The sequence below is a fragment of the Mycobacterium sp. pV006 genome (genome assembly GCF_041287115.1).
Taxonomy (GTDB): domain Bacteria; phylum Actinomycetota; class Actinomycetes; order Mycobacteriales; family Mycobacteriaceae; genus Mycobacterium.
In genome coordinates this window covers 57,672-114,751 of the sequence record NZ_JBGGKT010000013.1, presented here as the reverse complement: position 1 = coordinate 114,751, position 57,080 = coordinate 57,672, and the positions used below count along the sequence as shown (strand labels likewise).

Genomic DNA, 57,080 nt, shown 5'->3' with positions numbered 1-57,080 from the left:
CGACGTCTTCTTCGGCCTGTTCCAGGACCCCTCCCGCACCTACAGTTGCGCGTACTACGAGCGCGACGACATGTCGCTCGCCGAAGCCCAGATGGCCAAGATCGACCTGGCCCTGCAGAAGCTGCAACTCGAGCCGGGGATGACGCTCCTCGACATCGGTTGCGGATGGGGTTCGGTACTGCAGCGGGCCGTCGAGAAGTACGACGTCAACGTCGTCGGGCTGACCTTGAGCAAGAACCAGTGCAAGTTCGCTCAGGAACTGCTCGAGGTCTGCCCACCGAGCGGTCCCGACGGATCATGCTGCGCGGCTGGGAGCAGTTCGACGAACCGGTCGACCGCATCATCAGCCTGGAGGCCATCGAGGCGTTCCCCCAGGAGCGGTACGGGCCGTTCTTCAAGATGTGCAGCAGCGTGCTGCCCAGCGGAGGCCGCTTCGTCATCCAGGCGATCCTGGGTCATCCGCTCAAGAAGTGGCCCGAGATGGGCATCCCGATCACGATGACCGACCTGAAATTCATGCGCTTCATCGCCAAGGAGATCTTCCCGGGCGGTTCGGTGCCCGGCGAGGACGACATCGTCAACCTCTCCGCCGAGGCGGGCTTCTCCGTAGAGCAGAAGCAGATGCTCAACGAGCACTATGTACGCACCCTCGACGAGTGGGCCGAGGCGTTGGAAGCTAATCACGACGCCGCGGTTGCCGCCACCTCCGAAGAGGTCTACCAGCGGTACATGAAGTACCTGACCGGCTGCAGCGATTTCTTCAAGCGCGGCATCAGCGAACTCGGTCAGTTCACGCTCGTCAAGGGCTGAGCCCTTACCGGCGTGTGACGCGGGGCGGTGACGCTGCGTAGCGCCGGTGCCCTCGGGTATCCGTCGCCCATGACAGAACAGAAGTTCTCCAAGGGCGACAAGGTCACCTGGAAGAGTCATGGGAGTATCGCGGAGGGCACGGTCGAGGAGAAGATCACCTCCGACACCGAGGCCGCCGGGCGGACCGTGCGGGCCTCTGAAGACGACCCGCAGTACCGGGTGCGCAGCGACAAGAGCGGTAACGACGCTGTGCACAAGCCCGAGGCGCTGAAGAAGAAGTCATGACTGACTCCGAGTCGAAGCAGTCCTACGACGACTTCCGGGAGGCGGTCAACATGACACCCGGCGAGATCGAGAAGTGGCTACAGACCGACGAGTCGCGATCGGTCGGCCAGAAAACCACCGACGGTGCCGAGTCCACCGGCCACCGCAGCGGCCGGCGGATCGTCGACATCCTGCGCACCAAGAAGTCCGACCTGTCCGACGAGGACTACAGCCACATGCGCAAAGTGGTCGGCTACGTCCGACGTCACCTCGCGCAGGGACCGTCCGGCGACGTCGAGCACAGCGACTGGCGGTACTCGCTCATGAATTGGGGCCACGACCCGCTCAAGAAATCCTGACGGTCACACCTGGATCGACGTCAGATTGAACTGGGCGCCCGTCGGATCGGCGAGCGCGGCCAGCCGGCCGTACGGAGTGTCCTCGGCGGCCCGCACGACACTGCCGCCGTTGTCGACGACCAGTTGAACGGTCTTGTCGACGTCGTCGGCGGCGAGGAAGACGGTCCACACCGAGGGGGCGTCCCCGGGGAGGACGGAACCATCCATCACACCCAGCAGGGCTTCACCGTCGAATGATGCTGTGCTGTAGCGGAAGTCGTCGGTGTCGGATTCGACAGTGGTCTCCCACCCGAACACCGTCCGGTAGAAGTCCAGCGCCCCTGCGTAGTCCCTTGTCGTCAGCTGGAAGTAGGCCGGCGCGCCGTGCTCATTGAACAATTCGTAGCCACGGTGGCCGGTGGGTTGCCAGAGACCGAAGACGCCGTCGGCCGGGTCGGTGACGATCGCCATCCAGCCCTTGTCGGGGACCTCCATCGGGGGCATGCAGTTGATGCCGCCGGCGGTGGTCGCCGCCTCGACGGTGGCGGCGATGTCGGCGGTGTGCAGGTAGACGGTCCAGCCGTCCGGTGCGTTCCACTGCGGGTCGTTGGCCATCAGCCCGGCGACCGGGCGGTCGTCTCGGAATGCGTTGACATAGCCGCCGTACTCGGGTCCGGCGGACTCGAAGGTCCAGCCGAAGACCGCGCCGTAGAACTGCTGCGCCTTGTCCAGGTCGGAGGTGCCCAGGTCGATCCAGATCGGGGCGCCGAGGGGTGTGGTGGTGCGGACGGGCATCGAGGTCTCCTCGTGGGTTCGAAGGTTGTCGATGGGCAGACCGTCCGCATCTCCGAAACTCATCGGTCCCTTCCGCGAGCAGACGCCAACTCACCCATTTCGGGTGCATATTGGGGGTTTTGGAGGACTGCTCGCGGTCAGGCGGCGAGGCGCAGCACGCGCAGGGCGTTCTGCTTGTAGATCAACGGCAGCACCTCCGGGTCGACGTCGAGGGTGTCGAAGTCGCGGCGCCAGCGGTCGAGCTGGATGTAGGGGTAATCCGTGCCGAACAGCACTTTGGTGCGCAACTGCCGCGTCATCGCGTGCACCAGTTGCGGCGGGAAGTACTTGGGACTCCAGCCCGAGAGATCGATGTAGACGTTGCTCTTGTGCGTGGCGATCGCGATCTGCTCGTCCACCCACGGCACCGCGGGGTGCGCCATCACGATCGTCAGCTCCGGGAAGTCGGCGGCCACGTCGTCGAGCAGCATCGGGTCGCTGTAGCGCAGCTTGATGCCGTGCCCGCCAGGCAGGCCGGAACCCATGCCGGTCTGCCCGGTGTGGAACAGCGCGGGCACACCCGCTTCGGCGATCGCGTGGTAGATCGGGTAGTACGCACGGTCGTTGGGCTCGAAAGCCTGCATGCTCGGATGGAACTTGAAGCCCTTGACGCCGTGGTCGCCATCCAGTTCGTGCACGCGATGCACCGCCCGGCGACCGTCGAGCGGATCGACCGAGCCGAACGGGATCAGCACGTCGTTGTTGCGCGCGGCGCCCGCAACAAGGTCTTCGATCGAATTGGGTGTGTGCCGCATGCCGTGCCGAGCGTCGACGGTGAACACCACCGCCGCGGTGTGACGCTGCCGGTAGTACTCGGCGACAGCGTCGACGCTGACGATGATGTCCGGGGCCATCTTGAAGTACTTCGCGGTGGCCTCGACCAACACGTCGTCATAGGCATGGTGGCCGTGACCGTCGACCTCGACGTGGGTGTGGATGTCGATGGCCTCGACGGCATCGAAATCGATGCCGTACTCGTACTTCTCGCTCACCGCCGCGAGCGTGCTCAGGCCGGTGCGTAGCCCAGGGCCGCCTTGACTTCGAGGAACTCGTCGAACGCGAACGGGCCCCACTCGCGGCCGTTGCCGGAGCGCTTGTAGCCGCCGAACGGCGCAGCCATGTCGAAGCCGTGGTTGATCGCGACCGACCCGGCCCGGATCCGACGCGCGACGGTGCGGGCCTTCTCCAGATCCGCACCGGAGACATACCCGGCCAGCCCGTACTCGGTGTCGTTGCCGATCTCCACGGCCTGGTCGATGTCGTCGTAGCCGAGGATGCACAGCACCGGCCCGAAGATCTCCTCGCGCGCGATCGTCATGTCGTTGGTGACGTTGGCGAACACCGTCGGCTTGACGTAGTAGCCGGTGTCCAGGCCGTCCGGCCGCCCCGGGCCACCGATGACGAGCGTGGCGCCTTCGTCGATGCCTTTCTGGATCAGGCCCTGGATCTTCTCGAACTGCGCTCGGGACGCGACGGGCCCGATGGCGGTCTTGTCCGACGGGTCGCCGACCTTTACCGCTGCGGCGGTTTCCTTGGCCACTGCGATGGCTTCGTCCATCCGCGAGTTCGGTACCAGCATCCGCGACGGCGCGTTGCAGCTCTGGCCGCTGTTCATCATCATCACCGAGGTGCCGGCGGCGACGCTCTTGGCGAAGTCGTCGTCGTCGAGCACGATGTTCGGGCTCTTGCCGCCGAGTTCCTGCGTGACGCGCTTGACCGTCGGTGCGGCGTTGCGGGCGACCTCCACGCCGGCGCGGGTGGAACCGGTGAACGACACCATGTCCACGTCGGGATGGCTGGACAGCGGCACCCCGACGCCGGGGCCGTCACCGTAGACGAGGTTGTAGACACCGGCGGGCACTCCGGCGGCCTCGAGGATCTCGGTGAAGATCTGCGCCGAGTACGGCGCGACCTCCGACGGCTTTAGCACCATGGTGCAGCCGGTGGCCAGCGCCGGGAACACCTTGCAGGCGATCTGGTTCAGCGGCCAGTTCCATGGCGTGATCAGACCGCACACACCAATCGGTTCACGCACCACCAGCGTGCTGCCGTGCTGCTCTTCGAACTGGAAGTTCTTCAGCACGTCGATGGCAGTCGCCAGGTGCCCCATGCCGAGGTTGACCTGCGGACCCGACGCCAGCGACGGCGGCGCACCCATCTCCTCCGAGACCGCGTCGGCCAGATCGCCGGAACGCTTCTGATATTCGCCCATGATCGCGCCGAGCAGATCGAGACGTTCCTCGCGGGAACTCTGCGACCACGTCGCGAACGCGCGCCGCGCCGCGGCGACGGCGAGGTCGACGTCGGCCGACGAGCCCAGCGCGATCTTGCCGGAGATCTGCTCGGTGGTCGGGTTGTCGACCTCCAAGCTGTTCGGGCGGACGGGAGCGACCCACTGGCCGTCGATGAAATGATTCAGATACTCACGCATGGTGCGTCGCCTTCCCTAAATCCCTGTTTCGAAGAATTTACTGCGTACCTTCTGCATACCAGGTGCGGAATCGGTCGTACTTGGGCATCTCCTCCGAGTTGGCCTTCGGGTCGATGCAGACGTGCACCACGGCGGTCTTGCCGCTGGCGAATGCGCGCCGGATCGCCGGACCGATCTCCTCGTCCTTCTCGACATACTCACCGTGGCAGCCGAAGCCCTCGGCGATCTTGTCCATCCGCACGTCCTTGCTCCAGTGCACACCGGGCTGCGGCGACGGCTGCTCGAAAGTCCGCTTGTACACCCCGACTTCGAGACCCCACTGGTGGTCGACGCCGACCACGCACACCAGGGGCAGGTTCTCCCGCGCCGCGGTCTCGAGCTCGGCGACGTGGAACAGGAACGCCGAGTCGCTGGTGAGCAGCATGACCGGCCGTTTGCGGCCTTCGGCGACCGAGGCGCCGACTGCGTAGGGCAGGCCGGTGCCGAGGTGGCCGAAGTTCTGGTTCCAGATCACGTCGCGCGGCTTGGTCTGGGAGTAGGTCCACTGGAAGATCACCGTGGCACCGCCGTCACGGACCAGGATGCCGTCCTCGGTGCACTCGTCGAACGCCTTGGTGGACTCGACGACGTAGCGGGCCGGGTGGATCGGGCTGCGGCCGCTGGGTGCCTCGTCGGCCACCCGGGCCAGTTCCGCCGCGTCGTCGGAGATCAGCCGCTCCAGGTTGGGTGACGGGGTGCGCGGGGTCTCGCGCAGCGCCTCGACCAGCTGCGGCACCACACCGCGCAGGTCACCGACCAGCGGCACGTCGAACGACCGGTTGACGCCGATGGCGGTGGGATCCTGCTCGACGTAGATCCACTTGCGGTCGGCGTCGCCCGCCGCCCAGTGCTGGGTCCGGCCGTAATGCATGGGCTCGCCGAGCTCGGTGCCCAGCGCCACACACAGGTCGGATTCTTCGACGGCCTCGTTGGCGGCCGGGGAGAACAGGTACGGGAACGTGCGGTCCTGCAGACCCGGGATGAACGACGTGCCACCGGAGGTCTGGATCACCGGGCAGGCCATCAGCTCGGCGAGCTCGCGGACCTGCTCTTGGGTGCGCGAGGTGTGAACTCCGTGGCCCACCAACAGGATCGGGCTCTTGGCCGCACGGATCAGCTCGACGGCGCGGGCCACCTCCGGTGCTCCGGCGCCCTGGTTGACCAGCCGGTAGGCCGACGGCGGCGGGGCTGCACCGACGTTGAGTTCCTCGAGGATGACGTGGGACGGGAACTCGACGTAGGCGGGGCCCGGGGTGCCCGACATGGCGCGCCGGATGGCTTCGTGGATGATTTCGTCGGTCTGGTCGGCGTATTCGATCGAGCTGCTGAACTTGACGGAGGCCTCGAAAAGAGGTTCCTGCTGGACGAATTGGATGCGGCCGCGGCGCACCCGGCGTTCGGTGACGCGGGCCCGCTGCCCGCCGAGGAAGATCACCGGCGAGTTCTCGACGAGCGCGCACTGGATCGCGCCGGCCATGTTGGCCATACCGGGTCCGAGCGTCCCGATGCACAGGCCGGGCTTGCCGGTCATCCGTGACGCCGCCTCGGCCATGAAGCCGGCGGACAGTTCGTGGTGCGGTGCGACGACCGACCAGCCGCGGGCCTCGGCCTCGGCGAACATGTGGACGAAGTTGGGGTCGGGGATGCCGAACAGTGTGTTGACGCCCTCGGCCTCGAAGAGGTCGAGAATGCGCTTGTAGACGGGTACACCCATGGTCATGTGCCTTTCGGTCGGAGCGAGCTCGGGAGGTAGCGAGAAGCGATGGTTTTTCGGTGTGCCGCAGTCGAACCGAACAGAGCCCGGTTCAGAGTGGCGCGTTTCAGGTAGGCGTGGATGCCGCTTTCCCAGGTGTAGCCGATCCCGCCGTGCAGTTGCATGGCCTTGCCGGCGACATCAACGGCTACCGCGCAGGCGTGAGACTTGGCCATGGCCGCGGGGACCGCGGCGTCCTGCTGGTCGGCGACCGCGGCCACAGCGTCGGCGACGAGTTGACGCGACACCTCGATGCCGACGAGCATGTCCGCGCAGGCGTGTTTGACCGCCTGGAAGGAGCCGATGGGCCGATCGAACTGTCGGCGGACCTTGACGTAATCGACGGTGGCAGTGAGCATCTGCTCAGCCACACCAAGGCTGTCACACGCGATCGCGACGGCGGCGCGCTGCTGCACGGCCCTGGTGAGGGAGGGATCGTCGGCGAGCTTCTCCGCGGGCGCGGCGTCGGCTTCGACGGTCGCCAACCGGCGGGTCTCGTCGACGACGGGTTGGGCACGCACGGTGAGGTCGGCAGCCCGGGCCAGCACCACGGCGGTGTCGGTGCACACGAGCAGTTGATCCGCGTCGGCCGCGTCCGGCACGAAACCGGCACGACCGGTGAGTTGCCCGGAGTCGAAGGAGAAGTCGCCGAACGCTACGGCCAACGGCGTAGCCCCGTCGGCCAGCCCGGCCAACAGCTCGTCGCTGGTGTCGCCCGCAGGTAGTGCGTTGAGTACCCCGGCCGGAAGGACGGCGCCGCCGAGAAGGCGGGTGTTCGCCGCTGCGCGGCCGATCTGGTCGAGCAGCACGGCGGTCTCCCGGAAACCGGCTCCGGCACCCCCGAGGCGGTCGGGCACCTCCAGACCGGCCCACCCGGCGTCGACCAGCACCGGCCAGTCGAGATCACGGTCTTTGGCCAGCAGATCGGCGGCCACCGAGCGTAGTTCGTCGTGAAACTCCGCGAAATCGTCTGCCATCACGCCACACTCGGCTCTCGAGGCAGATCCAGTCCGCGTTCGGCGATGATGGTGCGCTGGATCTCGCTGGCACCACCCGGGATGGTCCACTCCCAGGAGCCGACGAAGTCGAGCACCCAGGACCCGGACTCCCAGCCACTGGACAGCGGCTTGGTCAGCACCGTGTGGGCGTCGGGTCCACCGATCTCGGCGCCGAAGTCGGTGAGGCGCTGCAGCAGTTCGCTGTAGTACAGCTTCACGATCGACGCGTCGGCCGGGCCGCGCGCCCCGTGTTCGACCAGGCGGCGGCACATTCCGCGCAGTCCGGTGATCTCGGCCTCGAAGCCCGCCAGGCGGTCGGCGACCAACGGGTCGTCGACCGGTGCGGACTCGACCAGCCACCGGAAGCCGGCGTTGCCCAGCCGTTCGGCCAACTCCAGCATCGTCATGCCACGCTCGGCGCCGAGGGTCTCCTGCGCGACCTGCCAGCCCGCGTTCTCGGCACCGATCAGATTCGCCGCCGGGATTCGCACGTCGTCGAGGAAGATCTCGCAGAAGTGCGAGTCGCCGACGGCGTTGCGGATGGGCCGCACCTCGATACCCGGGGTGGTCATGTCGAGCAGAAAGTAGGAAATGCCCTTGCGTTTCGGGGCATCGGGGTCGGTGCGAGCCAGCAGCAGGCACCAGTCGGCATGTAATCCCCCGCTGGCCCAGAGTTTCTGTCCGTTGACGATGAACTCGTCGCCGTTCCGGCGCGCGGTGGTTCGCAGTGCGGCGAGGTCCGACCCGGCTTCGGGTTCGGAGAAGCCCTGCACCCAGATCTGCCCGTCGAGGATCGCCGGGAGATGCTTCTGGCGCTGCTCGTCGGTGCCGGCGACCAGCAGGGTCGACGCGGCGTGGTGGATGCCGACGAAGGCCAACACCAGCCGCGGTGCGTCGTGGGCGGCCAGCTCCTGGTAGAGGATTACCTGCTGTTCCACCGAGAGCCCGCCGCCCCATTCGACGGGCCAGTGCGGCACCGCGTATCCGGCGCTGTGCAGTTCGGTGAACCACCATTTCTGGAAGCGGACGAACTCGTCGTCGCCGACCCCGGTCTGGGTGTTGCGCCAGTCGGCCGGGACGTGCTCGCGGCACCAGGCGCGCACCTCACTGCGGAAATCATCGAGGTCGGTCATGCGTACAGCCCGACCAGTCCGCGTCGGCCGGCGGTGTCGGTCAACAACTTCCGGGTTGCCGACAAGCCGAACGGCAGACGTCGCAGCGGCTGGCTGTAGCGCGACAGCCACGACAGCGTGGTCTCGTCGCAGAAACCGACCGCACCGTGCAGCTGATGACAGACCCGGAACACCACGTCGGCGGCTTCGAGCGCCGACATCCGCAGTGCCAGCGCGTCGGTGACGGCTTCGGCGTTTCCGCTGGCGACGCTCCACAACGCGTGCTTGGCCAGGATGTCGAGTCCGTTGCGTTCCACCTCGGCGTCGGTGAGTTGGAACTGTACGCCTTGGAAGGACGCCAGCGGTTGGCCGAACTGTTTGCGCAGGTTGACATGGGCGACGGTGAGCTCGACCGCGCGGTCAAGCATCCCGAGCAGGGTCCAGCACGGCAGGACCAGCGCCAGCGCGACGTCGTCAGCGCCCGACGAATCCGCCGGGGACAGTTCGAGTTCGGTGACGAAGCCCGGTTGTGCCGCACCCGTACCGGTCACGTGGGAGCGGCACCCGTCGACGGTGACCGCGGCCCATCGGGACGTCAGCCCGGCCAGCGTCGCCGCAGGCCGCGCGCCACCCGTGACCACCAGACCGTCGACGTCGAGGTCGGCCGGTGCGGCGAGCCGCTCGGCCAGCGGATAGGGCACTGCCCAGTATCCGGCGCTGCGGCACAGTGCCGCAGCCGCTTCCAGTCCGTCGGGGTCGGTGCGCGGATCGAGGTCCCAGGCGCCGAGTCCGTCGAGGACGGCGGTGATCGCGGCTTCGCGGGTGTCGGGGTCCGCTTCGGCGCGGATCACCAGCTCGTCGCCGCCGGCCGCACCGAAGGCCTGTCGGGCCTGCCGGCCGTACTCCAGCGCGTCGTCGCTGAGGTCGAGGATCATCGAGCGGGTCCCTTCAGCAGTGCTCGTGACAACAGAATGCGTTGCATCTCAATGCTTCCCGAGGACACCGTCGAGGCCTGCGAGTAGCGCCAGTGGTCGTCGACCTCACCGATGAACCAGGCCGCCTTCGGGTCGTCGTGCTCCACCTCGGCGGCGATGTCCGTCAGCACCTCAGCGCTGTCCTGATCGAGCTTGGTGACCGCGATGCGGTACGCCGCGGCATCCCCCGGGTTGACCCGGCCACTGCTCTGCGCGGCGACGATGCGGTAGGCCAGCAGCCGGGCTCGCCGGCAATGGGTGAGCATGCGGATCCAGCGGCCACGCAACTCGTCGGGCAGCGTGTCCCAGCGCTCGCCGAGCACGTCCGGCGCGGCGGCCAGCAGGCGCTCGCAGCGTGCGTAACGCGCGATCCCCACCCGCTCGAACGCCATCACGTCCTGCACCACCGACCATCCCTGGTCGACCTCGCCGAGGACGTCGGCCTCGGTGACGCGCAGATCGTCGAAGAACACCTCGTTGAGGTGGTGCGGCCCCATCATGCAGTCGATCGGCCGTACGGTGATCGCCGGATCGTCCATCGCGACCAGGAAGATGGTCAGTCCCTGTTGTTTACGCTCGCCGCGAGACGTGCGCGCCAACAGGAAGCACCACTGCGCCATGGTCGCGTAGGACGTCCAGATCTTCTGCCCGCTGACCAGCCAGCCATCGCCGTTCTCGGCGGGGCGGGCGGTGGTCCGCAGCGACGCCAGGTCCGAGCCGGCTTCGGGTTCGGAGAACCCCTGACACCAGATCACCTCTCCGGCGGCGATCGGCGGCAGATGCTTGCGCTGCTGTTCGGCTGTGCCGTGGCGCATGATGATCGGCCCCACCCAGTTGACGCCCATGTACTGCGCGCCGCGCGGCTCGTGGTGCGCCCACATCTCTTCGCGTACCACGGTCTGTTCCCACACCGAGGCACCGCCGCCGCCGAACTCCTCCGGCCACGCCAGGCACAGCAGGTTGCGTTCGGCCAGTGTGCGGCAGAATCGTTGCGCTGTCGCGAGATCCGCGGGGTCGTCGGTGAAGGCGCCGAGGAAGTGCTCGGGTACCTGTTCGGCGACCAGCGCACGCAGATCGCGCCGCAGATCTGCGGCGCGCTTGCCCATGTCGAAGTCCATCGTCATTCCTAACTCGACCCGACCGCGTCGGCCGCGCCCAGGCCCAGTTCGTCGAGCACCGCGGCGGTGTCGGCACCCAGTTCGGGTGCCGGGCCGCGGACCTTGCCGGGGGTCCGCGAGAACCAGGTCGGTACGCCGGGGAACTTCACCGGACCGTCCGGCGTCTGCATCGTCTCGAACAGGCCGACGGCGTTGAGCTGCGGCGAGTCGAACAGGTCATCGAGGGTGTTGATCGGCGTCGCGGGAATCTCCAGCTCCGCAAACAGCGTCAGCCACTCCGCGGTGGTGCGTTCCAGCATCGTCTGCGCCACCAGGCCGTATACCGTGTCGATCTGCTTGGCCCGCAACGCGAGCGTGGCGTACTCCGGTGAATCCCAGGCTGGTCGCACCGCGTCGATGAACGCCTTCCAGTGCTTGTCGTTGTAGATCAGCGCGGCGACGTGGCCGTCCTTGGTGGCGTACGGACGCCGGTTCGGCGCCACGGTCCGCGGATACACCGCAGGCCCGAGTGGAGGATCGAACATGGCGCCATTCGCGTGTTCTACCAACATGAAGGATGCCATGGTCTCGAACATGCTGACCTCGACCTCCTGCCCCTCGCCGGTGCGCTCCCGGTGGAACAACGCCATCATGGTGGCGTACAACGCGGTGAGCCCGGTGACCTTGTCGGCCATGATCGTCGCCACATAGGTTGCATCGCCGGTGAGTTGACGCTGCACGGCAGGTAGGCCGCATTCAGCCTGGATCGTGTCGTCATAAGCAGGACGGTCCGCATCGGGCCCCCGCCGGCTGTACCCGTAGCAGTTGGTGTAGATGATGTTCGGGTTGATCGCGGCGACCGAGTCGTAGTCGAAACCGAGCCGGGCAATCGCCTTGGCCCGCATGGAGTGGATGAACACGTCGGCCGTCGCGACCAGAGCACGCAACGCCGCCGCATCCTGCTCGGACCGCAAATCCAATACGACACTGCGCTTCCCACGGTTCACGTTGACGAAGACGCCGTTCATCCCGGGCGACGGGCCCACCGCCACGTTCCGCGTGATGTCTCCCTCCGGCGGCTCGATCTTGATCACGTCGGCACCCATGTCGGCCATGATCTGCGTGCAGTACGGGCCCATCACCACCGACGTGACGTCGATGACGCGGATCCCTGCCAGCGGTCCTCTCTGGTCAGTCATGGACGGCTCCCTGCGCCGAGGCCATCGCGAAGCTGTACCGGATGTGGTCACCGTGGCCGTCGGGGACGACGGGGAACGTCACCGGTTCCTTGCGGTCCCGGATTGCGTCGAGGTGTTCGGCGACGTCGGCCACCGTCCACGCCGGCCGATACACCCCAGGGGACTCGACGATCGCGGCGGTCGCGACCCGGCCGGCCAGTGCGATGAACATCTCCCCTGTCACAGAACATGTTTCGTGGGTCAGGTAGCCGACCACCGGTGCGACCAGGTCGGGGCCCATCGGTGGGTAGGCCGACGTGTCGATGCCCTCGGCCATCCGGGTCACCGCGGCCGGCACGATGACATTGCTGAGGACGTTGTGCGGCGCGCCTTCCATGGCTGCGACATTGGACAAGCCGATGATCCCGGCCTTGGCGACCGCGTAGTTGGCCACCTCGTGGTTGCCGTAGAGCCCACCGATCGACGAGGTCAGCACAATGCGGCCGTACCCGGCATCGCACATCAGGCCGAATGCCGGTCGTACGACGTGAAATGCGCCGCGCAGGTGGACGTCGAGGACAGCTTCGAAGTCGTCATCGGTCATGTCCCGCAACGCCGCCCGGCGCACGATGCCGGCGTTGTGCACCAGCACGTCCACCCGCCCGTAGTGCTCGACGGCGGTGTCGATGATGGCGCGTCCGCCTTCGGCCGTGGCGACCGAGGACGTGTCGGCCACCGCCTGCCCGCCGGCATCGACGATCTCGCGCACGACGTCATGGGCGGGACCTTCGTCGGTGTCCGCGCCGTCGAGTGCACCACCGGGGTCGTTGACGACGACCCGCGCGCCGTGGGCGGCCAGCAGCAGCGCATACTCGCGGCCCAACCCGCGGCCGCCACCGGTGACGACGGCCACCCGGCCGTCGAACCGTAGGTCGGTGTCGCTCACTTCAGTTCGAGTCCGTCCAACCCACCGGTGGCGCGCCACTCGGCCAGCAGGTCGCCGAACGCATAGAAACCCGGACCGTAGGGCTCGCCGAGGTGCGAGCGGATGCCCTCTCCCCCGCCGCCGCCTTCGTTGTTGTAGTAGCCGGGTGTGCACGACGCGTCGAAAGCCGAGTTGTCGACGGCGTTCTCGCGGATGGTGGCGCACCACTGCTCTTGCGCTTCCTGGGTGGGCTCGACGACAGACGCACCGCGTTTGAGCGCTTCGGCGATGATGTAGGCGATGTGTTCGCCCTGCAGTTCGTAGTTCGCCGCGATGTTGGCCGAGATTCCGACCTGGGTGAACCCGGTGAAGAACTGGTTCGGGAAGCCACGGCTGGTCATGCCGTGCAGGGTCTTGTAGCCGTCACCCCAGTAGTCGTAGAGCGAAAGTCCGTCGCGTCCGGTGATCGCGTCGATCGAGTAGCGACGCTTGATCTCGGTGGTGATCTCGAAGCCGCTCGCGTAGATGATGCAGTCGACTTCGTATTCTTCGCCGTTGGCGACGATGCCCTTCTCGGTGATCTTTTCCACACCTTTGGATCCCGACACATCGACCAACGTCACGTTCGGCCGGTTAAAGGTGGGCAGGTAGTCGTCGTTGGACAACGGCCGCTTGCACAGGAACCGGTAGTACGGCTTGAGCGTCTCGGCGGTCTCCGGGTCCTCCACGATCGAGGCGATCCGGCGGCGCAACCGCTCCATGATCTTGTAGTCCTCTTCCTCGCGGATCGCCATGAACTGCTCGGGCGTCATCGAGGCCGGGTCTTCCAGCGCCATCACCCGCGCGGCGGTGTTGCGGCCGAGTTCGGTCCAGAAGTCGCACACCAGGTCTGGCTGACCCAGCGCCATGCCTTCGAAAGTCCAGGCGTGGAAGTTGCGTTGCCGCTCTTTCTGCCACCCCGGCTGCAACGACTTGGCCCAGTCGGGGTCGGTGGGCGCATTGTGCCGCACGTCCACCGACGACGGAGTGCGCTGAAAGACATAGAGGTGCTGGCAGTCCCGCGCCAGGAAGGGCACGACCTGGATGGAGGTGGCACCGGTCCCGATGATCGCGACCCGTTTGTCGGCCAGCTTGTCCATACCGCCGGTGTAGTCGCCGCCGGTGTACTCGTAGTCCCACCGCGACGAGTGGAAACTGTGGCCCTTGAAGTCCTTCATGCCGGGAATGCCCGGGAGTTTCGGCCGGTGGAACGGGCCGGAGGCCAGCACCACGAAGCGGGCCCGGATGTCGTCGCCGCGGTTGGTGCTCAGGCGCCAGCGGGCGATGTCGTCGTCCCAGGTCATCTCGCGCACCTGGGTGGAGAAGATCGCGTTGTCGTAGAGGCCGAAGTGCTTGCCGATGTTGCGGCAGTGCTCGTAGATCTCCGGGCCGTCGGCGAACTTCTTGCTCGGCATGAAGTCGAGCTCTTCGAGAAGCGGGATGTAGCAGTAGGACTCGTTGTCACACTGGATGCCCGGGTACCGGTTCCAGTACCAGACCCCGCCGAAATCGCCGCCGAGTTCGATGACGCGGACGTCCTCGACACCGGCCTTCTTCAGGTACGCCGCCGACAGCAGACCGCCGAATCCGCCGCCGAGCACCGCGACGTCGATGTCGGCGTTGATCGGGTCGCGCGGCGCGACGGGGGTGTACGGGTCGGTCTCGTAGTAGCCGGCGAAGTCGTCGGTCAACTCGACGTACTGCTTGGAGCCCTCCGGCCGGAGCCGCTTGGCGCGCTCCTGCGCGTACTTCTCGCGCAGCGCGTCGATGTCGATGTCCTGCGGGGTGTCGGTCGGCCCGCAGGTGTTCTCGGTGGTCGTCACTTCTCTCCTTCAGGAGCGATCAGAGTTCGCGGGGTTCGCCTATACCCATGTACTTGGACAGTTGGTAGTGCAGGTTGACGGTGCTGCGTTCGCGGTACGGGTTGGGCCTGGTGCCCGGGAACCCGGCCGACTTCATGCCCTGCTGGACCGCAGCCATGTTGGAGAAGTCCTGTGGCAGCACCGACAGCCAGTTCGGCGATTCCTTCGGCGTGTACTGCCATTCGGTCTCGGGCTCTTGGCCTTTCGGGAAGAGCTCGAGGGTGGCGACCTCGAAGATGCACTTGTTCGGGTCGTAGCTCGGGTGCGGCCGCGCGCTGTAGCACAGCGCGGTGGTCAGGCCCTGGCCGATCTGCAGGTTCGGGAAGACCTGCCATGCGGTACCGGCCTGGCCCAGGATGTCGGGCGGGATGGTCGGCCAGATGACACCGCGTGCCTCGTCGTCCCGGCGGGCCGACGACAGCCAGTGTTCGAGCACCTTGTCCGGCGGGGTGCCTTCCGGCAGTTCGTCGACCAGGCGCTTGGCGGCGTTGACCAGCGTCTCGGTGGTGGTCGCGTTGGTCTGCTCCCACGTGTACATCTGCATCTGCGCGGTGGACACGCGCGGGTCGTCACCGGTGCCGAGACGGATCTTGGACTTGGTGGCCTCCATGTCCTTGGGCGCGTCGTAACCGATGTTGCTGTGCTTGCCCTGCGCCTTGGCCCAGCCCTTGAACTCACCGAACTGGTTGAACTCCGGGTGCGTGGTGAACACGTGGTAGGTCTCGTTGAAGGCCTCCAGTGCGACCTTCCAGTTGCAGTCGAAATACAGCCATTTGCGCCATTTGAAGCGCATGTTCTCCAGACCGAACGGGTCGAGGATCTTCGCCGCCGGGAACAGGTAGTCGGCCAGCGACTCGCAGTCGGGATCCATGTTGATGAACACCCAGCCGCCCCAGGTGTCGACCTGGACCGGAGCCAGATGAGTGTTCTGCGGCGTCAGCTTGCCCACCCAGTCGTCCTGCTCGCGGATGTGCGTGCAGGCACCGTCGAGACCATAGGTCCAGCCGTGGAACCCGCAGACGAACGACTTGCGCGCACGCCCGCACGCGTTCTTCGCGCCTTCGGGGACGTCGACGAGGCGGCGACCACGGTGCATACAGACGTTGTGGTGGGCGGCGAACGTCGGGTTCGCATCGTCGCCGCCGGTGCGCACCACCAGGATCGAGTCATCGAGGATGTCGTAGGTCAGGTAGCTGCCGACCTCTTTGAACTCCTCGACGCGGCCGACCTGCTGCCACACCTTGCGCCACAGGCGATCCCGTTCGGCACGTGCGTAATCCTCGGAGATGTAGGCGTCCACTCCGATGAGCATCGGTTCCGAGAGTTCCTCGGCCGCTTCGATCTCGGCTTCGATGTCGGTCATCAGATCCTCCTAATGGCTGCGCGGAAGGAATCGTCGGCGAGGAACAGCGACGTGTTGTCGGCCCCGAGATGGGTCCACTTGAGGTTCAGGCCGCCGTCGACCAGCAGGGTCTGCCCGGTGATGTAGCTGGACAGATCCGACAGCAGGAACATGATCGCGTTGGCCTGTTCCTCCGGGGTGCCGCGCCGGCCCATCGCGATCGCGGTGCGGTCACGTTCGGGATCCTCGTCGACGTAGGTGGCCGAGGCTGCGGTTGCGGTGACCCCGGGCGCGACGGCGTTGACGCGGACACCGTACTCGGCGAGTTCGACGGCCAGCGTGCGCGTCATGGCGACGATCGCGGCTTTCGCTGTGCCGTAGGCGATGTGGTACGGCGCAGTGTTCATACCGCTGATCGAGGACACCGAGACGATGGATCCGTTGAGCCCGCCGGCGCACAGTTCGCGACTGATCGCCTGGCTCATGAAGAACGCGGTTTCGAGGTTGGCGGTGAACAGGTCCCGCCAGTCCTGACGCGTGACCCGGGTGGCCGGCATCCAGGTCGCCGGGGCGGCGCCGCCGGCGATGTTGACCAATCCGTAGAGCGTTCCGTCGGCGGCGCGGACGGCGTCCAGGACGGTGGCGATGCCGTCGTCGGTGGACGCGTCGGCGGCGACCGGGACGACCGTCAGCCCGTCGGCGGCCAGGGGCGTGACGTGACGGTCGAGGTTCTCCCGGGACCGGCTCACGGCGATGACGGTGGCACCGGCTTCAGCGGCCTTGCGCGTGACCGTGGTGCCGATTCCGCCCCCGCCCGCGCCGGAAACGACGACAATACGGTCGCTGAGGGAAACCGTCAGACCCGTCACCTGACACCTTTGTCCGGACAAATAATGGTGCTCTGCATATTGAAGAACACTATTCCGCAGCGCTTTCAGACCGTCAAGACCGCATCATCGCCGCGGTGGGCACCTATTGTCTGGACTAATAGCTCTTGCTAACGTCCGAGCTCATGACCGCCCGCTACGTCGCACCGAACCCATCGCCCGCCTCGGGCTGGAAGCTCGAGAGGGTCACGGCCCCGAGTCGGTTGTTCGGCGCCAACGGACTGCGCACCGGTCCCGACGGTCGGATCTACATTGCGCAGGTGACCGGTAGCCAGGTCAGCGCGCTGGATCTGGCCACCGGCGCGGTGGAGGCGATCAGCCCCAAGGGCGGCGACATCATCTCGCCCGACGACGTCGCGTTCGCCGACGACGGCACCCTGATCGCCACGGAGGTGATGGAAGGCCGGGTCAGTGCCCGCGACACCGCCGGCCGGACCCGGGTGCTGCGCGGGGACCTGCCCTCGGCGAACGGCATCACCGTCCATCAGGGCCGGTTGTTCGTCGGCGAGTGCCGCGACGGCGGCCGGTTGATGGAACTGCCGCTCGACGGCAGTCAACCCCGGGTGCTGCTCGACAACCTGCCCTCGCCCAACGCGATGGAGGTCGGTCCGGACGGATTCCTGTACTACCCCCTGATGACGGCCAACGAGATCTGGCGGGTCCACCCCGACGGGGGCGAGCCGCAGCGGGTCGCGGCCGATCTCGGTGTTCCCGATGCCGTGAAGTTCGATCCGCAGGGCTTCATCGTCTCGACCCAGGTGGCCAGCGGCCAGGTGCTGCGCATCGACCCGCGCAGTGGCGACAAAACCGTGCTCGCACAACTGAATCCGGGGCTGGACAACCTGACATTCGTCGGTGACCGGTTGTTCGTGTCGAACTTCACCGGCGAGATCACCGAGATCCGCCCCGACGGCAGCACCGCCACCACCCTGCCGGGCGGCCTGAACTGGCCGCTGGATCTGACCTTCGTCGACGGCCGTCTCCATGTCGCCGACGGGACGTACTTCTATGCGGTGGGCGAAGACGGTTCACTGCAGACCGTCGGGATGCTGTTCTCCCCCGGTTATCCCGGATTCCTGCGCGGCGTGACAGCGGTCGGTTCCGGCGAGTTCGTGGTCACCACCTCGGGCGGACAGGTCGGCCGGTACCGTCCCGCTGCCAACGAGACCGATTTCCTCGCAACAGACTTCGACCAGCTCTATGGCGTCGCGGTCGACGGTGACGCGATCGTCTTCGCCGAGTTGGGCACCGGCACGGTGCACAGCCTGCGGAGTGGTACCACCGAGGCGCTCGCGACGGGGCTCGACGCGCCGGTCGGCGTCGCGATCGGACCCGACGGCGCGGTCCTGGTCGCCGAATCCGGGGCCGGCCGGATCGTCCGGATCGACGGTGGGCACGACACCGTGGTCGACGGTCTGCAACAACCACAGGGCATCACCGTGCTCGGCGACGCGCTCTACATCGTCGACGCGGGCGCCAAGGAGGTCATCGAGTACGACCTGAACACCCGGCAGCGCACCACCATCGCGTCGGGCCTGCCGGTCGGACCGCCGCCGGGGGTGGAGCCCAAACCACTCAAGGGGATGCCGCCGTTCTCGGGTCCGCAGGGTCCGTTCGCCGGGATCACCGCGGGACCGGACGGCACGCTCTACGTCTCTGCCGACGGTGACGGCAGCGTTCTGGCGGTCCGTCGCGGATGACCGCCACCGCCGGTGATCATCGCTACCTGCAGGTGGCGCGGACGCTGCGCAAGGAGATCGTCGACGGGGTGTACCCGGTCGGCTCGCAGCTGCCCACCGAGCACGAACTGTGCGAGCGGTTCGCGGTCAGCCGGTACACGGTGCGTGAGGCGCTGCGGCGGTTGCGCGAGGACAACCTGGTCGCGTCCAGGCCGCGGGCGGGCACCCTGGTGGTCCCCCGGCCCAGCACGAATTCCTATGCGCAGGACGTCATGTCGATCGACGACCTGTTGGCATTCGCGCAGGGGGCCCGCTTTGCGATCGAGACCAACGCGACGGTGACCGTCGACGACGAGCTGGCGGCCCGGACCGGCCTGTCGGTCGGCACCGAATGGCTTGCGGTCAGCGGCTATCGGCGCGCCGATGACACCACGACCCCGATCTGCCGCACCGAGTACTACATCAACCGCAGCTTCGCCGGCGTCGGCCGGCTGCTGCCGCGCCACACCGGACCCATCTTCCCGTTGATCGAGGATTTGTTCGGGGTGAGCGTGGTGGTGGTGCACCAGGAGATCTCGGCGGTCGTGCTCCCCGCCGAACTCGCGGGGGTTCTCGACGTCGAACCCGGCTCGGCGGCCCTGCAGATGCAACGCAGCTACACCACCTCCGACGGTGAGGTCGCCCAGGTGACCGTGAACACGCATCCCTCGTCGCGGTTTCGGCACGCGATGACGATGCGGCGGGTGCGGGACGCCCGGTGAGCATCACGCTGGCCGACGCGCTGCGCGACGCGGCTGCGACCACACCGGACCGGGTGCTCATCCGTGACGCCGATGTTTCCCTGACCTGCCGTGACCTGCTGGCCCGCGCCGAGTCCACGGCACACGCACTGCTGCAGCGCATGCCGGTCGGCAGCGTGGTGTCGTTCATGGTGCCGAACTGGCACGAGGCCGCCGTCGTCTACCTCGGAGCGACCCTGGCCGGCATGGTCGTCAATCCGATCCTGCCGTCACTGCGCGACCACGAACTGCGCGTCATCCTCGACGATGCCGACTGTCGCGCCATCTTCATCCCGGAAACGTTCGCAGGCCACGACTACGCCGCGATGCTCGACCGAGTGCTGCCCGAGCTGGCGTCGCCCCCCGAGGTCGTGGTGGTGCGCGGTGAACGCGACCGGCACACCTCGTTCGCCGACTTCTCGGCCGATACGACGCCCGGTGCCCTGCCGCAGTTGGACCCCGACGCCGACCGCATGCTCATGTACACCTCGGGCACCACGGGACGGCCGAAAGGTGTACTGCACACCCACAACTCGTTGAATGCACTCATCGCGCAACTGGGTGAGTACTGGCGCATCGACGCCGGCGATACGTTCCTGGTACCGTCGCCGATCGCGCACATCGGGGGCTCGATCTACGCATTCGAGTGTCCGCTCCTGCTGGGCACCCAGGCCGTCCTGATGCAGCGCTGGGACCCCGACGCGGCGGTGGGATTGATGACCGAGCACCGGTGCACCCACATGGCCGGAGCGACACCGTTTCTCGACGGTCTGCTCGCCGCGGCCCAACGTGCGGGAACCCGACTCCCGGATCTGAAAGTCTTCATCTGCGGCGGTGCGTCGGTGCCGCCGTCACTGATCCGCCGCGCCGCCGACTACTTCGAGAAGGCGCAGGTGACCCGCGTCTACGGCTCGACCGAGGTACCGGTGACCACGGTGGGATCGTTCGATGACGTCGACGGCGCGGCCGAGACCGACGGCGGGCTCGGCATCGCCGAAATCAAACTGGTCGACGGCGAGATCCGGGTTCGCGGTCCGCAGATGCTGCGCGGCTATCGCAACCCCGACGACAATCGCGAGTCCTTCGACGAGGACGGCTATTTCCGCACCGGCGACCTGGGCCGCTGGACCGACGGTGGCCGGCTCGTGGTGACCGGCCGGGCCAAAGACCTGATCATCCGCAACGGCGAGAACATCTCCCCCAAAGAGGTGGAGGACCTCCTGGTCACCCATCCGCAGATCAGCGAAGTCGCGGTGGTCGGGGTGCCCGACCCGCGCACCGGGGAGCGGGCCTGCGCGGCGATCGTGCCGGCCGGGGTGCCCGGACCCGACGTCGCCGTGCTCAAGGAGTTCCTGATGGCGCGCGGTGTGGCCAAGTTCAAGATTCCCGAGCAGGTCGCGTTCTTCGACGTGTTGCCGAAGAACGCCGCCGGCAAAGTGCTCAAACACCAGATCAAGGCAACGTTGACCGAGGAGTCGAGATGCAGGTAGCCATCGTCACCGGAGCCAGCAGCGGTATCGGCTTCGGTTGTGCCACAATGCTTGCCGATCAAGGCATCGCGGTGCTGGGCACCGGCCGGGATCCGGACCGGCTCGCCGAACTCGAGGCCGCGGTCGGCGACCCCGAGCGGATCGCCACGCTCGCCGTGGATCTGACCGCCGACGAGGCGCCGCAGAAGATCACCGAAGCGGCTCTGGAGAGGTTCGGCCGTATCGACTTCCTGGTCAACAACGCCGGGGTGGGCAGCCCGAAACCGTTGCACGAGACCGACGACGAATCATTGGACTACTTCCTGGGGCTGATGCTGCGCGCCCCGTTCCGGTTGGCGCGCGACGTGATCGGCCACATGCAATCCGGTTCGGCCATCATCAACGTCTCGTCGACGTTCGCTGTGGTCGGCGGTCTGCGCGGTGGCGCCTACTCGGCCGCCAAGGGCGGCCTGACCGCCCTGACCACCCACATCGCCTGCCAGTACGGACCGCAGGGCATCCGCTGCAACGCGGTGGCGCCCGGAGTGACGCTGACACCGATGGTCGCCAGCCGCCTCGAGGACGAACGGTTCCGCAAGATCAACACCGAGATGACGCCCTACCCGCGGCTGGGCCGGGTCGAGGACATCGCCTCCACGGTGGCGTTCCTGTGCTCCGACGGTGCCAGTTTCATCAACGGTCAGACCATCGTCGTCGACGGCGGGTGGAGTTCGACGAAGTACCTGTCGGATTTCGCGCTGACCTCCGAGTGGGTGGCTCGTTGAACCTGTTCGCCCTGCTCGACCAGGCTGCCGCCCGCCACGGTGACCGCGGCGCGGTGTATCACGGTGCGCGACAGGTGCACACGTGGGCCTCACTGCGCGAGCGGTCGTTGCGGCTGGCGGCCTCGTTGCGCACGATCGGCCCGGGTGCGCGCATCGCGGTAGCCACGGAGAACAGCCCGGCGATCGTCGAGCTGATGTTCGCGATCTGGGCCGCCGAGGCCGTGTTCGTGCCCCTGAACTACAAGCTGCACCCCCGTGAGATGGAACAGATCCTCGACGACGCCGGGGTGACACAGGTGTTCGCGTCGGAGAAGATCGCGGCGGGCCTGTCGCCGCTGACCGGCGTGCCGATCGAGTTGATCGGTGGCGCCGACTATGAACAGCGTTGCGCGACAGCGGTTGCCGATGTGCCCCGCGAGACCGAACCGGACAGCCTGGCGTGGCTGTTCTACACCAGCGGCACCACCGGCCGGTCCAAGGGCGCGATGCTGTCGCACCGCAACCTCATGGCGATGACGGTCTCGCATCTGGCCGACTTCGACGCACCCGATCACAACTGCAGTCTCATCCACGGTGCACCGATGTCGCACGGTTCGGGCCTGTACGTGCCACCGTATGTGCTGCGCGGCGCACGCCAGGTGGTACCGGCCTCGGGCGCCTTCGATCCGGACGAGTTCCTCGACCTGTGCGAGCAGCATCCCGGGTGCAGCGCGTTCCTCGCGCCCACGATGGTGGCGCGACTGGTCCAGACCGGGAGGCCCAAGCCGGAGAACCTCGCCACGATCGTGTACGGCGGCGGGCCGATGTACGTCGAGAGCCTCAAGAAGGCGATGGCCGCATTCGGGCCGATCTTCGTGCAGCTCTACGGCCAGGGCGAGGCGCCGATGACGATCACCGGCCTGCGCCGCGCCGACCACCTGTCCGGTGACGGCTGGGCGCCGGACGCCGTGCTCGGCTCGGTGGGGTACGCGCGCTCGGGGGTCGACGTCGCCGTGCTCGGCGCCGACGGGCACCCGGCCGCCGTCGACGAGATCGGCGAGATCGTCTGCCGCGGGGATGTGGTGATGTCGGGATACTGGCAGAACCCGGCCGCGACTGCGGCGACGCTGCAGAACGGGTGGTTGCACACCGGCGACATGGGATCCTTCGATGCCGACGGCTATCTCACCCTGCGGGACCGGTCCAAGGACGTGGTGATCAGCGGTGGCAGCAACATCTATCCGCGCGAGGTGGAGGAGATCCTGCTCGAGCATCCCGGCGTCGTCGAGGCCGGTGTGGTCGGCGCTCCCGACGAGGAGTGGGGCGAGGTCGTCGTCGCGTTCATCGTCGGCGACGTAGGCGCCGATGAACTGGACGCGCATCTGCTGGAACGCATCGCCCGGTTCAAGCGTCCGAAGCGCTACGAGTTCGTCGACGAGCTGCCGAAGAACAGCTACGGCAAGGTCCTCAAGCGGGAGTTGCGGGCGCGGCTGACCTAGCAGCCCATTTCGGCACCGCATGCCAGTTGCCCCGAAAACGAAACGCTCCAGTACACCGCCGTGAGAGCATCCCCGAAGTCGCAGCAACCTCTTTCCGGGGAGACACATGGTTCTGGCAAAGACGGCGGTATCGGTGGCGTTGGTTCTCGGCGCGGGTGTGCTCGCCCCGTCGGTCGGGGCCGCCGACGGCGATCAGGTGGTGCGCGTGCAGGACGGCAAGATCCGTTGCCTGTTGACCGCCCACTACCGCGATCGTGACTACGGTGCGATCGTCTGCGAACGGACCGACGGGCAACCCTTCGGCGGTTCGCCGATGTCGACAGGCAAATTCCCGGAAGTATTGAACCTGACGCTGATGACCGACACCGGCGCCTCGTACTGGCTGGCCGGCCGGGTACCGGGGGATCCCGCCCACGACGTCGTGGTGGGCGTGGGTCAGAGTTACCAGGCCAACGGGTGGACCGTCATGCCCGAGGAGCTGCGCACCCTGATCCGCAACGATCGCTATGGCGGGGTACTCAACGTCAGTCCGGGCGACGTCCGCAAGAACTGACCCTCACCACATCAGGCCCCCGACCATCGCTGTGGGCGGGATATCCTCCGCTGCAACGATTCCCGCCGGTGCGGCGCACACCCAGTCGATCACGTTGACCGCCCGGGCCGCGGTCGATACACACCCGGCCTCGGTCACGTCGAGCACGGGGTGCGACAGGTGGGTGCTGACCTCCACCCGAGGCTCACCCTCGACGATGACCTTGTGCACCCCGGTCATGCCCTCGGGCGGGAACTCCCAGTCGGGTGCGGCCGCCGGCGTCAGCCGGGTGACATGCTCGACGGTGATGACCGGCGTGCCGGCGACCCGACCCTCTGCGGCGAACCGCACCGCCGCCATCTGTCCGGGTTCGACGGTCATCATCTTGCACTCGATGCGCTCGCGCGTGTACCACGGCTCGATGCGTTCGCCGATGTCGTCGAGGGTGACGCCGACGTGGTGGGCGATGTTGCGCACCAGACCCCCGAAGATGGAGCTGACCACTCCGGGCAGAAATGCCATCGGCGGGTCGTCCTCGGGAGTGGTGCCGAATCCCATGGAGGTGCCGGTGTATTCGTAGTCGTCGTAGTTGCCGTAGTCGAAGATCTCCTTCACGGTCACCGATGTCGCTCGGGTGACCAGGCTCAGCGCGGAGTAGACCGCGGTGTCGCCCGAGTAACCCGGGTCGATGCCGTTGACGTACAGCGTCGATCCTCCGGCGGCACAGGCCTCCTCGAGGGGCGTGCGCAACCAGTCATCAGCTTGGCGCGGAGTGACCAGCCAGACCATCGACGTACCCACGACGTTGATGCCGGCCGACAGCAGTCGCGCCATCTCCTCGATGACCTCCATCGGCCGGGTTTCACCGAGGGCTGTGTAGACCACACAGTCCGGCTTCAGGGCGATCAGGGCATCGAGGTCGTCGGTGGCCGTCACACCGGTCGGTTCGGTGAGCCCGCATAATTCCGCCGCATCGCGCCCGATCTTGTCCGGGCTGGATGCGTGCACGCCGACGAGCTCGAGATCGGGACGACCGATGAGCGCCCGCAACGAGTGCTGGCCGACGTTACCGGTGGAGAACTGGACAACTCTGCGCATTCTCGAAACCTAGCCGATCTCAGTAGTCGGGGATGGGCAACGGCGAATTGTTGGATTCGATGCCGCCGTCGACGTGGAAGATCGCGTTGGTCGCGTAGCAATCCCGGGTCGACAGGTACACGCATAACCGCCCGAGGTCCTCGACGTCGCCCAGACGATGCAACGGGGTGGCCGCCATCATCTGCTCGAGCGAACCGGGCATCAGATCCAGACTGCTCTGCAGGCCGTCGGTGGCAAACGATCCCAACGCGATCGCGTTGACCCGGATCTTCGGTGCCAGTTCCTGCGCCATCGCCCGGGTCAGCGCCTCCAAGCCACCCTTCGCAGTGCAGTACGCGGCCAGCGCGCGAATGCCGAACCGAGCCGACCCCGACGAGATGTTGATGATCGAGCCGTGGCCGGCATCGATCATGTGCCGTGCTGCCAGCTGGCTCATGATGAATGTCGATGTGACGCACCAGTCGAACGCGAGCCGGAAGTCCTCGTCGGTGATGTCGAGGAATCGGGCGTAAGTGGCACCGCCGACATTGTTGACCAGGATGTCGATGCGACCGAACTGGTCCATCGCGGTGGCGACGACACGCTCCCCGTCGGCACGGCTCATCGCGTCGGCGACCACCGGCACCCCCGAGCCGCCTGCGGCGGTGATGCCGTCGATGGTCGCGACGATGTCGGACTCGGTACGCGCGGTACCGATCACGGTGGCCCCGGCTTCGGCCAGGACACGGGCGATGCCCTGGCCGACCCCCTTGCCGGCGCCTGTGACGATGGCGACCTGTCCCTGCAGGTTGAATTGCTCGAGAGCCATGGCTGCTCCGTTCGTCGACGTCTCACCATTGAACGGTGTCCTGTTGACTCAAGTCAATGGGAAAGCTTGACGAACTGGCTAGAGTTGTCGAATGGCCCTGGTGGACAAGCCTTCGGCGCGCGAGGTGCGTCGGCTGCAGACCCGCGAAAGACTGCTGGGTGCGGCCGTCGCGGAGTTCAAACGCTCTGGCCTGGCCGCGGCCGATGTACACGCGATCGTGACAGCCGCGGGTGTCGCGCACGGTACGTTCTTCTTCCACTTCCCCACCAAGGAACACGTCCTATTGGAGTTGGAGCGCCGCGAGGAGGAACGGATTGCGCGGCAGCTCACGCGGTTCGCCGCTGCCGACAGGGAGCTGGCCGCCGTGTTCGACGAGGCCATCCGTCAGGTCCGCGGCCTCGAACATCGTCTCGGCCCGTTGTTGTTCAGAGACTTTCTGGCCCTGCATTTCTCGCCGACCCGACCTCCGGTCGACGAGAGCGCATACCACCCGTTCATCGTCGCGGTCGCCGACGAGGTCGAGGCGGCGCGCACATCCGGCCGCACCGACGAGGACATCGACCCGGTCAACACCGCGGTGTTCTTCCTGCTCGGTCTGTATGCGCTGCTGACCACCACCCAGGACTGGCCGAGCCAGAAGACGATGCTCGATGACTACGTCGCGCGGACACTGCGCGGCATCGGCGCGCGCTGAGTATTGACTCGGCTACGTCATTGACTATTGTCAGTCGACATGAAGATGCCCTCGGTGTTCGGCGCGCGTAGCGACGCCGCTCCGGTGCCACGACCAGCGAGTGACCTCGACGAGCACGAGGAGCGGTCCCGCGCTGCCCAGCGGCAGGCCGACAAATGGTTGATCTCCGGCAGCCTGTTGATCGGCACGGCCGTGCTCGGAATTTTCGGCCTGCCATTGTTCCTGCGCGGGGTGTATCTGCTGCGCAAGGCACACCGCGACGGCCTGTCGGTACGGCCGATGCTGGTCACGCTGATCGGCTATTGCGTGATCGTCGACGCCGCCATCAACACCGTCGGGTGGGCCCTTGACGTTCTGGCCAACCACAGCTTGCTGGCCCGAATCCTGCTGAACGGCTGGGGCAACATGTTCGACGCCGGATACTTCTGGCGTTACAACGAGATCTGGCTGGGTGGTGCCACCGCGTGGGGCGAGAAGCCGTTGGAACTGGCACTGATCCTCAGCGTCTTCACCATGCGCATCGCAGCCGGCATCGGCTTCCTGCAGATGAAGCGGTGGGGTCACCAGTGGATGATCATCACCTGCTGGATGGGCGTGGTGATCTGGTGCGTGTATGTGCTCAACATGACCATGTACGCCGACCAGCGTTATGCCGGCGTGGTCTTCCCTGTGGTCGGTTGGTGGATCTACGACATCTTCTACATCACCCCGTTCCTGGCGATCCCGTATCTGCACTCCGTGAACCGCGAGATCTTCACCGACTGATGATCGATAGTCATTGACTTCAGTCAGCAATAGCGATAGGAAAGAGGCACCGTGCGACGGCGAACCATGTCCATGACGCAGCCGAGCGACATCAGCGGCGAGGAGAACTGAGATGGATTGGGTCTGGGAGATTCTGCGGTACGTGGCCGCGTGGGGCGGCACCGGTCTGGTCATCTGGTTCTGGTACTGGTTGTTCTCCAACCTGGGCACCTTCTGAGCATGTCCGAGCTGTCCGAGTCGTCCGCGATCACACTCGAGCGCGGATGCGCGCTGACCGCGGTCGCACTGAGCGGGCAGCGCCGAACCGGCGCGCGACTTGTGACAGGCCAGAATCGGGGATTCTCACTGAGTTCCACGTTGACCACCGTCTACGTCCCGTACCCGATCCGGCACCCGGACTGGACCCGTCGCACCGTGACGTGCGGAGTGGCGCTGCAATGCGCGCCGTCAAAGGATGCCGTCGCGGGTTATCGGCTCAACGAGCTCTCCACCCGGGAGTTGCTGGCGCTCAGTCATATCGAAGCCGGTGTCGCTGCCGGTTGGGTGTCGAGGAACTGGCCCGGGTTGGTCCCGGAGATCAACCGGCTGCTGCCCGATCTCGAGGTGATCGCCGACGACCTGGACGCCGACGAGATCCTCGACCGGGCCATCAGCCTGGCGCGTACCTCGCGTCCACTGGCACTCGACCCGCTGCTCGGACGTCTGCCACTGTCCTACACCGCGCCGCAGAACATCTCCGACAAATTGCGTCGTACCTTCGGGCGATTGCCGTGGACATCGAAGGAGAAGCGCCGCCCGCAACCGCATTCGGTCCCGGTGGGTGGCGACGGCGGGGTGCGCAACCCGAACCTGCCGCCTCCGTCCCGGCCTCAGGACAACGACCTCGACATCACCCCCGATCACCGTCCCGGCATCCCGTATCCGGAATGGAACGCCTGGACGCAGAGCTTCCTGCCCGATCACGTCGCGGTCCTCGAACGCGTCCACCACAGCCCGCACCGAGAACCCGACGCCGCCTCGGCAGAGCTGCGCAAGTGGTTCAGCGAACACACCCACCGCGCGATGCGTAACCGGCTCGAGGACGGAAGCGATCTCGACGTCGAGCAGTACGTCAACCACTACATCGACATGACGACCGGAGAGGCCGTCGAGCCCCGCATCTTCCGCGATCTGCTACCCACCAGCCGCGACGTCACGACCGCACTGCTGCTGGACGGCAGCAGCTCGCTGGGCGTGCAAGGCGGACGGATCTTCGCGCTCGAGCTGGCCTGCGCCGACGCCCTGTCGCGCGCGATGACGGCGGCACGGGAACGACACGGCATCTTCGTGTTCACCGGAAACACCCGGCACCGCGTCGAGGTCAACTGCCTCAAGGGTTTCGAGGAGCGCCGCTTCGTCCCACCCGGCAAGCTCGGCCTGAGCACCGGCGGATACACCCGCCTGGGTGCGCCGCTGCGGCACCTGACCAGCCGGCTCCTCGAACAACCCTCGGAGCGCCGACTGCTCATCGTGATCGGCGACGGCATGATCTCCGACGAAGGTTACGAAGGCCGCTACGCCTGGGCCGACGCGGCGCACGCTGTCGAGGAGGCCAACGAGGCCGGCGTGTCGATCTACTACGTCGGGGTCGGCCCCGCCCGCGTCGACCCGCTGCCCGAGGTGTTCGGTCCGCGGCGGTCGCAGCGTATCCGCCATATCGACGAACTCCCCCGCGTCCTGGCACACGTCCACAGAGAGTTGGTAGCGGCATGACCAGCAAGAAGCCGGAGGCGGATTGCGCATGGTAAAAGACAATTACTACGCGAACGGCAACGAGGTTCAGCTCTTCGAGCAGGCGTACCGCCAACGGCTGCCCGTGATGCTCACCGGGCCCACCGGCTGCGGTAAGACCCGGCTCGTCGAGCACATGGGCACCCTGCTCGGCCGACCGGTCGTCACCATCAGCTGCCACGACGACCTGACCAGTTCCGACCTCGTGGGCCGCTTCATGGTGACCGGTGGCGACGTGGTCTGGACCGACGGGCCGCTGACCCGGGCCGTCAAGGCCGGCGCCATCTGCTACCTCGACGAGGTGGTCGAAGCTCGTCACGACTCACTGGCAATCCTGCATTCGCTGACCGACCATCGGCGTGCGCTCTACCTCGACCGCGCCGGTGAGGTCGTCGACGCACCCGAGGACTTCATGCTGGTGTGCTCGTACAACCCGGCCTACCGCAGCTCGCTCAAGGAGCTCAAACCGTCGTTCCGGCAACGGTTCGTCACCCTCCCCATGCACTATCTCCCGCCGGACCGCGAAGCCGAGGTGATCGTCACCGAGACCGGTGTCGCGCTGGCCTCGGCGCAACGGCTGGTGCGGTGCGCCACTGCGATCCGCACCGCCGACGAGGTGTTCCACTTCGAGCCACCCTCGACACGGGTGCTGGTCACCGCGGCCCACCTGATCGCCGCCGGGGCCGGCGAGGTGGATGCGGCGCAGGCCTGCATCCTGGCGCCGCTGTCCAGCGACGGGGCCATCACCGCCGGGCTGCGCGAAATCGCCGCAGCCGCACTCACTGACGCCGAGCACGGCTCGACGCTCTAGGTAAAGGAGACCACCGTGGTCGATCAACAGGAACGCAATCGCAAGAAGGCGTTGATCATCGTCCAGATCGTCATCTACGGCTTCCTGCTGTCGATGTTCCTCATCCAGCTGTACATGTCGTTCGCGCGCGGGTGGTGGCATCTGTGAAAGTCCCCTCCCTCAAACGGGGTTCGGCAGACAAGAGCACCCCGGTGCGGGCGAGTGAGTCACTCAGCCTCGAAGAGCACCACGAGCAGTCGCGACTGGCGCAGCGACGCGCCGACAAGTGGATGATCGTCGGCGCGGCCCTGATGGGCATGTGGGCACCCGGTCTGATCGGATTCCCGATCTTCATGCGCGGGGTGTGGTTGCAACGCCAGGCACAGCGCGCGGGCATGTCGGTCCGCCCGATGATCGTCACCCTCATCGGCTATCTGGTGCTCATCGACGGCATGCTCAACAGCCTCGGCTGGGCTCTGGACATGATCGGCAACCACACGCTGATCAACCGTGTCCTGATGGTCGGGTGGGGCAACATGTTCGACGCCGGCTACTTCTGGCACTACAACGAGATGTGGGTCGGAGGGTCGGCCGCTCCCGGCGAGAAGGCCTATGTGATCGGCCTGATCCTGACCGTGTTCTCGATGCGCGTGGCCGCGGCCATCGGATTCTTACAGATGAAGCGCTGGGGCCACCAGTGGATGATCATCACCTGCTGGATGGGCATCGTGATCTGGTGCGCCTACGTGCTGAACATGACGATGTACGCCGACGTGCGCTACGCCGGAGTGGTCTTCCCGGTCATCGGGTGGTGGCTCTATGACATCTTCTACATAACCCCCTTCCTCGCGATCCCGTATCTGCACACGGTGAACCGCGAAATATTCACCGACTGACCAGATTTCGCGAACCCAGGAGGCTTCCCGTGACCACTCCGCAGACCACCGACGACGACAAGGCAGAGGACCTGCCCCCGGGCACCACCCCGTACTACGCCCGGATGCACCGCTACATCAAACGCGCAGTGCTGGTGTGCCTGGTCGCCCTGGTCATCGAGGGCGCGTTCACCCTGCCCTTCATGGCCGTGTACTACGGCTATCCGACCTTGAGCTTCACCGAGATCTGCAGTGAGCTGCTCAAGGTGCGCTACTCCGACGACGAACTCGAATGCAAGGTGCCCTACCCCGCATTCGGACCCCCAGAGGGCGCCGAGGGCAAGGACACCGCCCAGGACAAGTGGGGCGTGCAGCCGATTCCCAAGTACAACCGGCTCGGTTTCCGGGAGCTGGTGCAGATCCATGAAGAACGGGAAGCGCGTAAGGCCGCCGAACAACAGACCGAGACGAGTCCGTGAGCACCTGTCCCGCCGGGGAACACGCGCGCAACTGGGACCTGCGCCACGAGGACTTCAACGATCCGGACTTCCTCTATGACGTCTACGCGGTGATGCGCGACCGCGGTCCGTTCGCGCACACCGACACGCCGTTCCTCACCGCCACCCCGGGCGGCTCGTGGGTCGCCGTGCGGTACGACGAGTGCTACCGGATCCTGCAGGACTGGGAACACTTCTCCAGCAACCCGACCCCGGAAGCCTCCGAGCAGCTCGCCGGCGACCTCCTGATCACGCTGGACCCGCCGCGGCAGCAGAAGTTCCGCAAGGTGCTCAACCCGTATTTCTCACCGGCTCGGATGAAGGCGCTGCGGCCCGAGATCAGGGCCGAAACCGACCGCCTGATCGATGAATTCGTGGAGGCCGGCGCCGGGGACCTCGCGCAGGTGGCGTGGCAGCAACCGGGGATCGTGTTCTTCAAGTACCTGCTCGGGATGTCCACCGACGATGTGCCCCTGTGTGTCGAGCTCACCGACACCGCCCTCAACGGGGCCACCGAAGAGGCCCGGATGGCTGCGTGGGGCGGGATGTACCAGCACATCCACGATGCGGTGAAGGCACGCACCGACGAGCCGCCGCGTGACGACATGATCGACGTGCTGCTCAACGCCGAGATCGACGGCGAGCCACTACCGTTCGGGGACATCGTCGGAAATGCGATGCTGCTGGTGCAGGCCGGGCTGGAGACCACCGCCAGCGCGATGTCGTTCGCGTTCCACCACCTGGCGACCCACCCCGCCGAGCGGGACCGCCTGATCGCCGAACCGGACATCCTGCCACGCGCGGTCGAGGAGTTCATCCGGTACGCCGGCTCCATTCACGGAATCCCGCGGACCGTCGCCGGTGATGTCGAACTCGCGGGTCACACGTTCCGGCCCGGAGAGACGGTGCAGGTGAACTACGCATCGGCCAACCGCGACGAGACGCAGTTCCCCGACGCGCACCGCTGCATCCTGGACCGCCGCGACAACCGGCACCTCGGGTTCGGCGCCGGCGTACACCGTTGCCTCGGTTCGAACCTGGCACGCCTGGAATTCCAGGTGGGCCTCGAACAGGTCCTCGCACGACTGCGCGGCCTCGCGCTGGATCCCGCCGGACACCCGGCCTTCCATGGCAACTCGGTCACCCGCGGCTACCGGTCCATCCCCGTCACCTTCGCCCCGGGACCACGGTCGGCACCGTGACCTACCGAGTCGTGCAGTGGACCACCGGCAACGTCGGCAAGAAATCCGTGCACGCCGTCACCGCCAACTCCGACCTCGACCTGGTCGGCTGCTACGCCTGGTCGACCGACAAGGTCGGTGCCGACGTCGGCACGCTGTGCGGGATCGAGCCGCTGGGCGTATACGCCACCGACGACATCGAGTCGCTCCTGGCGCTGCGTCCCGACTGCGTGGTCTACAACCCGATGTTCGCCGACCTCGACGAGTTGGTGCGCATCCTCGAACACGGCATCAACGTCGTGACCACCTCCGAGTTCATCAACGGCCCCGGCGAGGGCGCCGGCCGCGACCGGGTTCTCGAGGCATGCACACGCGGTGGCGCGACGATCTTCGGTAGCGGCATCAACCCCGGGTTCATCCAGCTGTTCGCGATCGTCACCGCAGGAATCTCCGACCGGGTCGACCGCATCGCCATCGTCGAATCCTTCGACACCACCATCTACAACTCGCCGGCGACCGAGATACCCATGGGTTTCGGCTATCCCATCGACCACCCCGACCTGCCTGACATCACCGAGAAGGGGTCGGCGATCTTCGCCGAAGCCGTACAGCTGGTGGCCGACGCCCTCGGCACACAGCTCGACGAGGTGCGGTGCACGGCGCAGTACGCGCAGACCACCGAGGATCTGACCCTGCCCGGCGACTGGACGATCGAGAAAGGTTGTGTCGCAGGGATCGACGTGTGTTGGCAGGGAATCGTCGGTGACAGGGACGTCATCGAGATCCGCGGTGTCTGGACCAAAGGTCAGAGCCTCGATCCCCACTGGGACACCACGTTCGGGTACACCGTCACCGTGGAGGGACGGCCGACGATCACCTCCACGCTGGCTTTCCAGCCGCCCCCGGACTTCACGGCCGAGACGATCGACGACTTCATCATGCTGGGCTTGACCATCACGGCCATGCCCGCGATCACCGCCATCCCCGCAGTCGTCGCGGCCGCACCGGGCATCGCGACCTACACCGACCTGCCGCTGCTGCTCCCGCGCGGCGTCCTGTCGACCGCAAGATGAGGAGTGGGTGTGCCACAGCGAACCTATCGCGTGATTCAGTGGATGACCGGCGACGTCGGCCAGGCCGGACTGCGCCACTTCATCGAGAACCCCGTCTACGAGCTCGCCGCGGTCCTCGTGCACAACCCCGAGAAAGTCGGCAAGGACGCCGGTGAGCTCGCCGGCACCGCGCCGGTCGGCGTGGCCGCGACCGATGACATCGAAGCAGTGATCGCAACCGACGCCGACTGTGTCTTCTACACGCCGGTGATCATGGACGTCGACACGGTGTGCCGCCTGCTGGAGTCGGGGAAGAACGTCGTCACCACGAGCGGCTTCTACTACCCCACCGCACAATTCCACGAACCCGGGGAACGGATCCGCGCGGCCTGCGTCGCCGGCGGAGCCTCATTCCATTCCGGGGGAATCCATCCCGGCTACGCCGGGGACATTCTGCCGCTCACCCTGGCGCGCGTGGCCAGCCGCATCGACAAGATCGAACTGTTCGAGGTCGTCAACGTGCTGACCGACGCCCCGCTCGACCACATCGACTGGATGGGCTTCGGCAAGGACAAGAACACCTTCGTGTCCGAACCCACCCTGCTCGGCCTCGGCGTGCCGTTCTTCGCGCAATCGATGCACATCATCGCCGACGGCCTCGGCGTGACCATCGACGAGGTCACCGCCGCCGACGTCCGCGCCGCCACCGCCGCCACCGACATCCCGCACCCGGAGGGTGTCCTGCCCCAGGGCACCGTCGCCGCCCAGCACCACGAATGGACGGCATGGGTCCAGGGTCGTCCACTGATCGTCTACCACGCCATCTACCTGATCGGCCGGGGCGAACAACTCGATCCGCCGTGGGACTGGGGCACCACGCGCTACCGGTTGATCATGCACGGCGACCCGAACACCGAGCTCACCCTCCAGGGCCTCGAACAACCCGACGGCACCATGGTCCACCCCGGGTACACCTGGACCGCGATGGGAGCGGTGAACACGATCCCCGACGTCTGCGACGCGCCGCCGGGCTGGCTGACCCACCTCGACCTCGGTCTCGTCCAACCGCGCGGGCTGGTCCGTCCATGACTGCCACGAGCCGGCATCACGTCGTGTTCGCGGTGGCACCGCAACGCCAGAGCGCGCTGCTGTCGTTGTTCACCGACCTCGGATTCACCTTCAACAGTGCCGATCTCGCCGAACTCGGCATCCACGTGGATCTCGACTGGGAGCACGGCATCGAGCTGATCAGCCCGATCGCGGGATCGACCGGGCAGGTGGCGGCCTCGGTCAACGAGTTCCTCGACCGACACGGCGACGGCGTCTACACCGTGGTGGTCCGCGTGGCGGAGGCGGCGGCCGCGGAGAGAGTCACCGAACGCTACGACGCGACCGTCCGCTTCCGGCAGAGCTTCGCCGGGGAGGGCCACCACCTCGACGAGATCGATCTGTCGGTGCTCGGTCTCCCGCTGACCCTGCTGGCCACCAACGTGCCATGACCGCCATCGACGCCCTGCCGATCGTCCGGTACGAAGATCTGCCGATGGCGCGCGACCGCGCCGCCGGCTGGGACCGACTACGGGAACTGGGCCCCGTCCTCTCCGGCGGGGACGGCTGGTACTACTTCACCCGCCGCGACGACATCCTGGCCGCGCTGCGGGATCCGGCCGTCTACTCCTCGCGGACGTCCTACGACGACATGATCAGCCCGGTGCCCCTGGTGCCGTTGGGTTTCGACCCGCCCGAACACACCCGCTACCGCAGGATCCTGCACCAGTACTTCAGCCCGCAGACCCTGTCGGCGCTGTTGCCGTCGCTGCAGGCCCAGGCGATCGACATCATCGACCCGATCGCCCGACGTAGCGAATGCGAGGTGATCGCCGACCTCGCCGTCCCCTACCCCTCCCAGGTCTTCCTCACGCTGTTCGGACTTCCTCTGGAGGACCGTGATCGGCTCGTCGCCTGGAAGGACGCGATCATCGCGGTCAGCCTGGCCACCGACCCCGAGAGCGTCGACCTCACACCGGCCGCAGAGCTGTTCGGATACCTGACCGAAGCCGTTGCGACACAACGGGACAACCCCGGTGCCGGAATCCTGTCCGATCTCCTGCACCGCGACGACCCGTTGACCGACGCCGAGGCCACCGGCCTGTCCCTGGTGTTCGTGCTCGCCGGCCTGGACACGGTGACCGCCACCATCGGCATGGCGCTCCTGGAACTGGCCCGGCGCCCTGACGTGCGGGCCCACCTTCGGGACAATCCGCCTGCGGTCGCCGGTTTCGTCGAGGAGATCGTCCGGCTCGAACCCGCCGCGCCCATTCTCGGGCGGGTCACCACTGCGCCCGTCACCGTCGCCGGTGTCCGACTGCCCGCAGGGACACAGGTGCGGCTGCCCGTCGGCGCAGTGAACCGCGATGGCGTCGACGCCGACTCGACCGACGACCTGATCCTCGACGGCCGCGTGCACAAGCACTGGGGTTTCGGCGCGGGACCGCACCGTTGCCTCGGAGCGCACCTGGCCCGCATGGAGCTGCGCCTCATCGTCTCCGAATGGCTGTCCCGGATACCGGATTTCGAGATCGCGCCGGGGTGGGTTCCCGAGATCTCCTGGCCGGCAGCCACATGCGGGCTGCCGAAGCTGCCGCTGACCATCGGCAGGGCCGCTCGGTGAGCACCACGACCCGCGGCACCGACATCTTCGCCGCCGGACTGCCCACGCTGGACTACGGGTTGACCGACACGCCGCAACGGATCTACCCACAGTTTCGCGCCGCGCAGCAGCAGGCCCCCGTCGCACTCGGACCGATCGGGCCGGAAGTGCTATCCTACGAATTGGCCCGCACGGTACTGCGCGACCCGAGGTTCGTGGTCCCGCAGGGCATCCACCTCTCAGCGCACGGCATCACGTCAGGTCCGCTGTGGGACCGGGTCACCCGCAGCATCCTGAACATGGAGGGCGACGAACACCGTCGGCTGCGCGGGCTGGTCTCGCGCGCCTTCACGCCCAGGGCCACAGCGCATCTGCACGGCACGATCCGTTCGGTGATCAACGAGCTCATCGACGCCGCCACAGCGTCGTCGCGCTGGGAGTTCGTCTCCGACATCGCCCGGCCCTACCCGATCCCGATCATCTGCGCGCTGCTGGGCGCACCGCGACAGGACTGGCAGCAGTTCTCGCGGTGGGCCGACGACATCTTCAAGATCGTCAGTTTCGACTGCGACCTGGCTGCGGAACAACCCACGATCCTTCGAGCCTGGGATGAGTTCGACGACTACATCGACGCGATGATCGCGCAGCGCAGACGACAGCTCACCGATGATCTGCTGTCGGAGCTGATCCGCATCGAGGACAGCGGTGACCGCCTCGACGCCGCGGAAGTCCGCATGCTCGCGTTCAGCATCCTCGTCGCGGGGACGGACACCACCCGCAGCCAACTGGCCGCATCCATGCAGGTGCTCTGCGAACATCCCGACCAGTGGGCGCTGCTGCGGGAGCGTCCGGAGCTGGCGATGCCCGCGGTCGAGGAGACGATGCGCCACTCGCCGTCGATGTGCAGCACCGTGCGCAGCGCGTCCCAGGACGTCACGATCGGTGAATATCTCTTCCCGGCAGGTTCTTTCATCGTCGTCAACACCTACGCCGCCAATCGCGACGCCACCGTGTACCAGGACCCGGAACGCTTCGACATCACCCGCGAGGCTCCACCGCCGATTCTGACGTTCGGTGGCGGCGTGCACTACTGCCTGGGCGCGAACCTGGCCCGACTCGAGCTCAGCGAAGCCCTGCAGGTGCTCGCCCACCGCATGTCCGATGCCCGCTGCGTCGGCGAGGTGCCCTGGAAGCCGCTGCTGGGCCTCAGCGGACCGATCCGCATGCCGATGGAGGTCTCCCGATGAGCTACCAGATCGACCCCGACGTCCTGCGCGGTGTCGCCGCACGCGTGGCCGGGTCGTCCACCGACACCGACGAGGTCGTGCGCACGGCAGTCGAGTTGCTCGCCGACGAGTACCCGCACCTCATCGATCCCGCCCCCGGCCGGTGGGTCGGCAGTAAGGCCGGCGGCATCCTGGGCAAGGTGCGGTTCCTGTACTTCAGCACCCGGGAGTACATCGTGATCTTCGGCTCGCCCACCGGTACGCAGGGGTTCTCCGGACGCTACAAGCACGTCGACGTGCACAAGTTCCTGTTGGCCGGCCGAATCGACTCCTACGACCTGGAATCCGACGACACCGGTGCGCTTCCGCCGCTGCTGCCCGGTGGACACACGTGCCTGCAGCGCGGGCACGCACGCGGCCTGACCATCCACCCCGGGTCCTGGCACATCGAGTACGGCCGCGGCGCCGTCGTCACCACGCTGCCGTTCGCGATGGTAGACACGTTGGTGGTATCGCTGGAACTCGAATCAGTGCGCCGATCGACAGCGGAGTTCACGAACCTGGTCCGCCGTCGGCTCCGCCGCTGACGAAGGGAAAGACCTCATGCGTGTCGTCATCGCCGGCGGACACGGCAAGATCGCGTTGCTGACCGAACGACTGCTGTCCGAGCGGGGTGATTCGGTGGCCGGGTTCATCCGCAATCCCGACCACGCGGCCGACCTGGGGGCAGCGGGCGCCGAGCCGATCGTCCTCGACCTCGAGAACTCCGACGTCGAGACGGTGGCGTCGCATCTGCGGGGTGCCGACGCGGTGATCTTCGCCGCCGGCGCCGGGCCCGGTAGCGGCGCGGCGCGCAAGCAGACCGTCGATCGAGACGCGGCGATCCTGCTCGCCGATGCCGCCGAAGCCGCCGGGGTGCGGCGCTATGTGATGATCTCGGCGATGGGCGCCGACGCGCAGGTGCCCGACGATGTCGCCGACGAGGTGTTCGTCGCCTACCTGCGCGCAAAGGGTGCCGCTGACGACGACATCCGTTCTCGTGCAGGGCTTTCCACCACCATCGTGCGGCCCGGCGCGCTGACCGACGACCCGGGCACCGGCAAGGTGCGCCTCGCCGCGCAGACTGGGCGCGGAAGCATCCCGCGCGCGGACGTCGCGGCGGTGCTGGTCGCGGTTCTGGACGCGCCGGACACCGGCGGTCAGACCTTCGAGCTCGTCGAAGGCGATACACCGATCCCTGAGGCGCTCACCGCGCTGGGATAGCCCGCAGCCTGATCGGGAGGCCGTCGGCGGGCGTCGGCCCGGTGCCCCAGACCATCCGCGGCCGGTAATCATCGGGAACGCTCCATTCGAACTGCCTCAGCAGTCGATGCATGATCGTCTTGACGCTCATGTCCGCGAACTGCTGACCGATGCACTTGTGGGCACCTCCGCCGAACGGCGCGAACGCATACCGATGGATGGCGGAGGCGTCGGCGCCGCCGTCGACGAATCGGCCGGGGTCGAACAGGTCCGGGTTCGGCCACCAGTCGGCCAGACGCATCGACGCGTACACGTTGACCGCCACCTGCGTCTTGCGTGGAATGAAATGCCCGGCGATCTCGGTGTCCTTGACCGTCTGCCGGAACAGCGTGCCTGCAGGGGCGTACATGCGCAGGGTTTCCTTGAACGCCGCGTCGAGGAGCGAATAGCGTTCCAGCCCACCCAACGTGGAATCCTCGAGCGGGGTACGTTGCGCTTCGTCGCGCAGCGCGTCCTGCCAGACGCTGTTGCGGCCCAGCTCGTAGACCATCATCGAGACGGCGATCGCACTCGTGTCGTGAGCGGCCATCAGCAAGAAGATCATGTGGTTGACGATGTCGTCGTTGCTGAAGACGGCGCCGTCGTCGCTGCGGCTGCGGCACAACATCGAGAACAGGTCGGTGCCGTCGCCCGCGCGCCGCGCCGGCAACTGGGCGGCGAAATACCGTTCCAGGCGTTCCCGGGCGCGCAGACCCCGCGCCCAGGTCCCGCCGGGGACATCGGCGCGGACGATGGCCTGTCCGCCGCACACGGTGTCGTGGAAATCCGCGGCGAGCTGATCGGCTTCGTCACCGAGGGTGGCGCCGACGAACACTTCCGCGGCCAGGTCCAGCAACAACTTCTTGACCGCCGTGTAGAACGGAAAGCCTTGCGCCGGAGCCCAATCGGAGACAGTGCGCTCGACTCCCGGGTGCATCAGATCGAGATAGCCCTCGAGCGCGCTGCGCGTGAAGGCGTGCTGCATGATGCGGCGGTGGTCGCGGTGCTCCTCGAAGTCGAGCAGCATGATGCCGCGGTGGAAGAACGGGCCGATGACCGGTGCCCACCCGCGTTCGCTGGAGAAGGCCTTGTCCCTGTTGATCCACACCGTCTCGAGCGCTTCCGGGCCCATCGCCGACACCACCCGGAAACCGACCCCACCCGCCCACCACACCGGGCCGTAGCGGTCATACCGCTCACGGGCGAACGCGAGCGGGTCGACGAGGGTGCTGACAACGTGGCCGAGCACCGGGAAGCCGTACGTGCCCATCACCGGTTCGAGACCTGAGCCGGCCGGCGGCCGCGCCAGGGGGCGTTCGGGGCTGGGATAGCGGGACGTCACGGCAGCCGCCACGCCCTGCAGGTGGGTCTTCGCCGCGGTGACGATCGACGTGTCCAGCCATTCGATGGTGGTCATCGCACCCCCTCCCGGGCCGTCTGGTACGAAACCGTGCCAGAATTCTGTGATGGGTGTCAAGAGGTGCGACGATGGTCCGATGTCCGCACCGTCGCCCCGCCCGTACGGCGGCCGCTCCGCCGAGCAGCGGCGTGTGGAGCGACGCGGCAAGCTGATCGACGCCGCCCTGGACGTCATGGCGGCCAACGAATGGCGCGCGATCACCGTCGACAAGATCTGTGCCACCGCAGGACTGAACAAGAGGTACTTCTACGAGAGCTTCCCCGATCTGGATGCCGTCGCCGCGGCCGCGGTCGACGACATCGCCGCCGGTGTCAGCGTCGTGACGCTGTCGGCAACCGCCGCGACGGCTGCCGAACCTCTCGAGCGGCAGGCGGCCGCTGCGGTCGGCGCCGTGGTGCGTCATCTGGTGACCGACCCGCGCCGCGCCCGCGTGCTGCTCGGCGGTGTGGCGGCGTCGCCCCCTCTGCACCGTCACCGGGCGACGGTGATGCGGGGGTTGACCTCGGTGCTCGTCGCCAATGCGCGCAGCGTGCACGGAGTCGAATTGGAGAGCGACCCGTTGGCGGAGGTCGCCCCCGCGTTCGTCATCGGGGGCACCGCCGAGGCGATCCTGGCCTACGTCGATGGTCGTGCGCGGGTGAGCCTTGAGGAACTCGTCGACAGCCTGACCACGTTGTGGCTGATCACGGGCAATGGGGCTGCCGATGTCGCGCGGTCGCGGCTGCAGCCGACGGTCAGGCCGGGGCGAAGACGGTCTTGAAGCGGTTCAGCGACTCCTGGATATCGCCCTTGAGTGCGCCGGCGACCACCATGCCGATGGGACCGAACAGCGCCGGGCCGCCCAGGTGGATGTCGAACGTCACCGTGGAGCCGGCACCCTGAGAAGCGGGCCTGATCTTGCCCATCAGTTTGACCTTGACCCCGCCCTTACCGTCACCGTTGAGCGTCATCGACTCCGGCGGACGGTAATGCACGACCTTCCAGTGGATCCGATTGGGCATGCCCTTGACCTCGACGATCGAGTCGAGTTCGGTGCCCTTCTCGATGACGTCGGGCAGGCGTGACCGCCACACCCGGTGAATCGACAGCCACTCCCGGTAGCGGGACAGATCCGAGGCGCACTCCCAGGCCTTCTCCGGCGGCAGGGGGACGTCGACGGAAACCGACAGTTTGGCCATCGCGTTACGAGACGGGTGGGTCGGCGGGCGGCTGCTGCCGAGGCGGCTGGGCCGGCGGTTGCTGCGCCGTGCCCGGAGCCGGGGGGTTGTTCTTGGTGACGTAGTTGCGGGCGGCGTCCTGCGCCTTGTCGACGTGTTGGGCGTACTTGCCCTGGGTCTTCTTGTCGAAGAAGTCGCCGGCCTTCTCGATCGCGTCGCCGGCCTTGTCGGGATTCTTCGCCACCCAGTTCTTCACTTTGTCCAGGAACGACATGTTCGCGAGCCTACCGCTCCCGCCACAGCCGACGACGCTCTCCCAGAACCGCGCCCTGCGCCCACCAGATCAGCTCGATCGCGAGGGCACCGGCAAGGCCGATCCCCAGTGCCGTGGAGGTCACCTGGACATTCGAGATGTCCAGGATGAACAGGTCGCGGGCCAACGGAATCGAGAAGATCACCACGTAGGCCAGCACCGACACCGTCACCAGCGCGACCCGCCACCACTCGTATGGCCGCGCCACGCACGCGAGGACCCACAACGCCGAGGTGAGCAGCGTGATCAGTGCCGCTGTCGAGGCCTGGGTCTGCTCCAGCTCCGAGGCGTTACGGCCCTGGTAAGCCAGGAGATAGGACGCGAAGGTGGCCGCGCCGACCACGACCCCGGACGGCAGTGCCGCGGTCATCACCCGCCGCACGAATCCCGGTTTGGCGCGCTCGTTGTTCGGGGCCAGCGACAGGATGAAGGCCGGTATCCCGATGGTGAACCACGCCGCGATGGTGACGTGGATGGGCTGGAACGGGAACAGCAACGGATCGGTGCCGAAGATCGCCGATGCCAGTCCCCCGAGGCCCACCAGCACCGCGAGCAGCACCGAGTACACCGTCTTGGTCAGGAACAGGTTGGAGACGCGTTCGATGTTCCCGATCACCCGCCGGCCTTCGCCGACCACATAGGGCAGGGTGGCGAACTTGTTGTCCAGCAGCACGATCTGGGCCACGGCACGCGAGGCGGAACTACCCGACCCCATCGCGACCCCGATGTCGGCGTCCTTGAGTGCGAGGACGTCGTTGACGCCGTCGCCGGTCATGGCGACGGTGTGGCCGCGCGACTGCAGCGCGTGCACCATCGCCCTCTTCTGGTCCGGGCGGACGCGGCCGAAGGTGGTGCACTCCTCCACCGTTTCGGCCAGGGCTTCGGGCTGTTCGGGAAGGTTCCGCGCGTCCATCACCTCGCCCTGCAACCCCAGCGAACCTGCCACCGCACCCACCGACACCGCGTTGTCGCCGGAGATGACCTTGACCGAAACCTTCTGCGAGGCAAAGTAGTCGAGGGTGTCCCGGGCGTCGGGTCGGATGCGTTGCTCGAGGACGACGAGAGCCTTCGGGGTGACCGTTCCGGGCGCGTCGGGGCGGTCGACCGCGGTGTCGGTGGACGCCAGCAGCAGCACCCGCATCCCGGTGGCGCCGATGCGCTCGGCCGACTCGGCCATCGGGGAGCCCGGATCCAGCAGTACGTCCGGCGCACCGATCACCCAGTTGCCGTGGCCCTCATAGGATGCGCCGCTCCACTTCGTGGCGGACTTGAACGGAGCGGTGGCGGTGCACACCCACCCCGGTGGTGTCGGGTACGCCTCGGCGATGGCGGCCATGCTGGCGTTGGGACGTGGATCGTCGGCGGCCAACTGAGCCAGGACGGCGACGACTTCGGGATCGTCTGCGGCTTCCGCCAGATCACAGACCCGCATACCGTTCTCGGTGAGCGTCCCGGTCTTGTCGGCACAGACCACGTCGACGCGGGCCAGTCCCTCGATGGCGGGCAGTTCGTTGACCAGACACTGGCGCCGACCCAGCCGGATCACCCCGACCGCGAACGCGATCGAGGTCATCAGCACCAGCCCCTCGGGCACCATCGGGACGAGCGCGCCGACCATCCGCAGGACCGAGGCCCGCCATCCGGCATCGGTGGTGAACAGCTGCGTGTAGATGATCAGCAATCCGGCCGGCACCAACAGATAGGTGATGAATTGCAGGATCTTGTTGATGCCGCTGCGCAACTCGGATTTGACCAGCGTGAACTTGCTGGCCTCCTCGGCGAGTTTGGCCGCGTACGCCTCACGGCCGACCTTGGTGGCCCGGTAGGCGCCGCTGCCGGCGATGACGAAGCTGCCCGACATCACCTGATCGCCGGCATCTTTCGCGATCGGGTCGGCCTCGCCGGTGAGCAACGACTCGTCGACCTCGAGGTTGGCTTCCTCGACGATCTGCCCGTCGACGACGATCTGGTCGCCGGGACCGAGTTCGATGATGTCGTCGAGGACGACCTCGCTGGGCAGCAGACGCCGCGATTCGGGCCCCGACGGACCCAGGCGGCGCACCAGCGGCTTGGCCTGCCCGACGATGGCCAGTTTGTCCAGCGTGTTCTTCGCCCGCAGCTCCTGGATGATGCCGATGGCGCTGTTGGCGATGATCAGCAGCCCGAACGCGCCGTTGATGATCGACCCGGTGGACAGCACGATCAGGAACAGCACACCGAGGATCGCGTTGATGCGCGTGAACACGTTGCCGCGCACGATCTCCGAGACGCTGCGCGCGGCGCGCGTGGGGACGTCGTTGGTCTTCCCGGCAGCGACGCGGTCGGCGACCTCGGCATCGGACAGGCCCGTGACGAGCGAGGTACTCATCGGGTGAACGTCCCTCGTCCGTCCCGGTCGAAGTATTCCAGTGTCAGCCAGTCGCCGTCGAAGGTCGCCTTGGACACGGTGCCCGGCGGAGCGTTCTCCGTGACGAACGAGAAGGTGAACACGTCACCGTCCCAGTGCTTCAGCGGGACCACGAATTTCGGGCCGATTGCCAACTCCAGTCTGTCGTCGGTCTCGCGCACCCGCGCCGGCCCCCAGAACGAGTTGCTGTACTGACCGACGTAGGTGGCCAACGGCGCGGGTGGGGTGGGCTGGGCGGGCGGAGCGGCCCCGACCAGCGACCCGACCGGCTTTTCCATGTCCACGAAGGCTTGATGGTAGAGCTCCCACCAGTCTTGGCGGATCTCGCCGAACTGGACCAGATCGGCGAACTGCGCGGTGAGGGTTTCCGGCACGCCCGACGGAGTGGCATTGGTCAATGCGACGATCGCGACATCCGCCGAAGGCAGGATCAGGAAGTTCGCGCCGGCCCCGAGTTCGAACGCGCCCGAGTGGCTGAACTGTTGGCGCGCCGCGGACGTGGTACCCACATTGAACCCGTAGCCGTAGAACCCCGACCGCGCGGCCGGATCCGACGCCCGATCCGAGACGCTCTGCGGGGTCAGGGCCGCGTGCAGTGCTGCGGGATCGACGATCTGCGCTCCCCGGTACTCGCCGTCGGCCAGCATCATCATCAGCCATCGGGCCAGGTCGTTCACCGAGCTGCTCACCCCGCCGGCCGGTGCTTCGGCCTGCGGGTCGCGCACCTGGTCGGGTCGGTAATCCCCGTCGACGTGCAGGTGCCCGACGGCACGGTTGGGGCGCACGACGAAGTCGTCGAACCGGGAACTGGTCGACGACATCCCCAGCGGCTCGTAGAGCACTTTCTGGCTGAGGTCCTCCCACCGAGCACCGGCAGCGGCGGCGACGGCTTCGGCGCCGGCGGTGAGCCCGAAGTTCGTGTAGGCGTACGACGTCCGGAACGGCTCGAGCGGATACTCGCGCAGCTTCTCCAATACCAGGCGCCGGTCGTAACCGAGGTCCTCCAGGAGGTCGCCGGCATGGTCGGGAAGTCCCGACCGGTGGGCGTACATGTCGCCGACGGTCACCATCTGGGTGACTGCTCGATCAGCGAGCGAGAACCAGGGCAGGTGGTCGACCAGCGGGGTGTCCCATCCGATCACCCCTTCGCCGACCTGATGAGCCACCACGGTTGCGCCCAGCGGCTTGGACAGCGACGCCACCTGGAACACGGTGTCGGGGTCGACACGGTTGCTCGCATCGTCACCGAGTTCGGTGTTCTTGACACCGAAACCCTTGCTGTAGACGGTTTCTCCGGCGTGCACGACGGCGACCGCCATCCCGGGCAGGCCGGACTTGGTCATCAGGTCGTCGATCATGCCGTCGAGCCGGGACACCGCGTCGGCGACCGCGTCGTCCGGCAGGGGCATCGCCGGCACCAGAGCCGGCGGCAGGGGCGGATCGGGGGCTGGGGCCGGGGCCGCCGACGGCGCGGCGTCGGTGTTGGGCGTGACGGTGTCGCGCGGGTCGGCGCAGCCGCCCAGCAGCAGGGCCAGCGAGATGAGTGTGGCCGCCCCGGCCGGCGTTCTCATGGTCAGCACCGTAGCGCGTCTTTCGCCGGCGTCAGCGCCACCACGGATCGAATGTCGAGGTCGGGACCACCCGCGCACCGGGCATCGGCACCACGATGCGGACGCGCTCGTCGTCGGCGGCGACGACCAGCCGATCGGCGGGCTCGGCCCACGGGTGCGGGGCCAGCCGGAACGTCGCCCAGTGGATCGGGACCATGAGGCCGCTGTCCCGGTCGGTGAGGTCGAGATGCGCGCGCACCGCTTCCTCCGGGTTCATGTGGATGTCGGCGAACGCAGGGTGGTAGGCGCCGATCGGCAGCAGCGTGAGGTCGAACGGGCCGTGCGCGGCCCCGATCTCGGCGAAGCTCTTCGTGTAGCCGGTGTCGCCGCCGAAATACGCGCGGTGCCGCGGACCGGCCACCACCCAGGACGACCACAGTGTGGCGTCGCGGCTGAACAACCGCCCCGAGAAGTGCCGGGCCGGGGTGCAGATCAGGGTCAGGTCGTCGATGCGGTGCGATTCGTTCCAATCGAGTTCGACGATCCGGCTCTCCGGGACGCCCCAAGTACGCAGATGGACCCCGATGCCCAGCGGCACCACGAACGGCGCGCGCTGGGTCCTGGCCAGGGCCAGGATCGTGTCGATGTCGAGATGGTCGTAGTGGTCGTGGCTGATCACCACGGCATCCAGCGCGGGCAGCGCTTCCAATTGCACCGGAACGTCGTGGAGACGCTGCGGACCGACCGTGCGCGACGGGGAACACCGCCTGCTCCACACGGGGTCGGCCAGCACGCGGTAGCCGTCGACGTCGATCAGGACGCTGGAGTGTCCGTACCAGCTGGCCGCGATGCCGTCGGGGTGGGACTCGATGGTCGACGGGCTGACCAGCGGGATCGGGCCGGACGGTTTTCCGGCCGACCCGGCGTTGGCCAGATCCCGCAGCAGCATGCGCTGCACCTCGCGGTCCATCGTGATGCCCGAGGGTGGTTCCAGGTTGTAGAACTTGCCGTGCCGATAGTGCGGTGAGCGGCGGGCCACCGGCGCGATCTCGGCGGGGGTGGCCCCCAGGGCGGCCGGGGTGCCCTGCAGCGCGCGCAGCACCCATCCCCCGGCCAGCGCCGAGGCGGTCCCGAAACCGAGTCGCAGCGCGGTGTTGATGTTCATCAGGCTCCCTGGAACTTCGGGGGTCGTTTCTCGATCCGCGCCACCTGAGCTTCGATGATGTCCTGGCTGGACCAGGCCCGGTCGAAGAGTTCCTGGTGGATCGGCCGGGGGTCTTCGTAGGCGCCGTCGTCGTTCAGGACGCGTTTGGCGTGCTGCAGGGCCAGCGGTGCGTAGCCGGCGATCTCCTGCGCCCACGCCTGCGCGTCGGCGAGGGTGCCGATGCGGTTGGCCATCCCGGTCTGCAGCGCGACCTCGGAGGTCAGGCGTTCGGCGGCCAGCAACATCCCGCGCGCACGCCCCGCACCCACCAGCGACGTCAGTCGCCGGATGCTCCAGTTGTCCAGGGCGATACCGTATTTCGCGACCGGAAACTGGAAGTACGCCTCCGGTGCGACCACCCGTAGATCGCAGATCATCGCCAGGATGACACCCGCGCCGATGGCCGGTCCGTTGATGGCGCCGATCACCGGGATCGGCGCCGAGTCGATCGCGAGGTTGAGCGCCTTGGCCTTCTCCGGCAACTCGTCGGCAACCCCCTGCCCACCCGACAGGTCGGCGCCGGAGCTGAAGACATGTCCCTGTCCGGTGAGCACGATGGCCCGGACGTCGTCGGCGGTGGCCTGCTCGATCGCCGCGCGCAGACCGTCGACGAGTTCACTGTTCAGCGCGTTGCGCCGCTCGGGACGTTGCAGTTCCAGGGTCAGCACATGGCCGTCTCGGGTCGCTCCGATCATGGGTCCACACTAGTTAGCCTTTTCCTGTGAGCCGGATCCGTGCCCTGGAGTTGCGCGACGCCGTCCTCGACGAGGACTCCTTCGTCTCCTGGGACGCTCCCCCGCTGCAGGTGGCGACGTCGGCGAGCTACCAGCGGGAACTGGCCGAGGCGACCGACGCCACCGACCTGGACGAGTCGGTCGTCACCGGGGAGGGCCGGGTGTTCGGCCGCCGGGTGGCGGTGGTGGTCTGCGAGTTCGACTTCCTGGCCGGCTCGATCGGGGTGGCCGCGGCCGAGCGCATCATCGCTGCGGTGCACCGCGCCACCGCCGAGAGGTTGCCGCTGCTGGCCTCACCGAGTTCGGGCGGGACCCGCATGCAGGAGGGCACGGTCGCCTTCCTGCAGATGGTCAAGATCGCCGCCGCGGTCGAGCTGCACAAGCGCTCCCACCTGCCGTACCTGGTGTACCTGCGGCACCCGACCACCGGCGGGGTGTTCGCGTCCTGGGGGTCGCTGGGCCACGTCACCGCCGCCGAGCCGGGGGCGCTGATCGGGTTTCTCGGCCCACGGGTCTACGAGCACCTCTACGGGGAGCCGTTCCCGTCCGGTGTGCAGACCGCGGAGAACCTGCAACGCCACGGCGTCGTCGATGCGGTGGTCCCGCTCGCGATGCTGCGCTCGACGCTCGACCGGGCGCTGAAGGTGGTGTGGGACCGGCCCGGAGCCGCGCCTGCCGAGCCGGTGTTCGGTCCGCTACCCGAGGTCGGCGCGTGGGAATCCGTGGAGATCTCGCGGCGGCCCGACCGGCCCGGAGTGCGTCATCTGCTGCAGCACGGGTCGACCGAGCGGGTGCTGCTGTCGGGCACCGGGCAGGGCGAGGCAGCGACGATGCTGCTGGCGCTGGCGCGCTTCGGCGGTCAGCCCGCCGTCGTCCTCGGCCAGCAACGGGTGGTCGGCGGGCTGGTCGGGCCGGCCGCGCTGCGGGAAGCGCGCCGCGGCATGGCGTTGGCGGCCAGCCTGCAGCTGCCCCTGGTGCTGGTGATCGACACCGCCGGTCCGGCGCTGTCCGCCGAGGCCGAGGAGGGCGGACTGGCCGCCGAGATCGCACGGTGTCTGGCCGAACTGGTCACGCTGGCGACCCCGACGGTGTCGGTGCTGTTGGGTCAGGGCAGTGGAGGACCGGCCCTGGCCATGGTCCCCGCCGACCGTGTCCTGGCCGCGCTGCACGGCTGGCTGGCTCCGCTGCCGCCGGAGGGCGCGAGCGCGATCGTCTACCGCGACGTCGACCACGCCGCGGAATTGGCTGCCGCTCAGGGCATTCGCTCGGTGGACCTGTTGCGCCACGGCATCGTCGACGTGGTGGTGCCCGAGGAGACCGACGCGGCCGACGAACCCCTGGCGTTCACCCGGCGGCTGGCCGACACCATCGCCGCGGAGTTGCATCGCCTGCGCGCCGCCCCCGCCGACGATCGGCTGGCCGCACGACTGGAGCGCTACCGCCGCATCGGCCTGCCCTAATTTCGCCGAAATTGCATTCCACGCGCGTCAAATGGCGATTTGACGCGCGTGGAACGCAATTTCGGCGGGGTCAGAGGAGTGCGATACCGCCGAGGACCAACTGCGCCCCGGCGCCTCCGAGCGCGATCAGCGCCGCCGGCTTCTTGGTGGCCACCCGCCAGATCGACACCACGATCGTCGCGAACAGCAGCACCAGGCCGGCATAGATCAGCGCTCGGTCCGATGCTGCGGAAAGAAACAGCGTGGCCCGCCACAGGAACCCCTGCAGGAGCAGGAAGAACACCGTGCCGCCGAAGTCCTTGAGCCGTCGGGTGTCGTTGTCGTCGGTCATCGTCAGACCTCGATCGGGGGGTGGAGTCGGTCCATCGTGTACTGGCGGTTGCGTCGGGCTGCCCACGCACTGGCCGCCAACGATGCCAGCGCCACGGCAGTCAACACCGTGATCGCGGTCCACAGTCTCGCGTCGATCCCGCCGACGATGACCTGCCGGAGACCGTTGACCGCGTATGTCATCGGGTCGAACGGATGGATGATCTGGAACGGTTTCGCGGTGGTTTCGACGGGATAGATCCCGCCCGCCGAAACCAGCTGAAGCATCAGGAATGCCAGGGTCACCACCCGGCCGACCGCCTCACCGAACAGCGCGTTGAAGGCCTGGATCAATGCGAGGGATGCCGCCGCGACCAGGATCAGGAATCCGACGGTGGCCAGCGGGTACTTGGCTTGCAGTCCGACACCGAAGTGGACGACGACATACATGACCACCACCTGGCAGACCGCGATCAACATCGCCGGCCAGTAGGACGCCAGCACGACCCGGACCGCGCCGAGTCCGTTGGCGATCGGACGCGCACGCAGAGGCGTCAGCAACATCCAGATGATCAACGTGCCGATGAACAGCGCCAGCGGCAGAAAGAACGGGGCGAAACCGGTGCCGAACGTGGCGGCCGGGTTCTCGGTGACCAGGTCCAGACCGACGGGCGCCGCCAGCGTCCGCGCGACCTCCGTGCGTTGCTGGGGCGACCAGGCCGGGATCATCGTGGCACCTTCGCGCAGCTTGGTGGCCAACTCCTGGCCGCCCGCCTCCAATTTCTGGGTGCCGTCGGCGAGTTCTCCTGCGCCCTCGGCGATCCGGTCGCCACCGGTGGCGAGCTGTCGCAGCCCGTCGTCGAGTTGGTTTGCGCCGGAGTTGAGCTCGTCGACGCCGTCGCGCAACTTCGCCACGTCGGCGCGCAGGCCGCCATTGACCGCTGACGTGAGGAACGTGCGCAGCTGACTGTTCGGATCGCCGAGGTCGCTCTCGAGGCGGGCTGCGCTGTCGCGCAGCCGGATCAGGCCGTCGTCGGTGGCGGGATCGATGCCTTCGGCTCGTAGCAGGCGCTGTGCGCCGGCGAGCGCATGACCGGCATCCCGGATCGCCGGGTCCGGATTGTGCTGCAGGAACGCAACGGTCTGGTCGATGACTGCGGCCGCATGTGCACTGTTGACGTTCAGCGCGGCGATGCGCTCGGTGGTCGAACGCACGGCGCCACTGAGGTGCTGCGCGGCGACCGCGACGTCGTCGGGGTTGAGGCTCAGGTCGCCGAGGCGGTCCAACACCTCGAGCAACGGAGTCGTGGCTTCGTCGACGGCACCGGCCAACTGCTGCGTACCCGCGGCCAGCTGCGCCGCACCCGCCTGGGCGGTGTGCAATCCGGTGGCCAGTGCGGTTGCGCCGGTGGACAGTTGGTGGGCTCCGTCATTGGCGGCGGTGAGTCCGGCGGCCAGTTGCCCGGCGCCGTCGGCCGCCTGACCCAGCCCCTGACCGGCGTCGGTGAGACCGGAGACGACGGTGCCGATGGTCCGTTCACCGACGTTCGCGTTGACCTGGTTGACGACTTCGCGGGCGGCGTTCTGGCCGATGACCGAGGCCAGGTAGTTGTTGGCGTCGTTGAAGGTGAAGCGGAGCTGCGCCTGTTCCGGGTCTTGACTCGACGGCGAAGCGATGCGCTCCGAAAAGTCCTGCGGCACAGTGATCGAGAAGTAGTACCGGCCGCTTGCGACACCATCGGCGGCGTCCTCGGCGGACGTCTCGGTGAGATTGAGTTGGCCCGACTCCAGCAGGGCCGCGGCGACCTCGTCCCCGGCACGCACCTGTTGGCCCTGCGACTGTGCGCCGCGGTCGTCATTGACCAGAGCCACCGGGATCTTGTTGATCTCGGCGAACGGATTCCAGAACGCCCACAGATACATGGCCCCGTACAGCAACGGCATCAAGATGATGGTGACCAGTGCGACGCGGGGCATGACGCCACGGGCGTAACGTTTCAGATCGGTGCCCACAGGCAGTCCGGCGAACACGGTCAGACACCTGCCTTCGCGCCGAGCTGACAGTGCTGCACAGGTTGTCCCGGCACTCCGTTGACACTGGCGGCCACGACGGTCTGCGCGCTGCCCAAGTCGACGAGTCGTTCGACCAGCAGGTCCCGCTGTTCGTTGTCGGTGACCTGCTCGAGGGTGCCGACCACCAGCAGCGGCGGGCGGGCGGTGTTGGCCAGTGCCACGCGCAGCAGCAGGCCGTCGAGCTCGGGCAGTTCATCGATGTACCGGTCCAGGGCGGGTAGCGGGAGGTCCCCGAACACCGGGCCACATACCCGGGTCAGGTCGGTCTCGTCGGCCTGGCGAATCCTTCTGTACCACGGCGAATTCCAGCGCAGCTGTTCGGTGAGCACATCACCGACGGTGACGTCGCCGGCGATCTCGTCCACGCCATCGATTCCGGCAACCGCAGCGGCGGCGAAGATGTCGGTGGTCCGCGTCTGCCCGCAAACCGTCAACTCACCGGACGTCGGCCTCATCCGGCCGGCGAGGGTGAGTAACAACGCGGTGCCGGCGAGACCGGGCGGTCCTATCAAGACCGTGACGCCCGAGCGGTCGATATCGAGATCGAGGGGCCCGTAGACCCGGCCATGGGGTCCGTGCAGGGTGAGCGCACGGGCGGCGATGGCAGGTTCAGCAACTGTCGAGTCAGCCACGAGGCCATCTCATCACATCAGCCACGCCCGGACCCGGCACGCGCACCCGGATGTCAGGATGGGACATGGCCCAAATCCAGCCGTTCAGAATCTCCGTCCCCGATGCCGACCTGACCGACCTCAGAGACCGGCTCAACCGCACCCGATGGCCCGAGGCCGAAGCCGTCGACGACTGGAGCCAAGGCATCCCGCTGACCTACACCCGCGAGCTCGCCGACTATTGGGCCGGCGAATACGACTGGCGCACAAGAGAAGAAGCCCTCAACTCCTTCGACCAGTACACCACCGAGATCGACGGACTGAACATCCACTTCATCCACCAGCGCTCGCAGCGCGAGGACGCCTTCCCACTGTTGATCACCCACGGCTGGCCGGGTTCGGTGGTCGAGTTCACCAAGGTGATCACGCCGCTGACCGAGGCGGGCTTCGACGTGGTGTGCCCGTCGCTGCCGGGGTACGGCTTCTCCGGGAAACCCGCCGCCACCGGCTGGGGTGTCGAGCGCATCGCCTCGGCGTGGGACGAGCTGATGGTGCGGTTGGGCTATGAGCGCTACGGCGCCCAGGGCGGTGACTGGGGTGCGGCGGTGACCACGCAGATCGGCCGCAACCGCGGCCATTGCGTGGCGATCCACACCAACATGCCGCTGGGGCGGCCGCCCAAGGACATGGGCGAGCCCACCGAGGAGGAGAAGCAGGCGCTGGAGCGTCTCGCCTACTACCAGCGTTGGGATTCCGGCTATTCCAAGCAGCAGGCGACCCGACCGCAGACGCTCGGCTACGCGCTCACCGATTCCCCTGTGGGCCAGCTGGCGTGGATCGTCGAGAAGTTCTGGTCGTGGACCGACTGCGACGGGCACCCGGAGAACGTCCTGAGCAAGGACGAGCTGCTCGACAACGTGATGCTGTACTGGATCACCGCGTCCGGCGCATCTTCGGCCCGGCTGTACTGGGAGAGCTTCGGCAGTTTCGGCGGCGGCGAACCGGTGACACTGCCCACCGGCGTCGCCGCATTCCCCCGCGAGATCCTGCGCGCCCCACGACACTGGTGCGAAGCCAACTACAACATCACGCGGTGGACGTCGATGCCGCGCGGCGGCCACTTCGCCGCGTTCGAACAACCCGACCTGTTCGTCGGCGAGGTGACGCAGTTCTTCGACGAGTTCCGGTGATCAGCCGACGAGATCTTCGTAGCGGTACTCCGTGGGAATCTTCGTGCCGGCCTCGTGGGCTTCGTCCTCGCGTCGGCGGAGGTCGACGCGCCGGATCTTGCCCGAGATCGTCTTGGGCAGGTCGAAGAACTCCAGGCGCCGCACCTTGAGGTACGGCGCCAGGTGATCGCGGCTGTACTCCAGGATCGAGCGCGCGGTGTCCGCGTCGGCCGGCCACCCCTGTGCCAGGGACACATACGCTTTCGGGACCGCGAGACGGGTGTCGTCGGGTTGCGGCACCACGGCGGCCTCGACCACGGCGGGATGCTCGATGAGCACGCTCTCCAGTTCGAACGGTGACACCTTGTAGTCCGACGACTTGAACACGTCGTCGGTGCGCCCGATGTAGGTGATGTAGCCGTCTGCGTCCCGGGTCGCGACGTCGCCGGTGTGGTAGTAGCCGTCGCGCATCACCATCGCGTTGCGCGCGCCGTCGTCGAGGTATCCGCTCATCAGGTTCACCGGTCCGGCGCTCAGATCGAGGCAGATCTCGCCCTCGTCGCCCACCTGACCGGTGACCGGATCGATCAGCACCACCGGCACCCCGGGCATCGGCCGTCCCATCGAACCCGCCTTGACCGGCTGACCCGGGGTGTTGCCCACCTGCAGCGTGGTCTCCGTCTGGCCGAATCCGTCGCGGATGGTCAGCCCCCACGCCCGCTCGACCTGGGTGATGACGTCCGGGTTCAACGGCTCACCCGCACCGAGGATCTCGCGCAGCCCGGATGGGCGCTCGCCGAGGTCGGCCTGAATGAGCATGCGCCACACCGTCGGTGGCGCACAGAAGGTGTTGACCTCGGCGCGCCGCAACTGGTCGAGCAGCGCTGCGGCGTCGAAGCGGCTGTAGTTGTAGACGAAGATCGTCGCCTCGGCGATCCATGGTGCGAAGAAGCAACTCCACGCGTGCTTGGCCCATCCCGGAGAGCTGATCGCGAGGTGGACGTCGCCAGGTCGCACCCCGATCCACGCCATCGTGGTCAGGTGCCCGACCGGATAGCTGATCTGTGAGTGTTCGACGAGCTTGGGTCTGCTGGTGGTCCCCGACGTGAAGTAGATCAGCAGCGGGTCCGACGTGCTGGTGCCCGGGTCGAACGGGCCCTCCGATTCGACGGCGGCGGCATCGTCGTACGACGACCAGCCGGGTACCGGGTCTCCCACCGCGATGCCGGTGAACGTCTCGGTGATCCCCTCGAATTTCCTCGCGTCGGCGGAGTTGGCGATGACGAACCCGGCCCGGCCCCGCCGGATGCGGTCGGCCACGTCGGCCGAGCCCAACGCGCAGGTGGTGGGCATGATCACCGCGCCCAGTTTCGCGATCGCCAGCATCGACTCCCACAGCTCGATCTGGTTGCCCAGCATCAGGATGACGCGGTCGCCGGCCCGGACGCCGATGCTGCGCAACCACGTGGCCAGCTGATCGGAGCGACGTGCGAGGTCGGCGAACGAGGCTTTGGTGTCGGTGCCGTCTTCTTCGACGATCCACAGGGCGGTGCGCTCGTTGAGATACTGCACGGCGCCGTCGATGCGCCGCTGACCGGCGACGACGTCGAACCAGTCGGTGGCCCAGTTGAACGTTCCGGCCAGCTTCGGCCACTCGAAGGTGGCGACCGCCGCGTCGTAGTCGGCGATCAGGTCGACCAGATGATCTCGCGCGGCGCGATACTTCTCGGCATTCGTCGTCACGGTCTCTAGGATCGAGGTCACACTCGCCTGTCCACTACCCCCGAAAGAGGGTACGCACGATGCCGTTGACGTCGGCGCTGCTGCGCCCACGCGATTCCGACGCCGTCCGGGCGACGCTACGCGAGATCGCAGCTCTCGGGGAGATGCCGATCCTGTTCGGCGGACAGGTACTCGACGACACGCTGCTGTTGACCGAGTTCGTCGGAACCCGCACCGGAAATCTGCGCGGGTTGGCGGTGCGGCCGAGTTCCGGCCTCGGTGGCGCCACCATGGTCGCGGGCCGGCCGATGTCGGTGGCCGACTACCGCAACGCGGTGTCGATCACTCACGACTACGACCGGCCGGTGCTCTCCGAGGGCATCCGCGCGGTCCTCGCGGTGCCGGTGCTCGTCGAGGGACAGACCCGTGCGGTGCTCTACGGCGCGTACCGGACGAGTTCACCGATCGGTGGACGCGCCGCCGAGCGCATGGTGGCCGCGGCGCAGTCCCTCGGCGACGAGTTGCGCATCCGCGACGAGGTCGACCGGCGGGTCCGGCTGCGTGCGGTTGCCGGGCATGTCGGCTCAGACGATCGGGGCCTGGCCTCCGAGCAGGTCCGGCAGGTCTACGCCGAACTGCGGCATCTGGCCGCGCAGTCACCGTCGCCGCTGCAGCGGCAGCTGCGTTCGATGGCCGGCCGACTGGCCGAGGCGCTCAACGGCGTCGCCGAGGACCGGCCCGCACTGACCGCCCGCGAGATCGACGTGCTCGCGCAGGTGGCGCTGGGATGCACCAACAACGAGGCAGCACAACGACTTTCATTGAAGCCGGAAACCGTGAAGGCGTATCTGCGCAGCGCGTCGAGCAAGCTCGGGACATCCACGAGGTTCGAGTCGGTGGCCAGGGCACGCGGTGCCGGCCTGATCCCCTGACTCAGGCCAGCGAGTCCACCCACGAGCGGTGCAACGCGGCGTAGTGCCCGCCGTCGCGCTCGACCAGCTCGTCCGGCGAACCGTCCTCGACGACGCGGCCGTGCTCGAGGACCAAGACCCGGTCGGCGATGCGCACCGTCGACAGTCGGTGGGCGATCACCAGTGCGGTGCGGTCGGCGAGCACCGTCTCCAGTGCGCGCTGGACCAACCGTTCGCTGGGGATGTCCAGCGACGAGGTCGCCTCGTCGAGGATCAGCACCGCGGGATCGGCGAGGAATGCGCGTGCGAAGGCGATGAGCTGCCGCTGACCGGCCGAGAGCCGTCCGCCGCGCTTGGCGACGTCGGTGTCGTAGCCCTCGGGCAGCGCCTCGATGAAGGTCTGCGCCCCGACCGCCTCGGCCGCGGCGCGGACCTCGTCGTCGGTGGCGCCGGGGCGTCCGAAACGGATGTTGTCGGCGACGGTACCGCCGAACATGAAGTTCTCCTGCGTGACCATGACGACGTGGCGGCGCAGGTCGGCTTGCGCGATGTCGCGCAGGTCGACCCCGTCGAGGGTGATCGCGCCCTCGACCGGATCGTAGAACCGGGTGACCAGCTTGGCGATCGTCGTCTTGCCGGCGCCGGTGGTGCCGACCAGCGCCACCGTCTGCCCCGCCGGCACCACGAGATCCAGCTCGGGCAGCACCGGCCGGCCGGGGACATAGTCGAAACGCACGCTGCGGAAGGCGATCTCGTCGTCGACCCGATCCAGTTCGACCGGCTGCGCGGGGTCGGCGATGGCAGGTGTGCGGGCCAACACACCGGCGAGTTTCTCCAGCGCCGAGGCCGCCGACTGGAAGGTGTTGAAGAACTGCGAGATCTCCTGCATGGGCTCGAAGAACATCCGCAGATACAGCAGAAAGGCGGTCAGCGTGCCGATGGTCATCTCGCCGTGCAGCACCCGGTAACCGCCGTAGAGCAGCACCACGCCGGTGGTCAGGTTCCCGACGAGCTTGACGCCGGGCATGAAGACCGCGAGCAGCTGGAACGTCCGCTCGTTGATGGCGCGGTAGCGGTCGGCGAGGTCTTCGAAGATCTCCTGATTGCGTGGCTCGCGCCGGTACGCCTGGACGGCTTTGATGCCCGTCATCGTCTCGACGAACTGCACGATCACCAGCGCCGCGCTCTCGCGCACCTGCCGGTAGGTCTTCGACGACTCCCGGTGGAACCACGCCACCAACAGCACCAACACGGGGAACGCACCCAGACACATCAACCCGAGGCGCACGTCGAGGAACACCAGCAACGCGGCGGTGCCGAAGAGCGTCAGCACCGCGGTGATCAGGCTGTCGAAGCCGGTTTCGAGCATGTCCTGGATCGCCTCGACGTCGTTGGTGGAACGACTCACCACCCGCCCGGACGTGTAGCGGTCGTGGAACGCGATGTCGAGGCGGGAGAAGTGCCGGAACACCCGCCGGCGCAACTCGCGCAGCACTGTCTGACCGATCCGGCCCGACCGCCGCAGGAAGAACATCCGGCTGGTCGCCTGGACGAGCACCACCGCCCCCAGCGCCGCCACGATCGTCAGCAACGTCTGCGCCGACCCACCGTCGACCAGGGGCGGGATCCCCAGGTCGATGCCGCGCTGGACCAGGAGCGGAACCGACAGCCGCGCAGCGTTTTCCACCACCACGACCACCGCCAGCACGACCAGACTCCAGCGGTACGGCCGCAGCAGGGAACCCAGC

54 protein-coding genes and 1 pseudogene (2 of these 55 cut by a window edge) are annotated in these 57,080 nt (G+C 67.4%); 28 read left to right on the top strand and 27 right to left on the bottom strand.

Going from position 1 to position 57,080, the window contains the following annotated elements; genetic code table 11:
* From ACAG25_RS19365 to ACAG25_RS19355, 3 genes and pseudogenes are all read left to right on the top strand, one after another.
* A pseudogene (locus tag ACAG25_RS19365) lies at positions 1–810 on the top strand (cyclopropane mycolic acid synthase family methyltransferase) (it extends 74 nt beyond the left edge of the window).
* 69 nt (positions 811–879) lie between these two features.
* Complete coding sequence (locus ACAG25_RS19360; RefSeq protein WP_370490094.1) at positions 880–1,095, top strand: DUF2945 domain-containing protein; 216 nt, start codon at positions 880–882, stop codon at positions 1,093–1,095.
* On the top strand, positions 1,092–1,433 hold the full coding sequence (locus ACAG25_RS19355; protein ID WP_370490093.1) for a DUF3140 domain-containing protein: 342 nt from the start codon (positions 1,092–1,094) through the stop codon (positions 1,431–1,433). Before ACAG25_RS19360 ends, ACAG25_RS19355 begins: the two co-directional genes overlap by 4 nt.
* A gap of 3 nt (positions 1,434–1,436) precedes the next feature.
* Here the strand turns inward: ACAG25_RS19355 and ACAG25_RS19350 are convergent, their stop codons facing one another.
* From ACAG25_RS19350 to ACAG25_RS19290, 13 genes are all read right to left on the bottom strand, one after another.
* Positions 1,437–2,207, bottom strand: a complete 771-nt coding sequence (locus ACAG25_RS19350) for a VOC family protein (RefSeq protein WP_370490119.1) — start codon at positions 2,205–2,207, stop codon at positions 1,437–1,439.
* A 137-nt stretch (positions 2,208–2,344) separates the two neighbouring features.
* Positions 2,345–3,238, bottom strand: a complete 894-nt coding sequence (locus ACAG25_RS19345) for an amidohydrolase family protein (protein ID WP_370490092.1) — start codon at positions 3,236–3,238, stop codon at positions 2,345–2,347.
* 14 nt (positions 3,239–3,252) lie between these two features.
* Positions 3,253–4,677: an aldehyde dehydrogenase family protein gene (locus ACAG25_RS19340; RefSeq protein WP_370490091.1), complete on the bottom strand. Its 1,425-nt coding sequence runs from the start codon at positions 4,675–4,677 to the stop codon at positions 3,253–3,255.
* 37 nt (positions 4,678–4,714) lie between these two features.
* Positions 4,715–6,430 carry a thiamine pyrophosphate-binding protein gene (locus tag ACAG25_RS19335; protein WP_370490118.1) on the bottom strand — a complete coding sequence of 572 codons (1,716 nt, stop codon included), beginning with the start codon at positions 6,428–6,430 and terminating at the stop codon, positions 4,715–4,717.
* A gap of 2 nt (positions 6,431–6,432) precedes the next feature.
* Complete coding sequence (locus ACAG25_RS19330) at positions 6,433–7,446, bottom strand: acyl-CoA dehydrogenase family protein (RefSeq protein ID WP_370490090.1); 1,014 nt, start codon at positions 7,444–7,446, stop codon at positions 6,433–6,435.
* Positions 7,446–8,600, bottom strand: a complete 1,155-nt coding sequence (locus ACAG25_RS19325; protein ID WP_370490089.1) for an acyl-CoA dehydrogenase family protein — start codon at positions 8,598–8,600, stop codon at positions 7,446–7,448. Before ACAG25_RS19325 ends, ACAG25_RS19330 begins: the two co-directional genes overlap by 1 nt.
* A complete protein-coding gene (locus tag ACAG25_RS19320; RefSeq protein ID WP_370490088.1) occupies positions 8,597–9,514 on the bottom strand; it encodes an acyl-CoA dehydrogenase family protein in 918 nt (305 codons plus the stop codon). Before ACAG25_RS19320 ends, ACAG25_RS19325 begins: the two co-directional genes overlap by 4 nt.
* A complete protein-coding gene (locus tag ACAG25_RS19315; protein WP_370490087.1) occupies positions 9,511–10,671 on the bottom strand; it encodes an acyl-CoA dehydrogenase family protein in 1,161 nt (386 codons plus the stop codon). The genes ACAG25_RS19320 and ACAG25_RS19315 overlap by 4 nt, the downstream gene beginning before the upstream one ends.
* Positions 10,672–10,679: 8 nt before the next feature.
* A complete protein-coding gene (locus ACAG25_RS19310) occupies positions 10,680–11,849 on the bottom strand; it encodes a CaiB/BaiF CoA transferase family protein (protein WP_370490086.1) in 1,170 nt (389 codons plus the stop codon).
* Positions 11,842–12,774 (bottom strand): SDR family NAD(P)-dependent oxidoreductase, encoded by a 933-nt coding sequence (locus ACAG25_RS19305; RefSeq protein WP_370490085.1) that lies wholly within the window; start codon positions 12,772–12,774, stop codon positions 11,842–11,844. Before ACAG25_RS19305 ends, ACAG25_RS19310 begins: the two co-directional genes overlap by 8 nt.
* Positions 12,771–14,615, bottom strand: a complete 1,845-nt coding sequence (locus tag ACAG25_RS19300; RefSeq protein WP_370490084.1) for a flavin-containing monooxygenase — start codon at positions 14,613–14,615, stop codon at positions 12,771–12,773. The genes ACAG25_RS19305 and ACAG25_RS19300 overlap by 4 nt, the downstream gene beginning before the upstream one ends.
* A gap of 19 nt (positions 14,616–14,634) precedes the next feature.
* Entirely contained in the window at positions 14,635–16,017 is a 1,383-nt protein-coding gene (locus ACAG25_RS19295; protein ID WP_370490083.1) for an SRPBCC family protein, read from the bottom strand.
* The gene (locus ACAG25_RS19290; protein ID WP_370490082.1) at positions 16,017–16,865 is read right to left on the bottom strand and encodes an SDR family NAD(P)-dependent oxidoreductase; all 849 of its coding nucleotides are present in this window, start codon (positions 16,863–16,865) and stop codon (positions 16,017–16,019) included. Before ACAG25_RS19290 ends, ACAG25_RS19295 begins: the two co-directional genes overlap by 1 nt.
* Before the next feature lie 143 nt (positions 16,866–17,008).
* Between ACAG25_RS19290 and ACAG25_RS19285 the strand changes: the two genes are divergently transcribed.
* From ACAG25_RS19285 to ACAG25_RS19260, 6 genes are all read left to right on the top strand, one after another.
* Positions 17,009–18,583 carry an SMP-30/gluconolactonase/LRE family protein gene (locus tag ACAG25_RS19285; protein ID WP_370490081.1) on the top strand — a complete coding sequence of 525 codons (1,575 nt, stop codon included), beginning with the start codon at positions 17,009–17,011 and terminating at the stop codon, positions 18,581–18,583.
* A complete protein-coding gene (locus ACAG25_RS19280; RefSeq protein ID WP_370490080.1) occupies positions 18,580–19,323 on the top strand; it encodes a GntR family transcriptional regulator in 744 nt (247 codons plus the stop codon). Before ACAG25_RS19285 ends, ACAG25_RS19280 begins: the two co-directional genes overlap by 4 nt.
* Complete coding sequence (locus tag ACAG25_RS19275) at positions 19,320–20,831, top strand: AMP-binding protein (protein ID WP_370490079.1); 1,512 nt, start codon at positions 19,320–19,322, stop codon at positions 20,829–20,831. Before ACAG25_RS19280 ends, ACAG25_RS19275 begins: the two co-directional genes overlap by 4 nt.
* Positions 20,822–21,595, top strand: coding sequence for an SDR family NAD(P)-dependent oxidoreductase (locus ACAG25_RS19270; protein ID WP_370490078.1), 774 nt, complete (start codon positions 20,822–20,824; stop codon positions 21,593–21,595). The genes ACAG25_RS19275 and ACAG25_RS19270 overlap by 10 nt, the downstream gene beginning before the upstream one ends.
* On the top strand, positions 21,592–23,073 hold the full coding sequence (locus ACAG25_RS19265; protein ID WP_370490077.1) for a long-chain fatty acid--CoA ligase: 1,482 nt from the start codon (positions 21,592–21,594) through the stop codon (positions 23,071–23,073). Before ACAG25_RS19270 ends, ACAG25_RS19265 begins: the two co-directional genes overlap by 4 nt.
* A gap of 106 nt (positions 23,074–23,179) precedes the next feature.
* The gene (locus tag ACAG25_RS19260; RefSeq protein ID WP_370490076.1) at positions 23,180–23,626 is read left to right on the top strand and encodes a hypothetical protein; all 447 of its coding nucleotides are present in this window, start codon (positions 23,180–23,182) and stop codon (positions 23,624–23,626) included.
* A gap of 3 nt (positions 23,627–23,629) precedes the next feature.
* Here ACAG25_RS19260 and ACAG25_RS19255 read toward each other — a convergent pair whose 3' ends face one another.
* A complete protein-coding gene (locus ACAG25_RS19255) occupies positions 23,630–24,703 on the bottom strand; it encodes a dihydrodipicolinate reductase (protein WP_370490075.1) in 1,074 nt (357 codons plus the stop codon).
* Positions 24,704–24,722: 19 nt separating this feature from the next.
* Positions 24,723–25,511, bottom strand: a complete 789-nt coding sequence (locus ACAG25_RS19250; RefSeq protein WP_370490074.1) for an SDR family NAD(P)-dependent oxidoreductase — start codon at positions 25,509–25,511, stop codon at positions 24,723–24,725.
* Positions 25,512–25,602: 91 nt separating this feature from the next.
* On the opposite strand from ACAG25_RS19250, the gene ACAG25_RS19245 reads away from it, so the two are divergent.
* The 15 genes from ACAG25_RS19245 (at position 25,603) to ACAG25_RS19175 (ending at position 38,274) form a co-directional block, all read left to right on the top strand.
* Positions 25,603–26,205, top strand: a complete 603-nt coding sequence (locus tag ACAG25_RS19245; protein WP_370490073.1) for a TetR/AcrR family transcriptional regulator — start codon at positions 25,603–25,605, stop codon at positions 26,203–26,205.
* Positions 26,206–26,250: 45 nt separating this feature from the next.
* Positions 26,251–26,970, top strand: coding sequence for a hypothetical protein (locus tag ACAG25_RS19240; RefSeq protein ID WP_370490117.1), 720 nt, complete (start codon positions 26,251–26,253; stop codon positions 26,968–26,970).
* Between the two features lie 219 nt (positions 26,971–27,189).
* Complete coding sequence (locus ACAG25_RS19235; RefSeq protein ID WP_370490072.1) at positions 27,190–28,722, top strand: nitric oxide reductase activation protein NorD; 1,533 nt, start codon at positions 27,190–27,192, stop codon at positions 28,720–28,722.
* A gap of 28 nt (positions 28,723–28,750) precedes the next feature.
* On the top strand, positions 28,751–29,551 hold the full coding sequence (locus ACAG25_RS19230; RefSeq protein WP_370490071.1) for a CbbQ/NirQ/NorQ/GpvN family protein: 801 nt from the start codon (positions 28,751–28,753) through the stop codon (positions 29,549–29,551).
* A 15-nt stretch (positions 29,552–29,566) separates the two neighbouring features.
* Positions 29,567–29,698 carry a hypothetical protein gene (locus ACAG25_RS19225; RefSeq protein ID WP_370490070.1) on the top strand — a complete coding sequence of 44 codons (132 nt, stop codon included), beginning with the start codon at positions 29,567–29,569 and terminating at the stop codon, positions 29,696–29,698.
* Positions 29,695–30,426 carry a hypothetical protein gene (locus tag ACAG25_RS19220; protein ID WP_370490069.1) on the top strand — a complete coding sequence of 244 codons (732 nt, stop codon included), beginning with the start codon at positions 29,695–29,697 and terminating at the stop codon, positions 30,424–30,426. Before ACAG25_RS19225 ends, ACAG25_RS19220 begins: the two co-directional genes overlap by 4 nt.
* 29 nt (positions 30,427–30,455) lie before the next feature.
* The gene (locus tag ACAG25_RS19215) at positions 30,456–30,884 is read left to right on the top strand and encodes a hypothetical protein (RefSeq protein ID WP_370490068.1); all 429 of its coding nucleotides are present in this window, start codon (positions 30,456–30,458) and stop codon (positions 30,882–30,884) included.
* Positions 30,881–32,104, top strand: coding sequence for a cytochrome P450 (locus ACAG25_RS19210; protein ID WP_370490067.1), 1,224 nt, complete (start codon positions 30,881–30,883; stop codon positions 32,102–32,104). The genes ACAG25_RS19215 and ACAG25_RS19210 overlap by 4 nt, the downstream gene beginning before the upstream one ends.
* The gene (locus tag ACAG25_RS19205) at positions 32,101–33,156 is read left to right on the top strand and encodes a dihydrodipicolinate reductase (protein WP_370490066.1); all 1,056 of its coding nucleotides are present in this window, start codon (positions 32,101–32,103) and stop codon (positions 33,154–33,156) included. The genes ACAG25_RS19210 and ACAG25_RS19205 overlap by 4 nt, the downstream gene beginning before the upstream one ends.
* Before the next feature lie 9 nt (positions 33,157–33,165).
* Positions 33,166–34,224 (top strand): dihydrodipicolinate reductase, encoded by a 1,059-nt coding sequence (locus tag ACAG25_RS19200; protein ID WP_370490065.1) that lies wholly within the window; start codon positions 33,166–33,168, stop codon positions 34,222–34,224.
* Positions 34,221–34,634: a hypothetical protein gene (locus ACAG25_RS19195; RefSeq protein WP_370490064.1), complete on the top strand. Its 414-nt coding sequence runs from the start codon at positions 34,221–34,223 to the stop codon at positions 34,632–34,634. The genes ACAG25_RS19200 and ACAG25_RS19195 overlap by 4 nt, the downstream gene beginning before the upstream one ends.
* Positions 34,631–35,806 carry a cytochrome P450 gene (locus ACAG25_RS19190; protein ID WP_370490063.1) on the top strand — a complete coding sequence of 392 codons (1,176 nt, stop codon included), beginning with the start codon at positions 34,631–34,633 and terminating at the stop codon, positions 35,804–35,806. Before ACAG25_RS19195 ends, ACAG25_RS19190 begins: the two co-directional genes overlap by 4 nt.
* Positions 35,803–37,032, top strand: coding sequence for a cytochrome P450 (locus ACAG25_RS19185; protein WP_370490062.1), 1,230 nt, complete (start codon positions 35,803–35,805; stop codon positions 37,030–37,032). The genes ACAG25_RS19190 and ACAG25_RS19185 overlap by 4 nt, the downstream gene beginning before the upstream one ends.
* Positions 37,029–37,598, top strand: coding sequence for an isomerase (locus ACAG25_RS19180; protein WP_370490061.1), 570 nt, complete (start codon positions 37,029–37,031; stop codon positions 37,596–37,598). Before ACAG25_RS19185 ends, ACAG25_RS19180 begins: the two co-directional genes overlap by 4 nt.
* 16 nt (positions 37,599–37,614) lie before the next feature.
* Positions 37,615–38,274: an NAD(P)H-binding protein gene (locus tag ACAG25_RS19175; protein WP_370490060.1), complete on the top strand. Its 660-nt coding sequence runs from the start codon at positions 37,615–37,617 to the stop codon at positions 38,272–38,274.
* On the opposite strand, the gene ACAG25_RS19170 is transcribed toward ACAG25_RS19175, so the two are convergent.
* Positions 38,258–39,709, bottom strand: a complete 1,452-nt coding sequence (locus ACAG25_RS19170; protein ID WP_370490059.1) for a cytochrome P450 — start codon at positions 39,707–39,709, stop codon at positions 38,258–38,260. The genes ACAG25_RS19175 and ACAG25_RS19170 overlap by 17 nt on opposite strands.
* Positions 39,710–39,788: 79 nt before the next feature.
* Between ACAG25_RS19170 and ACAG25_RS19165 the strand changes: the two genes are divergently transcribed.
* Positions 39,789–40,472 carry a TetR/AcrR family transcriptional regulator gene (locus tag ACAG25_RS19165; RefSeq protein WP_370490058.1) on the top strand — a complete coding sequence of 228 codons (684 nt, stop codon included), beginning with the start codon at positions 39,789–39,791 and terminating at the stop codon, positions 40,470–40,472.
* Here ACAG25_RS19165 and ACAG25_RS19160 read toward each other — a convergent pair.
* Genes ACAG25_RS19160 through ACAG25_RS19135 form a run of 6 tightly spaced genes read right to left on the bottom strand, consistent with a single transcriptional unit; the run spans position 40,447 to position 47,038 of the window.
* Positions 40,447–40,890 (bottom strand): SRPBCC family protein, encoded by a 444-nt coding sequence (locus tag ACAG25_RS19160; RefSeq protein ID WP_370490057.1) that lies wholly within the window; start codon positions 40,888–40,890, stop codon positions 40,447–40,449. The genes ACAG25_RS19165 and ACAG25_RS19160 overlap by 26 nt on opposite strands.
* Before the next feature lie 4 nt (positions 40,891–40,894).
* Entirely contained in the window at positions 40,895–41,143 is a 249-nt protein-coding gene (locus ACAG25_RS19155) for an antitoxin (protein ID WP_370490056.1), read from the bottom strand.
* A 10-nt stretch (positions 41,144–41,153) separates the two neighbouring features.
* The gene (locus ACAG25_RS19150; RefSeq protein WP_370490055.1) at positions 41,154–43,550 is read right to left on the bottom strand and encodes an HAD-IC family P-type ATPase; all 2,397 of its coding nucleotides are present in this window, start codon (positions 43,548–43,550) and stop codon (positions 41,154–41,156) included.
* The gene (locus ACAG25_RS19145) at positions 43,547–45,160 is read right to left on the bottom strand and encodes a serine hydrolase (RefSeq protein ID WP_370490054.1); all 1,614 of its coding nucleotides are present in this window, start codon (positions 45,158–45,160) and stop codon (positions 43,547–43,549) included. Before ACAG25_RS19145 ends, ACAG25_RS19150 begins: the two co-directional genes overlap by 4 nt.
* A gap of 31 nt (positions 45,161–45,191) precedes the next feature.
* Complete coding sequence (locus tag ACAG25_RS19140; protein WP_370490053.1) at positions 45,192–46,304, bottom strand: MBL fold metallo-hydrolase; 1,113 nt, start codon at positions 46,302–46,304, stop codon at positions 45,192–45,194.
* Positions 46,304–47,038 carry an enoyl-CoA hydratase gene (locus tag ACAG25_RS19135; RefSeq protein ID WP_370490052.1) on the bottom strand — a complete coding sequence of 245 codons (735 nt, stop codon included), beginning with the start codon at positions 47,036–47,038 and terminating at the stop codon, positions 46,304–46,306. Before ACAG25_RS19135 ends, ACAG25_RS19140 begins: the two co-directional genes overlap by 1 nt.
* Before the next feature lie 26 nt (positions 47,039–47,064).
* Between ACAG25_RS19135 and ACAG25_RS19130 the strand changes: the two genes are divergently transcribed.
* A complete protein-coding gene (locus ACAG25_RS19130) occupies positions 47,065–48,537 on the top strand; it encodes a carboxyl transferase domain-containing protein (protein WP_370490051.1) in 1,473 nt (490 codons plus the stop codon).
* Positions 48,538–48,607: 70 nt separating this feature from the next.
* Here ACAG25_RS19130 and ACAG25_RS19125 read toward each other — a convergent pair whose 3' ends face one another.
* Genes ACAG25_RS19125 through ACAG25_RS19115 form a run of 3 tightly spaced genes read right to left on the bottom strand, consistent with a single transcriptional unit; the run spans position 48,608 to position 51,551 of the window.
* Positions 48,608–48,868: a hypothetical protein gene (locus ACAG25_RS19125; protein WP_370490050.1), complete on the bottom strand. Its 261-nt coding sequence runs from the start codon at positions 48,866–48,868 to the stop codon at positions 48,608–48,610.
* A gap of 2 nt (positions 48,869–48,870) precedes the next feature.
* Positions 48,871–50,865, bottom strand: a complete 1,995-nt coding sequence (locus ACAG25_RS19120; RefSeq protein WP_370490116.1) for a YhgE/Pip family protein — start codon at positions 50,863–50,865, stop codon at positions 48,871–48,873.
* 14 nt (positions 50,866–50,879) lie between these two features.
* Positions 50,880–51,551 carry a hypothetical protein gene (locus ACAG25_RS19115; protein ID WP_370490049.1) on the bottom strand — a complete coding sequence of 224 codons (672 nt, stop codon included), beginning with the start codon at positions 51,549–51,551 and terminating at the stop codon, positions 50,880–50,882.
* Positions 51,552–51,616: 65 nt separating this feature from the next.
* On the opposite strand from ACAG25_RS19115, the gene ACAG25_RS19110 reads away from it, so the two are divergent.
* Positions 51,617–52,720: an epoxide hydrolase family protein gene (locus ACAG25_RS19110; RefSeq protein WP_370490048.1), complete on the top strand. Its 1,104-nt coding sequence runs from the start codon at positions 51,617–51,619 to the stop codon at positions 52,718–52,720.
* Here ACAG25_RS19110 and ACAG25_RS19105 read toward each other — a convergent pair whose 3' ends face one another.
* A complete protein-coding gene (locus tag ACAG25_RS19105; protein WP_370490047.1) occupies positions 52,721–54,442 on the bottom strand; it encodes an AMP-binding protein in 1,722 nt (573 codons plus the stop codon).
* Between the two features lie 59 nt (positions 54,443–54,501).
* On the opposite strand from ACAG25_RS19105, the gene ACAG25_RS19100 reads away from it, so the two are divergent.
* On the top strand, positions 54,502–55,353 hold the full coding sequence (locus tag ACAG25_RS19100; RefSeq protein ID WP_370490046.1) for a LuxR C-terminal-related transcriptional regulator: 852 nt from the start codon (positions 54,502–54,504) through the stop codon (positions 55,351–55,353).
* A 1-nt stretch (position 55,354) separates the two neighbouring features.
* Here the strand turns inward: ACAG25_RS19100 and ACAG25_RS19095 are convergent, their stop codons facing one another.
* Positions 55,355–57,080: the 3' portion of an ABC transporter ATP-binding protein gene (locus ACAG25_RS19095; protein ID WP_370490045.1), read on the bottom strand. It continues 86 nt past the right edge of the window; only the last 1,726 of its 1,812 coding nucleotides appear in the window; the start codon falls outside the window, past its right edge; it ends in the stop codon at positions 55,355–55,357.

Bases quoted from the DNA above. Each gene is read 5' to 3' on its own strand.
- ACAG25_RS19315 (WP_370490087.1), bottom strand. From the start codon at position 10,671: ATGGACTTCGACATGGGCAAGCGCGCCGCAGATCTGCGGCGCGATCTG.
- ACAG25_RS19110 (WP_370490048.1), top strand. From the start codon at position 51,617: ATGGCCCAAATCCAGCCGTTCAGAATCTCCGTCCCCGATGCCGACCTG.
- ACAG25_RS19320 (WP_370490088.1), bottom strand. From the start codon at position 9,514: ATGATCCTCGACCTCAGCGACGACGCGCTGGAGTACGGCCGGCAGGCC.
- ACAG25_RS19180 (WP_370490061.1), top strand. From the start codon at position 37,029: ATGAGCTACCAGATCGACCCCGACGTCCTGCGCGGTGTCGCCGCACGC.
- ACAG25_RS19340 (WP_370490091.1), bottom strand. From the start codon at position 4,677: ATGCGTGAGTATCTGAATCATTTCATCGACGGCCAGTGGGTCGCTCCC.
- ACAG25_RS19255 (WP_370490075.1), bottom strand. From the start codon at position 24,703: ATGCGCAGAGTTGTCCAGTTCTCCACCGGTAACGTCGGCCAGCACTCG.
- ACAG25_RS19245 (WP_370490073.1), top strand. From the start codon at position 25,603: ATGGCCCTGGTGGACAAGCCTTCGGCGCGCGAGGTGCGTCGGCTGCAG.
- ACAG25_RS19330 (WP_370490090.1), bottom strand. From the start codon at position 7,446: ATGGCAGACGATTTCGCGGAGTTTCACGACGAACTACGCTCGGTGGCC.
- ACAG25_RS19140 (WP_370490053.1), bottom strand. From the start codon at position 46,304: ATGAACATCAACACCGCGCTGCGACTCGGTTTCGGGACCGCCTCGGCG.
- ACAG25_RS19350 (WP_370490119.1), bottom strand. From the start codon at position 2,207: ATGCCCGTCCGCACCACCACACCCCTCGGCGCCCCGATCTGGATCGAC.
- ACAG25_RS19135 (WP_370490052.1), bottom strand. From the start codon at position 47,038: ATGATCGGAGCGACCCGAGACGGCCATGTGCTGACCCTGGAACTGCAA.
- ACAG25_RS19250 (WP_370490074.1), bottom strand. From the start codon at position 25,511: ATGGCTCTCGAGCAATTCAACCTGCAGGGACAGGTCGCCATCGTCACA.
- ACAG25_RS19280 (WP_370490080.1), top strand. From the start codon at position 18,580: ATGACCGCCACCGCCGGTGATCATCGCTACCTGCAGGTGGCGCGGACG.
- ACAG25_RS19145 (WP_370490054.1), bottom strand. From the start codon at position 45,160: ATGAGAACGCCGGCCGGGGCGGCCACACTCATCTCGCTGGCCCTGCTG.
- ACAG25_RS19325 (WP_370490089.1), bottom strand. From the start codon at position 8,600: ATGACCGACCTCGATGATTTCCGCAGTGAGGTGCGCGCCTGGTGCCGC.
- ACAG25_RS19170 (WP_370490059.1), bottom strand. From the start codon at position 39,709: ATGACCACCATCGAATGGCTGGACACGTCGATCGTCACCGCGGCGAAG.
- ACAG25_RS19235 (WP_370490072.1), top strand. From the start codon at position 27,190: ATGTCCGAGCTGTCCGAGTCGTCCGCGATCACACTCGAGCGCGGATGC.
- ACAG25_RS19100 (WP_370490046.1), top strand. From the start codon at position 54,502: ATGCCGTTGACGTCGGCGCTGCTGCGCCCACGCGATTCCGACGCCGTC.
- ACAG25_RS19160 (WP_370490057.1), bottom strand. From the start codon at position 40,890: ATGGCCAAACTGTCGGTTTCCGTCGACGTCCCCCTGCCGCCGGAGAAG.
- ACAG25_RS19360 (WP_370490094.1), top strand. From the start codon at position 880: ATGACAGAACAGAAGTTCTCCAAGGGCGACAAGGTCACCTGGAAGAGT.
- ACAG25_RS19195 (WP_370490064.1), top strand. From the start codon at position 34,221: ATGACTGCCACGAGCCGGCATCACGTCGTGTTCGCGGTGGCACCGCAA.
- ACAG25_RS19240 (WP_370490117.1), top strand. From the start codon at position 26,251: ATGCCCTCGGTGTTCGGCGCGCGTAGCGACGCCGCTCCGGTGCCACGA.
- ACAG25_RS19260 (WP_370490076.1), top strand. From the start codon at position 23,180: ATGGTTCTGGCAAAGACGGCGGTATCGGTGGCGTTGGTTCTCGGCGCG.
- ACAG25_RS19310 (WP_370490086.1), bottom strand. From the start codon at position 11,849: ATGACTGACCAGAGAGGACCGCTGGCAGGGATCCGCGTCATCGACGTC.
- ACAG25_RS19335 (WP_370490118.1), bottom strand. From the start codon at position 6,430: ATGGGTGTACCCGTCTACAAGCGCATTCTCGACCTCTTCGAGGCCGAG.
- ACAG25_RS19155 (WP_370490056.1), bottom strand. From the start codon at position 41,143: ATGTCGTTCCTGGACAAAGTGAAGAACTGGGTGGCGAAGAATCCCGAC.
- ACAG25_RS19285 (WP_370490081.1), top strand. From the start codon at position 17,009: ATGACCGCCCGCTACGTCGCACCGAACCCATCGCCCGCCTCGGGCTGG.
- ACAG25_RS19165 (WP_370490058.1), top strand. From the start codon at position 39,789: ATGTCCGCACCGTCGCCCCGCCCGTACGGCGGCCGCTCCGCCGAGCAG.
- ACAG25_RS19190 (WP_370490063.1), top strand. From the start codon at position 34,631: ATGACCGCCATCGACGCCCTGCCGATCGTCCGGTACGAAGATCTGCCG.
- ACAG25_RS19355 (WP_370490093.1), top strand. From the start codon at position 1,092: ATGACTGACTCCGAGTCGAAGCAGTCCTACGACGACTTCCGGGAGGCG.
- ACAG25_RS19175 (WP_370490060.1), top strand. From the start codon at position 37,615: ATGCGTGTCGTCATCGCCGGCGGACACGGCAAGATCGCGTTGCTGACC.
- ACAG25_RS19270 (WP_370490078.1), top strand. From the start codon at position 20,822: ATGCAGGTAGCCATCGTCACCGGAGCCAGCAGCGGTATCGGCTTCGGT.
- ACAG25_RS19150 (WP_370490055.1), bottom strand. From the start codon at position 43,550: ATGAGTACCTCGCTCGTCACGGGCCTGTCCGATGCCGAGGTCGCCGAC.
- ACAG25_RS19295 (WP_370490083.1), bottom strand. From the start codon at position 16,017: ATGACCGACATCGAAGCCGAGATCGAAGCGGCCGAGGAACTCTCGGAA.
- ACAG25_RS19125 (WP_370490050.1), bottom strand. From the start codon at position 48,868: ATGACCGACGACAACGACACCCGACGGCTCAAGGACTTCGGCGGCACG.
- ACAG25_RS19230 (WP_370490071.1), top strand. From the start codon at position 28,751: ATGGTAAAAGACAATTACTACGCGAACGGCAACGAGGTTCAGCTCTTC.